This window comes from Pseudomonas sp. 67(2021) (assembly GCF_017491835.1).
In the GTDB taxonomy this organism is placed as follows: Bacteria; Pseudomonadota; Gammaproteobacteria; order Pseudomonadales; family Pseudomonadaceae; genus Aquipseudomonas; species Aquipseudomonas atacamensis.
Genome location: NZ_JAFGYL010000020.1, coordinates 1 through 57671, shown reverse-complemented (window position 1 = coordinate 57671; position 57671 = coordinate 1). Strand labels below are relative to the sequence as shown.

Annotated in this window: 36 protein-coding genes (1 of these 36 running past the window's edge); 21 read left to right on the top strand and 15 right to left on the bottom strand. The window is 59.5% G+C overall.

Annotated features, from left to right (window positions below):
- Positions 1-650 carry the 5' end (the start) of a preprotein translocase subunit SecA gene (gene secA / locus J5M66_RS21695; RefSeq protein WP_038861039.1) on the bottom strand. It extends 2092 nt beyond the left edge of the window, so only the first 650 of its 2742 coding nucleotides appear in the window; its start codon is at positions 648-650; the stop codon falls past the left edge of the window.
- Positions 651-958: 308 nt separating this feature from the next.
- Between secA and J5M66_RS21690 the strand changes: the two genes are divergently transcribed.
- Positions 959-1414: a DciA family protein gene (locus J5M66_RS21690; protein ID WP_123443689.1), complete on the top strand. Its 456-nt coding sequence runs from the start codon at positions 959-961 to the stop codon at positions 1412-1414.
- A 91-nt stretch (positions 1415-1505) separates the two neighbouring features.
- Here the strand turns inward: J5M66_RS21690 and J5M66_RS21685 are convergent, their stop codons facing one another.
- The gene (locus J5M66_RS21685; RefSeq protein WP_136492845.1) at positions 1506-2993 is read right to left on the bottom strand and encodes a helicase HerA-like domain-containing protein; all 1488 of its coding nucleotides are present in this window, start codon (positions 2991-2993) and stop codon (positions 1506-1508) included.
- Positions 2994-3179: 186 nt separating this feature from the next.
- Between J5M66_RS21685 and J5M66_RS21680 the strand changes: the two genes are divergently transcribed.
- From J5M66_RS21680 to J5M66_RS21665, 4 genes are all read left to right on the top strand, one after another.
- Complete coding sequence (locus J5M66_RS21680; protein WP_130887871.1) at positions 3180-5069, top strand: methyl-accepting chemotaxis protein; 1890 nt, start codon at positions 3180-3182, stop codon at positions 5067-5069.
- A 216-nt stretch (positions 5070-5285) separates the two neighbouring features.
- Entirely contained in the window at positions 5286-6377 is a 1092-nt protein-coding gene (locus J5M66_RS21675; protein WP_207808433.1) for a glycosyltransferase family 1 protein, read from the top strand.
- Complete coding sequence (locus J5M66_RS21670) at positions 6370-7140, top strand: DUF2334 domain-containing protein (RefSeq protein ID WP_207808337.1); 771 nt, start codon at positions 6370-6372, stop codon at positions 7138-7140. The genes J5M66_RS21675 and J5M66_RS21670 overlap by 8 nt, the downstream gene beginning before the upstream one ends.
- Positions 7137-8135, top strand: a complete 999-nt coding sequence (locus J5M66_RS21665; RefSeq protein WP_110602535.1) for a lysylphosphatidylglycerol synthase transmembrane domain-containing protein — start codon at positions 7137-7139, stop codon at positions 8133-8135. Before J5M66_RS21670 ends, J5M66_RS21665 begins: the two co-directional genes overlap by 4 nt.
- Here the strand turns inward: J5M66_RS21665 and J5M66_RS21660 are convergent.
- Together J5M66_RS21660 and purU are read right to left on the bottom strand one after the other, a co-directional pair.
- Positions 8119-8295 (bottom strand): hypothetical protein, encoded by a 177-nt coding sequence (locus J5M66_RS21660; RefSeq protein WP_207808339.1) that lies wholly within the window; start codon positions 8293-8295, stop codon positions 8119-8121. The two genes, J5M66_RS21665 and J5M66_RS21660, sit on opposite strands and share 17 nt — an antisense overlap.
- An 82-nt stretch (positions 8296-8377) precedes the next feature.
- A complete protein-coding gene (gene purU / locus J5M66_RS21655; RefSeq protein ID WP_041479808.1) occupies positions 8378-9226 on the bottom strand; it encodes a formyltetrahydrofolate deformylase in 849 nt (282 codons plus the stop codon).
- Between the two features lie 337 nt (positions 9227-9563).
- Here purU and mvaT point away from each other — a divergent pair, with 337 nt between their 5' ends.
- Positions 9564-9941, top strand: a complete 378-nt coding sequence (gene mvaT, locus J5M66_RS21650; RefSeq protein WP_016773476.1) for a histone-like nucleoid-structuring protein MvaT — start codon at positions 9564-9566, stop codon at positions 9939-9941.
- Positions 9942-10039: 98 nt separating this feature from the next.
- Here the strand turns inward: mvaT and sbcB are convergent, their stop codons facing one another.
- Positions 10040-11470, bottom strand: a complete 1431-nt coding sequence (gene sbcB, locus J5M66_RS21645) for an exodeoxyribonuclease I (protein WP_207808342.1) — start codon at positions 11468-11470, stop codon at positions 10040-10042.
- A 267-nt stretch (positions 11471-11737) separates the two neighbouring features.
- Here sbcB and J5M66_RS21640 point away from each other — a divergent pair, with 267 nt between their 5' ends.
- Genes J5M66_RS21640 through J5M66_RS21615 form a run of 6 tightly spaced genes read left to right on the top strand, consistent with a single transcriptional unit; the run spans position 11738 to position 18436 of the window.
- On the top strand, positions 11738-12454 hold the full coding sequence (locus J5M66_RS21640) for an RDD family protein (RefSeq protein ID WP_123443694.1): 717 nt from the start codon (positions 11738-11740) through the stop codon (positions 12452-12454).
- Complete coding sequence (locus tag J5M66_RS21635) at positions 12451-13428, top strand: stage II sporulation protein M (protein ID WP_207808344.1); 978 nt, start codon at positions 12451-12453, stop codon at positions 13426-13428. The genes J5M66_RS21640 and J5M66_RS21635 overlap by 4 nt, the downstream gene beginning before the upstream one ends.
- Positions 13415-14953: a DUF4129 domain-containing protein gene (locus tag J5M66_RS21630; protein WP_207808346.1), complete on the top strand. Its 1539-nt coding sequence runs from the start codon at positions 13415-13417 to the stop codon at positions 14951-14953. Before J5M66_RS21635 ends, J5M66_RS21630 begins: the two co-directional genes overlap by 14 nt.
- Positions 14950-16113: a DUF4350 domain-containing protein gene (locus tag J5M66_RS21625; RefSeq protein ID WP_207808348.1), complete on the top strand. Its 1164-nt coding sequence runs from the start codon at positions 14950-14952 to the stop codon at positions 16111-16113. Before J5M66_RS21630 ends, J5M66_RS21625 begins: the two co-directional genes overlap by 4 nt.
- Positions 16110-17111, top strand: a complete 1002-nt coding sequence (locus tag J5M66_RS21620; RefSeq protein ID WP_122507718.1) for a MoxR family ATPase — start codon at positions 16110-16112, stop codon at positions 17109-17111. The genes J5M66_RS21625 and J5M66_RS21620 overlap by 4 nt, the downstream gene beginning before the upstream one ends.
- Positions 17108-18436 (top strand): DUF58 domain-containing protein, encoded by a 1329-nt coding sequence (locus J5M66_RS21615; protein ID WP_207808350.1) that lies wholly within the window; start codon positions 17108-17110, stop codon positions 18434-18436. The genes J5M66_RS21620 and J5M66_RS21615 overlap by 4 nt, the downstream gene beginning before the upstream one ends.
- 13 nt (positions 18437-18449) lie before the next feature.
- Here the strand turns inward: J5M66_RS21615 and J5M66_RS21610 are convergent, their stop codons facing one another.
- From J5M66_RS21610 to J5M66_RS21595, 4 genes are all read right to left on the bottom strand, one after another.
- Positions 18450-22754: a hypothetical protein gene (locus tag J5M66_RS21610; protein WP_207808352.1), complete on the bottom strand. Its 4305-nt coding sequence runs from the start codon at positions 22752-22754 to the stop codon at positions 18450-18452.
- Positions 22747-26835 (bottom strand): neuraminidase-like domain-containing protein, encoded by a 4089-nt coding sequence (locus tag J5M66_RS21605; protein WP_207808354.1) that lies wholly within the window; start codon positions 26833-26835, stop codon positions 22747-22749. The genes J5M66_RS21610 and J5M66_RS21605 overlap by 8 nt, the downstream gene beginning before the upstream one ends.
- Before the next feature lie 41 nt (positions 26836-26876).
- Complete coding sequence (locus J5M66_RS21600; RefSeq protein ID WP_243433039.1) at positions 26877-30593, bottom strand: Tc toxin subunit A; 3717 nt, start codon at positions 30591-30593, stop codon at positions 26877-26879.
- 65 nt (positions 30594-30658) lie between these two features.
- On the bottom strand, positions 30659-33436 hold the full coding sequence (locus J5M66_RS21595; protein ID WP_123443700.1) for a hypothetical protein: 2778 nt from the start codon (positions 33434-33436) through the stop codon (positions 30659-30661).
- A gap of 478 nt (positions 33437-33914) precedes the next feature.
- Here J5M66_RS21595 and J5M66_RS21590 point away from each other — a divergent pair, with 478 nt between their 5' ends.
- On the top strand, positions 33915-34292 hold the full coding sequence (locus J5M66_RS21590) for a DUF6124 family protein (protein WP_207808356.1): 378 nt from the start codon (positions 33915-33917) through the stop codon (positions 34290-34292).
- A 132-nt stretch (positions 34293-34424) separates the two neighbouring features.
- On the opposite strand, the gene J5M66_RS21585 is transcribed toward J5M66_RS21590, so the two are convergent.
- A complete protein-coding gene (locus tag J5M66_RS21585; protein ID WP_122507725.1) occupies positions 34425-34784 on the bottom strand; it encodes a PilZ domain-containing protein in 360 nt (119 codons plus the stop codon).
- Positions 34785-35015: 231 nt separating this feature from the next.
- On the bottom strand, positions 35016-35402 hold the full coding sequence (locus J5M66_RS21580; protein WP_016773461.1) for a hypothetical protein: 387 nt from the start codon (positions 35400-35402) through the stop codon (positions 35016-35018).
- A gap of 172 nt (positions 35403-35574) precedes the next feature.
- Here J5M66_RS21580 and pyk point away from each other — a divergent pair, with 172 nt between their 5' ends.
- Both pyk and J5M66_RS21570 read left to right on the top strand, forming a co-directional pair.
- Positions 35575-37026, top strand: a complete 1452-nt coding sequence (gene pyk, locus J5M66_RS21575) for a pyruvate kinase (protein ID WP_024014116.1) — start codon at positions 35575-35577, stop codon at positions 37024-37026.
- Between the two features lie 201 nt (positions 37027-37227).
- Complete coding sequence (locus J5M66_RS21570; RefSeq protein ID WP_207808358.1) at positions 37228-38523, top strand: hypothetical protein; 1296 nt, start codon at positions 37228-37230, stop codon at positions 38521-38523.
- A gap of 137 nt (positions 38524-38660) precedes the next feature.
- Here J5M66_RS21570 and J5M66_RS21565 read toward each other — a convergent pair whose 3' ends face one another.
- The 4 genes from J5M66_RS21565 to J5M66_RS21550 all read right to left on the bottom strand — a co-directional run bounded on the left by J5M66_RS21565 (position 38661) and on the right by J5M66_RS21550 (position 42203).
- Positions 38661-39404, bottom strand: a complete 744-nt coding sequence (locus tag J5M66_RS21565; RefSeq protein ID WP_207808360.1) for an enoyl-CoA hydratase-related protein — start codon at positions 39402-39404, stop codon at positions 38661-38663.
- 28 nt (positions 39405-39432) lie between these two features.
- Complete coding sequence (locus J5M66_RS21560; protein WP_207808362.1) at positions 39433-40368, bottom strand: iron-sulfur-binding ferredoxin reductase; 936 nt, start codon at positions 40366-40368, stop codon at positions 39433-39435.
- Positions 40361-41467, bottom strand: a complete 1107-nt coding sequence (locus J5M66_RS21555) for a GGDEF domain-containing protein (RefSeq protein WP_207808364.1) — start codon at positions 41465-41467, stop codon at positions 40361-40363. The genes J5M66_RS21560 and J5M66_RS21555 overlap by 8 nt, the downstream gene beginning before the upstream one ends.
- 262 nt (positions 41468-41729) lie before the next feature.
- The gene (locus J5M66_RS21550; protein WP_148046988.1) at positions 41730-42203 is read right to left on the bottom strand and encodes a hypothetical protein; all 474 of its coding nucleotides are present in this window, start codon (positions 42201-42203) and stop codon (positions 41730-41732) included.
- Between the two features lie 297 nt (positions 42204-42500).
- Between J5M66_RS21550 and J5M66_RS21545 the strand changes: the two genes are divergently transcribed.
- The 6 genes from J5M66_RS21545 to J5M66_RS21520 all read left to right on the top strand — a co-directional run bounded on the left by J5M66_RS21545 (position 42501) and on the right by J5M66_RS21520 (position 57418).
- Entirely contained in the window at positions 42501-44024 is a 1524-nt protein-coding gene (locus tag J5M66_RS21545; RefSeq protein ID WP_024014122.1) for a fumarate hydratase, read from the top strand.
- Between the two features lie 199 nt (positions 44025-44223).
- Positions 44224-48705, top strand: coding sequence for a SpvB/TcaC N-terminal domain-containing protein (locus tag J5M66_RS21540; RefSeq protein WP_207808365.1), 4482 nt, complete (start codon positions 44224-44226; stop codon positions 48703-48705).
- Positions 48702-51467: an RHS repeat-associated core domain-containing protein gene (locus J5M66_RS21535; RefSeq protein WP_207808367.1), complete on the top strand. Its 2766-nt coding sequence runs from the start codon at positions 48702-48704 to the stop codon at positions 51465-51467. The genes J5M66_RS21540 and J5M66_RS21535 overlap by 4 nt, the downstream gene beginning before the upstream one ends.
- Entirely contained in the window at positions 51464-54250 is a 2787-nt protein-coding gene (locus tag J5M66_RS21530) for an RHS repeat-associated core domain-containing protein (RefSeq protein ID WP_207808369.1), read from the top strand. Before J5M66_RS21535 ends, J5M66_RS21530 begins: the two co-directional genes overlap by 4 nt.
- A gap of 79 nt (positions 54251-54329) precedes the next feature.
- Positions 54330-56090: an ATP-binding protein gene (locus J5M66_RS21525; RefSeq protein ID WP_123443708.1), complete on the top strand. Its 1761-nt coding sequence runs from the start codon at positions 54330-54332 to the stop codon at positions 56088-56090.
- Complete coding sequence (locus J5M66_RS21520; protein ID WP_207808371.1) at positions 56090-57418, top strand: sigma-54 dependent transcriptional regulator; 1329 nt, start codon at positions 56090-56092, stop codon at positions 57416-57418. Before J5M66_RS21525 ends, J5M66_RS21520 begins: the two co-directional genes overlap by 1 nt.
- The last annotated feature ends 253 nt before the right edge of the window (positions 57419-57671 follow it).

Here is a 57671-nt window from a genome sequence, read left to right as displayed (position 1 = left end):
TCAATGAGGATGGAGTCGACTTCGTCGATCACGGCAAAGTTGAGTTCGCGCTGGAATTTTTCATCCATGCTGAACGCCATGTTGTCGCGCAGGTAGTCGAAACCGAATTCGTTGTTGGTGCCGTAGGTGATGTCGGCGGCGTAGGCGGCGCGCTTCTCTTCCGGCGGCTGGAACGGCGTCACGACGCCGACAGTCAGGCCGAGGAATTCATAAAGCGGACGCATCCAGTTGGCGTCACGGCGGGCCAGGTAGTCGTTCACGGTCACAACGTGCACGCCCTTGCCGGACAGTGCGTTGAGGTAAACACCCAGGGTGGCCACGAGGGTCTTGCCCTCACCGGTGCGCATTTCGGCAATCTTGCCTTCGTGCAGGGTCATGCCGCCGACGAGTTGTACGTCGAAGTGGCGCATGCCCATCACGCGCTTGCCAGCCTCGCGGGCGACGGCGAAGGCTTCCGGCAACAGCTTGTCGAGGGTTTCCCCTTTGGCGATACGGGCCTTGAACTCGGCGGTCTTGGCGCGCAATTGATCGTCCGAAAGGGCCACCATTTGCTCTTCGAAGGCATTGACGAGCTGCACCGTCTTGAGCATGCGTTTGACTTCACGCTCGTTCTTGCTTCCAAAAAGTTTCTTTAACAAAGGCGCAAACATATCGGCAGGATCTTCCACACTAAAGGGATGGAGGGCGGCCCCGTGAGTCGCCCGTGCAGCCCTCATGGCCGCATGCGAACGAGCATTCTACCCGGAAACGGTGGTGAGGAAAGTGGCGATGTTCCACGATGCTGGCACTGCGCTTTGACGGGGCTCACTTAAAATAGGGGCGTTTTGCTCAACTTCAACCCGTCGGGGGAAAGAAGTCAGGCGTTGATTTAATGAGCAAATCAGGGACAAAAGCAATGGCCCAGAGGTTCCGCAGCTTTCTGCTACCATGGCGCCTCTGTTCCTTCAGGTGTTCGATCATGGCGTTTCGCCCTCTCACGGCCAGAGCACCCGCCGTTCTGTTACGTGAAGCCAAACCGCTGAAGGCCATCCTCGGCCATGCCCAGCGTCTGGAGCATTTGCAGCGCCTGCTCGAAAGCCAGCTGCAACCGGCCGCCCGCGAGCATTGCCGGGTAGCCAAGTGGCGCGAAGGCGAGCTGTCGCTGGTGGTCACTGACGGCCATTGGGCGACGCGCCTGCGCTATCAGCAGAAACGCCTGCAACGGCAACTGCAACTGTTCGAAGAGTTCGCCAACCTGACGCGGATCAAATTCAGTGTGCGCCCGCCGATCGTGCAGCATCGGGTAGTTGGGCACTCGATGGATCTGTCCAGCAGTGCGGCAGAGACGATTCAGTCGACGGCCGACGGGATCAGCGATCCGGGATTGCGCGCGGCGCTGGAGCGGTTGGCGGCGCATGCCAAAAGCAAAACCTGAAGCAAAAGCAAAAGATCGCAGCCTGCGGCAACTCCTACAGAATGAATGCATTTCAACTGTAGGAGCTGCCGAAGGCTGCGATCTTTGCTTTTTAGCGGCGCTTGCTGCCTCCGAGCAGAGACCCCATCAACCCGCGCACCAACTGCTTGCCAAGGTTATTGGCCGCCTGGCGCATCGCTGATTTCAGCGCCTGGCCTGCCGCCGTGCCGAGGAATTCTCCCGCGCGGTCAGCCAGGCTCGGCTCTTCGGCCGCCGCTTTGCCCGCTGGTGTTTCAGCCTCGGGCGCCAGCCCTTTGCGGCCCATCAAAATCTCGTAGGCCGACTCGCGATCGATCGGCTTGTCATAACGGCCCTTGAACGGCGAGCCGGCGATCAGCACGGTGCGCTCGGTTTCGGTCAGCGGGCCGATCCGCGACTGCGGCGGTGCCACCAGCACGCGCTGGACCATTTCCGGGGTGCCCTTCTCGGTCAGCGTGCCGACCAGCGCCTCACCAATACCTAACTCAGTCAGCACCGACAGACTGTCGAACGCCGGATTCGGCCGAAAGCCATCCGCAACCGCACGCAGGGACTTCTGCTCTTTGGCGGTGAACGCACGCAGGCCGTGTTGAATACGCAAGCCCAACTGCGCCAGCACGTCATCCGGCAGATCCGCCGGCGACTGGGTGACGAAATACACGCCAACACCTTTGGAACGAATCAAACGCACCACTTGCTCCAGGCGTTCCTGCAACGCCTTGGGCGTGTCGCCGAACAACAAGTGCGCCTCATCGAAGAACAGCGCCAGCAGCGGCTTGTCAGCATCGCCGCGCTCGGGCAGTTGCTCGAACAACTCGGCCAGCAGCCACAGCAGGAACGTTGCGTAAACCTTCGGCGCCTCGTGCACCAGACGGCTGGCGTCGAGCAGATGGATGCGTCCCCGGCCATCGGCGCCCGGTTGCAGGATGTCTTCAAGTTGCAGCGCCGGCTCGCCGAACAGGGCTTCGGCGCCCTGCTGTTCCAGCGTCGCCAAACGGCGCAGCAGCGCCTGGCTGGAACCGGTGGTCATCAGCGCCGCGTCTTCGCCGAGCAACTGCGGATTGTCCTTGAGGTGATTGAGCAGCGCTTTCAGATCCTTGAGATCCAGCAGCAACAGCCCTTCGCGATCCGCCACCTTGAAGGCCGCGTAAAGCGCCGACTGCTGACTGTCGGTCAGCTCGAGCAAGCTGCCGATCAGCAACGGGCCCATTTCGCTCAAGGTGGTGCGCAGCGGATGACCGGATTCACCGTGGATGTCCCACAGCGTGACGGGATAAGCCTGCGGCGTGTGACCGAGCCAGGGCATGCCGGCGATGCGCTCGGCCACTTTGCCCTGCGGGTTGCCGGCAGCACCGAGGCCGCACAGGTCGCCCTTGATGTCGGCGGCGAACACCGCCACACCGGCATCGCTGAACGCTTCGGCCAGATGCTGCAATGTCACGGTTTTACCGGTGCCGGTGGCGCCAGCGATCAGCCCGTGGCGGTTGGCCAGGCGCATGGCCTGAGCGATGGGTTGCGCGGCCGGATCAGCGCCGATAACGAGTTGCGAAGAGTCAGGCATTTTCTCACCCAATGGTTAATCTTTGATGACACATGGCCGATACATAAATTGGATAGACCCATCAGAAAATCGGGTCGGACATTTCCCTAAGGAGAGCCGGAAATATCAGTTTTTCAACCTTGCCCATAGTGCGCGTCTCTATCAAAGCACGCCCAGGACATTAAGACCTTAGCGGAACCCCAAGCCATGAACAAAAACCTGCGCTTCAGCCATAAGATTTTGCTTGCCGCCGCTCTCATCGTCATTGCCGCTTTCGCCTCGTTCACGCTGTACAACGACTGGCTGCAACGCAATGCGATCCGCGATGACCTGAACAACTACCTCAATGAAATGGGCGAGGTCACCGCCGGCAATATCCAGACCTGGCTCAGCGGGCGCATCCTGCTGATCGAGAACGCCGCACAGAACATCGCCATCAACCCGGAACCTGCCACGGTCGCCAGCCTGCTGGAACAGAAAAGCCTGACCTCGACGTTCATGGCCACCTACCTGGGCGATGCCACCGGGCATTTCACCATCCGCCCGGACGTGAAGATGCCGGACGGTTTCGATCCGCGTGTGCGCCCTTGGTATAAAGGTGCCGAAAGCAGCAGCACCTCGACCCTGACCGAACCCTACATCGATGCGGCCACCGGCCAGTTGATCATTTCCATCGCCACCGCGTCGAAAAAGGCCGGGCAGAGCGTCGGCGTGGTCGGCGGCGACCTCAGCCTGCAATCGCTGATCGACACCCTCGCCGCGCGGGATTTCGACGGCATGGGCTACGTATTCCTGGTCAGCGCTGACGGCAAGATCCTCGTCCACCCGGACAAGGCCTTGGTGATGAAGTCACTGAAAGAAGCCTACCCGCAGGACACGCCGCGCATCAGCAGCGATTTCAGCGAAGTGAGCGTCGACGGCAAAACCCGCATCGTCACCTTCGCCCCGATCAAAGGCCTGCCGTCGGTGAACTGGTACATCGGCCTGTCGATCGACAAGGATCAGGCCTACTCGATGCTCAGCGAATTCCGTACCTCAGCGGTAATCGCAACCATTATTGCCGTGGCAATCATCATCGCCCTGCTCGGCATGCTCATCCGCCTGCTGATCCAGCCGCTGCACGTGATGACCCGCGCTATGGAAGACATCGCCGACGGCGAGGGCGACCTGACCAAACGCCTGAACATCGTCAATAACGATGAATTCGGCATCCTCGGTACCGCGTTCAACCGCTTCGTCGAGCGTATTCACGGTTCGATCCGCGAAGTGTCCTCGGCCACCGGCCAGGTCAACGAAGTCGCGCTGCGCGTGGTCGCTGCGTCGAATTCGTCGATGTACAACTCCGACCAGCAGGCCTCGCGCACTAGCAGCGTTGCCGCCGCGATCAATCAGCTCGGCGCCGCCGCCCAGGAAATTGCCCGCAACGCCGCCCAAGCGTCGAATCAGGCCAGCGATGCCAGGGGTCTGGCCGAAGATGGCCAGCAGGTGGTCGAGCGCAGCATCAAAGCGATGAACCAACTGTCGAGCATGCTCAGCGCGTCCAGCACCAACATCGAGTCGCTGAACAGCAAGACCGTCAACATCGGCCAGATTCTCGAAGTGATCACCAGCATTTCCCAACAGACCAACCTGTTGGCGCTGAACGCGGCGATCGAAGCGGCGCGCGCCGGTGAGGCCGGTCGTGGTTTCGCCGTGGTGGCCGACGAAGTGCGCAACCTCGCGCACCGCACGCAGGAATCGGCACAGCAGGTGCAGACCATGATCGAGGAGCTGCAAGTCGGCGCCCGGGAATCGGTGAGCACCATGAGCGACAGCCAGCGCCACAGCCAGGACAGCGTCGAGATCGCCAACCTCGCCGGCGAACGCCTGAACAGCGTGACCCTGCGCATTGGCGAGATCGACGGGATGAACCAGTCGGTGGCGACGGCGACCGAGGAGCAGACTGCGGTGGTTGAGTCGATCAACGTCGATATCACCGAGATCAACACGCTGAACCAGGAGGGTGTAGAGAACCTGCAAGCGACCTTGCGCGCCTGCTCGGATCTGGAGCAGCAGGCTTCGCGTCTCAAGCAGTTGGTTGGCAGCTTCAGGATTTAAGCTGCGGCGACTGGCCACTTCGCGAGCAGGCTCGCTCCCACAGGGAAAATGCATTCCATTGTGGGAGCGAGCCTGCTCGCGAATATCTACCTTTCAACGAAACCCGACTGACACCCCACCGCGCAATCCCGACCGAACATCTATTCTGGATAAAGGTCAATCAAGGGAGAACGACACAGCGGAGGGTTGCTCACCGTGCATATCGCCGACATCACCATGTTCTACGCCCCGGCCAGCGGAGGCGTGCGGACTTACCTGGATGCCAAACACCGTCGCCTTGGCGAGCGCAACGCCATTCGCCACAGCCTGCTGATCCCCGGCGCGAGGCTGGGTGAACATGACGGCATTTACACGGTTCCAGCGCCTGCCCTGCCCTTCGGCAAAGGTTATCGCTTCCCCCTGCGCCTGGCGCCATGGCGAAACGTCTTGCAGGATTTGCAGCCGGATCTGATCGAAGTCGGCGATCCCTACCTCACCGCATGGGCAGCGCTGGATGCGCGGCGGCAGCTGGATGTGCCGGTGATCGGCTTTTATCACTCGGATCTGCCGCTGCTGGCGGGCAATCGCATGGGCCATTGGGTCACGCCGAATGTCGAGGCTTACGTGACTCGTCTGTACGGCAATTTCGATCGTGTGCTCGCGCCGAGCCAGGTCATGGCCGACAAGCTCATCGGGCTTGGCGTGCGCAATGTTCATGTGCAGCCGCTGGGCGTGGATCTGCACACTTTCCATCCCGACGCCCGCGACCCCGGCCTGCGTGCCGAGCTGGGAATCGCTGAAGACACCCGTCTGCTGATCTTTGCCGGGCGCGGTTCCAAGGAGAAAAACCTGCCGGTGCTGCTCAAGTGCATGCAGCGCCTCGGTCCGCGCTATCACTTGTTGTTGGTCGGCTCGTCGATGCCCGCAGCGGTGCCGGACAACGTCAGCGTCATCGACGAATTCTGCCCGGCGCCGAAAGTCGCGCGGCTGGTGGCCAGCGCCGATGCGCTGCTGCATGCCGGCGACCAGGAAACCTTCGGGCTGGTCATCCTTGAGGCCATGGCCTGCGGCATTCCCGTGGTGGCGGTGGCGGCCGGGGCGTTTGAAGAAATCGTCAACGATTCCTGCGGTCTGCTCTGCGCGCCGAACAATCCCCAGGCCATGGCCAACGCCGTGCGTGAGCTGTTCAGTCGCGGCTGCGCCCGCCTCGGTCAACAGGCGCGCCAGCACGTCGAACGGCATTACGCCTGGGACACCGTGGTCGACAGCCTGCTCAGCCACTACCACGCCGTGCTCGGCCATACGCTGCCATGGGTGGCCAATGGTTGAACGCATGAAAGCCGTATGTCTGGTGTTGCATGATGTGGCGCCCTCGACTTGGGCGGATTACCAGCCCTTCGTCGAGGCCGTCGATGCCTTGGGTGATGTGCCGATGACGTGGCTGGTGGTGCCGGACTTCCATCGCCACGATGCGCTTGATGCCAACCCTGCGTTTCGCCGAGTGCTCGATGCCCGTGTCGCCCGAGGCGATGAACTGGCGCTGCACGGCTACTACCACGACGATCAGGAACCCCTGCCGAACAACCCGCGCGACTGGTTCATGCGCCGGGTCTACACCCATGAAGGTGAGTTCTATCGCTTGTCCCGCGAAGCAGCCTTGGCCCGCCTGCATGCGGGTCTGGAGATGTTTCAGCGCTACGACTGGCCGGTGCAGGGTTTCGTCGCTCCGGCCTGGCTGATGAGCGACGGCACCCGCCAGGCCTTGCGTGAATTGCCGCTCAGCTACACCAGCGATCCGCAGCACCTTTATCGCTTGCCCGACTTCAGCGCTATCGCTGCACCGGGGCTGGTGTGGAGCGCGCGCAGTGCCTGGCGGCGCGGCTTGTCGAAAATCGTCAGCGAGCAGCGTGAACAGCGCTGGCGCGAGGCATCGGTGATTCGCCTGGGGCTGCATCCGGTGGACATGCGTCACCGCTTTTCTCGCGATTACTGGTTGCACACGTTGCAGCGGCTGCTGGCGGAAGGACGCATGCCGCTGACCAAAATCGACTGGCTGGCCCGACAGCGCGGACAACTGGAACGCGCAGCATGAAGCGCAGCCTGTTGTTGCTGATCGGCCTGCTCGCGGCGGTGCTGATTCCGGTACTGCTCGGCGGCGGCGAAACCTGGGCGCGCCTGCGCAGCTTCCCGCTGAACTGGCTGTTGATCATGTTCGGCATGATTCTGCTCTGCTGGGGCATCAATACGTTGCGCCTGCGTTTGTTGCTCGGCGACCAGCGTGAAAAGGTCGCGCCCTTGAAAAGCCTCGGCGTGGTGATGGCCGCCGAGTTCGCGTACTGCGCCACGCCCGGCGGCAGCGGCGGGCCGCTGACGATCATGGCTCTGCTCGCCCGTTGCGGCGTGCGTCCGGCGCGAGGCAGCGCGGTGTTTGCCATGGATCAGCTCAGCGATCTGCTGTTCTTTCTCTGCGCCCTGAGCGGGATTCTGATTTACGCGCTGTTTCAGCACCTGAGCGATCGCCTCGAGTGGCTGCTGACCGTCAGCGCCGTTTCGCTGTTTGGCGGTTTGTTCAGTTGCGTGTTGATCGCCCGTTATCACCGTGCCCTGATCCGCTTGAGCGGGCGGCTGTTGGCGGGGATGAACATTACGGCACGCACTCGCCGTCGCTGGGCGCGCAAGTTGCTGCACTTCCTCGCGGCATTTACCGATACCTTGAAACTGCCCTGGCAAACGCTGGTTCAGGTTTTTGCTCTGACCTGCGTGCACTGGCTGCTGCGCTACAGCGTGCTGTATCTGGCCTTGCGCGGGCTCGGCGCGGATTTGCAGTGGGCATGGAGTTTTCTGGTGCAGATGCTCTCGCTTGGCGCCGGCCAATTCAGTCTGTTACCCGGCGGTGCCGGTGCGGCAGAGCTGACCTCGGCTGCGCTGCTCGCGCCGATGGTGGGCAAATCCACCGCAGCGGCGGCAATCCTGATCTGGCGCGTGGTGACGTATTACTTCTATCTGCTGGTTGGCGGCCCGGTGTTCGTGTTGATGCTGGGCAAGCCGTTGCTGAAGAAGTTGATGAACGTCAGACAGGCTTCTTAGGTTCGTCCTGCTCTTGCTGGAGCTGCTCCCAAAGCTCGGCGGCACCGGGGAATTCAGTGCCGTCGTCCGGGCTCATGTCATCCGGGTCGTAACGACTCAGGCAACCTTCACCAAGGGTGGCGGGGGCTTTGGAAGTGGCTTTGTCCAGTGGATCGCTCATGGCTTTTCCTCGGGCTCAAATGACAAGGGCCTGAGCGATTCAACGCCCAGGCCCCTGGTTTTTTCAAGCGTGTCGTGCTCGATCAGAACACAACCGTCTTGTTGCCGTGCACCAGCACGCGGTCTTCCAGGTGATAACGCAGGCCGCGGGCCAGCACCATCTTCTCGACGTCACGGCCGAAACGCACCATGTCTTCGATGCTGTCGCTGTGGCTGACACGCACCACGTCCTGCTCGATGATCGGGCCGGCGTCCAGCTCTTCAGTGACATAGTGGCAGGTCGCGCCGATCAGTTTCACACCACGCAGGGATGCCTGGTGATACGGCTTGGCGCCGACGAACGATGGCAGGAAGCTGTGGTGGATGTTGATGACTTTGTGCGCGTATTCGCGGCACATGTCCGGCGGCAGGATCTGCATGTAGCGCGCCAGCACTACCACTTCGGCGTCGTGCTGTTTGACCAGCCGCGACACTTCGTCGAATGCCGGCTGCTTGTCCTGCGGATTGACCGGCACGTGGTAGTACGGGATGCCGTGCCACTCGACCATGCTGCGCAGGTCGTCATGGTTGGAGATCACGCAGGCGATTTCGCAATCCAGTTCATCGCTGTGCCAGCGGTGCAGCAGGTCGGCCAGGCAGTGGGATTCGCGGCTGGCCATCAGCACCACGCGTTTTTTCTGCTCGGTGTCGGTGATGCGCCAGTCCATCGAGAACTCTTCGGCGATCGGCGCGAACTTCTCGCGCAACTCTTCAATACCGAACGGCAGGGAATCGGCACGGATTTCGTGACGCATGAAGAACCAGCCCACTTGATTGTCAGAGTGGTGGCTCGCTTCGGTGATCCAGCCGTTATGAGAGGCCAGAAAATTACTGACTTTGGCAACGATGCCAACGCGGTCCGGGCAAGAGATCACCAGCCGAAAAGTGCGCATGAGGGGGAAACTCCAGAACTTCACAAAGGCCGCCATTCTAGCGACTGCGCAGGAAAACTGCAGTACGCATACGCGCCGGGTGGGACAAAGCATGGCGAAACGGCTTTCTGACGCAGGTCTTACGTCAAGACCGTGACGCTTTAGTGGGGCTTTTGTCAGACAACTGTAAATATCTGTGCTGACTGCATCACATTATTTAACTGAACATTCAAAGCGCGGCTAATTCCTGTAACTCATTTAAATAAAAAGCCGATCTAAATGTTTACTTGATGAAACAGCCTGACTATTATTGCGGCACTGTCCCCTGTCATTCAGCATTCTACAAAAGGTAGTACTCATGTCCTTGATCAACGAATATCGCGCCACCGAAGAAGCCATCAAAGAGCTGCAAGCCCGTCTGAAGAACCTGTCCGAAGACGACAAACTGCAAGCCGAACTGGAATTCGAAGGCAAACTGCGCACGCTGATGGGTGAATACTCCAAGTCGCTGCGTGACATCATCGCGCTGCTGGATCCAGAAGCCAAATCCAAGGCTCCACGTGGCGGCGCAGTAAAAACTACCGGCACCAAGCGTGCACGCAAAGTTAAGCAATACAAAAACCCGCACAACGGTGAAGTCATCGAAACCAAAGGTGGCAACCACAAGACTCTGAAAGAGTGGAAAGCCAAGTGGGGCGGCGACGTGGTTGAAGGCTGGGCGACCCTGCTGGGCTAAGCCGCAACGCCTTCGCAGAGCGATCCGCGAACAAAAGAACGCCAGCCAGCGCTGGCGTTTTTTTATGCCCGTAATTTATTGTCCGGGCATGTTCGATTTCACAGATTCAAACGTTTGCGTAATGCCTGGACATAATTCTGCCAGTCATTGAGCACCTCTCGCTGCATCGGTGACGCACTAAGCGACCATTGCTCGGCGGCCTCGATAAATGACTGCACGGTATTCGGCGCACCTGCCTCGGGTTGCGTCAGGCGCTGCTGACAGAATAATTTCCAGCGCTCTTGCTCGGCCACATCCAGGGTGTCCGGAAAGTTGCGTGCTCGATATCGAAAAAGTAATTCAGGCAAACGTTCATCATCGAAAGGCCAGTGCTCTTGCGCCAATTGCGCAGGGTCGGCCGTTCGAACTTGTTCGCATAAACGACGATCACGATCACCGATAAATCCATCGTACAACTGCTGCTCGGGATCTTCGCTGGGAGTGAAATCTTCGCTGGCATAAATCGCCGCGACTTTATCTTTCCACACTTGTTGTGCGTCAGTTAGTCGCACTGTCCGCTCCTGATAAAGCGCCATGTCCAGCCCAAGGCGCTGCTGGTCTTGTGCGCGCAATACCGCCAGCGGCGCTACAACCGGGCAACGATTGATATGAATCAGCTTGAGCGGTACCGGTAACTCACCTTCGGCCAACTCATCGCGACGGGTATAAAGACGCTGACGCAGGGCTTGCGCATCGAGGTCCAGCAACCCCTGCGGATCAAGATGCAGATCACAGACGATCAGGGCGTTGCGATTCTTCGGGTGCCAGGCCAGCGGCAGCACCACGCCGACATAACTGCGCGCCGCCGAGAAACGCCCGGACACATGCACCAGTGGCTGCAACAGGCGGATCTGATCCATCACCTTCTGTTTGCTGCGCAACTGGAACAGCCACTCGTAGAGCTTGGGTTGTTTCTCGCGAATCAGCCGCGCCAACGCGATGGTAGCGCGCACATCCGACAGGGCTTCGTGGGCGTGGCCGTGATCGATATTGTTGGCCGCCGTGAGACGTTCGAGCTTGAGGGTCACGCGGCCTTCCTCATCGGTCGGCCAGACCAGACCGTCCGGGCGCAATGCGTAAGCGGCGCGCACCACATCAATCAGATCCCAGCGACTGTTGCCACCCTGCCATTCACGGGCGTAGGGGTCGAAGAAATTGCGATACAGGCTGTAGCGAGTCATCTCATCGTCGAAACGCAAGGTGTTGTAACCGGCGCCACAGGTCCCCGGTGTGGCCAGTTGCGCATGCACGCGAGTCATGAAATCGGCTTCGCTCAGGCCTTTTTCAGCGAGCTGACCGGGGGTGATGCCAGTGATCGCGCATGCCGCCGGGTGCGGCAGGATGTCTTCGCTGGGTTGGCAATAGAGGTTGACCGGCTCGTCGATTTCGTTGAGCGCATGGTCGGTGCGAATCCCGGCCACCTGCAGCGGTCGGTCGTTGCGCGGATTGATGCCAGTGGTTTCGTAGTCGTACCAGAAGATTGAAGTCACGGGCGAATCCTGAACAGAAGATCGGCGAAGTCTAGGCGTTTCAGGGCTGCCACGGCCAGCCTGGTCGCCCTCGAACAGCAATTTCTCCAGATTCCTACAACTGGAATGGATTGCCCTTGTGGGAGCAAGCCTGCCCGCGAAGGCTTTCTGTCAGTTGCCCACAGGCTGACTGCCCCACCACATTCGCGAGCAGGCTCGCTCCCACACCCGAGAGGCTGCTAGCATCAGGCGCACTTGCACCCCGAACAGGCGAAGATCAGGTAGCCCATGCTCGAGCCCACAGCACCGCGAAGGAAAGCACCGCTGGATACGCGCCATCAGGTCGAAACGCCGGAAGGCATCGACCTGCCGTTGCGTCCCGCTGGGCTGATGGTACGCGCCGTGGCGTTTGCCATCGATCTGGGCATTCGCGGCTTGATCCTCGGCGGGCTGTTCATCGCGCTGGCATTTCTCGGCAAGCTCGGCATGGGCCTCGGTTCCTTGCTGCTGTTTGCCATCAGCTGGTGGTACATGGTGTTGTTCGAGGTGCTGCGTCAGGGCCGTTCGCCGGGCAAACAATGGCTGGGCTTGCGCGTGGTGCACGACGACGGCACGCCGATTGGTTGGTCGGCCTCGCTATTGCGCAACCTGCTGCGCTTTGTCGATCTACTGCCCTTCGGCTATTTCCTCGGTGCGCTCAGTTGCCTGCAACACCCGACCTTCAAACGCCTCGGCGACATTGCCGCCGGCACCTTGGTGGTTTACAGCGAACGGCCGCTGAGCCGACCGCAATTGCCTGATGCCGAACCTCGTCGCTGTCCCGTTCCGCTGACCTTGAGCGAACAACGCGCGGTACTCGGTTTTGCCGAGCGTCAGGCCGAGCTCTCTCCCGCACGGGTCAACGAGCTGGCGGCATTGCTGGCGCAGCCGTTGCACATCTCTGCGCCCAAGGCCGTGTCTGAACTCAACGGCATCGCGCGCGGTTTGTTGGGGCCGACCCCATGAAGCAGAGCCTGTTCGAAAGTCGCCACAGGGCCGAATGGGAGCGTTTCGCCGTGGCGCTTGAACGCCTCGAACACGGCAAGGATACGGCGCAAGTCAGCGATTTTCCCAAGGCCTATCGACGTCTCTGCCAACATCTGGCTCTGGCCCAGGCGCGTGGCTACAGCAGTTTTCTGATCGATTCATTACAGCAGCAAGTGCTGCGCGGCCATCAACAGCTCTATCGGCATCGCAGTCGCCTCGGGGCGCTCATCATCAGCTTTATCCTCGCCGACTTTCCGCGACTGGTGCGCGAACAGTGGCGCTTCGTTGCGGCCGCCAGCCTGTTGTTCTTCGGCAGCCTGATCGGTTTCGGCGTGCTGGTTTATCTGAACCCGGAACTGATCTACAACCTGATTCCGGCCGAACAGGTGCGCGAGATGCAAGGCATGTACGACCCCGTTGCCGGCCACCTCGGACGCTCGGCGGAACGGGCGGCCAGCGAAGACTGGGTGATGTTCGGCTATTACGTCATGCACAACACGGGCATCGCCTTTCAGACATTCGCCAGCGGTTTGTTGATGGGCGTGGGCAGCGGTTTTTTCCTGCTTTACAACGGCATGATCATCGGCGCGGTGGCCGGGCATCTCAGCGAAATCGGTTTCGGCCAGACCTTCTGGTCGTTCGTGATCGGCCACGGTGCGTTCGAACTGAGCGCTATCGCCCTCGCCGGAGCAGCGGGCCTGAAGCTGGGCTGGGCGCTGATCGCCCCCGGACGCCTGACATGGGGCGAGGCGCTGCGCCTGGCCGCGCGCAAAAGTGTGTTGCTGGTGTGCGGGGCCATGCTGTTCCTGTTGATCGCAGCCTTTATCGAGGCTTACTGGTCGTCGAAAACCAGTGTCACGCCGCTGACCAAATACGCCGTCGGCACCGCGCTGTGGCTGGCCGTTGCGGTGTATCTGCTGTTTGCCGGAAGGACCCGCCATGCGCCTGAGTGACGCCAGCGTAGTGATCCGCCCGCGCACGACCTGGGAAGCCATGGACCTGGGCGTATTGATGAGCCAGCAGCATCGGCGGTTGTTGATGACCAGTTGGGCGATCGTCACCCTGCCGCTGTTCGCCCTGCTCAGCCTGTTGCTGTGGGATTCGCCATCGCTGGCGGTGTTCATTTTCTGGTGGCTGAAACCGGCCTACGAACGCCTGCCGTTGTACATCCTCTCCAAAGCGCTGTTCGGCGAAACCCCGACGCTCAAGCAAGCCTTGCGTGAATGGCCGCGCCTGCTCAGGCCGCAACTGTTGGCCAGTCTGACCTGGCGACGGCTGAGTCTGAGTCGCAGCTTTGTGCTGCCGGTGACGCAACTCGAAGGTCTCGACGGCGAGGCCAGACAACAACGTCTGCAGGTGCTGCTGCAACGCAACGGCGGCGCCGCGCAATGGCTGACGATTATCGGCGTGCATCTGGAAACCGCGCTGTGGATCGGCTTGATGCTGCTGTTCTACATGCTCTTGCCGCAGCAGATCGAAACCGACTGGGACTGGCAGTCACTGCTGCTCGCCGCCGATCAGGACTGGCGCTGGCTGGAGCACCTGACCAACGTTTTTTATGCGCTGATCCTGGTGGCCTGGGGACCGGTGTATGTCGCCTGCGGTTTCAGCCTGTACCTGAACCGCCGCACACAACTGGAAGCCTGGGACATCGAGCTGGTCTTCCGCCGTTTGCGCCAGCGCTTGAACAACGGCGTGCTCGGCGTGTTGCTGGCGGCGTGTCTGCTGCTGCCGAACCTGCAACCGGTGTGGGCCAGCGATGCGCCGGATGCTCCACGGTTGCTCAATCAGCCGCTGACCAGTCAGGCATCGCGCGACAGCATTGAGTCGCTGCTCGAACAACCGCCGTTCAAGAACAAGGGAAGCGTCACCCGTTATCGCTTTGGCGACGACCCGGCAAGTCCGGCCAAAGACGCGCAAGCGGGTGAGGCACCGCAGTGGCTGAAAACCCTGCTCGGCTGGCTCGACGGTCGGCACCTTGATGCCTTGGCGAACGTGATTGAGGTGCTGTTGTGGGGCGCGCTGATTGCCGCGCTGGGCTGGCTGGCCTGGCGTTATCGCGAATTCCTCGGGGCTTTCGTCAGCCGCCGCCCGAACCTGCCAGCGCGCAGCAAACCGCCGGCGCCGCCACAGGTCTTCGGGCTGGATCTGAACCGTGAAACCCTTCCCGATGACATCGCCGCCAGTGCCGAACAATTGTGGTTGAGCGAACCTCGCGCCGCGCTGGGCCTGCTCTATCGCGGCCTGCTCAGCCATCTGTTGCAGGATTTCGACCTGACGCTGAAAGCCGCCGACACGGAAAACCAGATCCTCAACCGCATTGAGCAATTGCAACGCCCGGACCTGCTCGCCTACAGCCGCAACCTAACGGTTCACTGGCAGAACATGGCCTACGGACACCGACTTCCAGCTGCGCACCTGCAAGCAGAGCTGTGCAACGGCTGGCGTGAATTGTTCGGCAAAGGATCCAGGCATTGAACCGGCGCATCGGCTGGTCGTTGGCTGCGCTGGCGCTTGTGCTGCTGGGCGGCTTGAGTCTGTTTCTTTACCTCAAGGCCCGGCCCTATCAGGAAACCGTCGATCACGGCCCCTCGCCTGCCGCGCAAGCCAATCCTTATCTGGCGGCAGAAATGTTCCTGCGCGAGCGCGGCCTCGCGGTCAGTCACGCCGAGACCTTGGCGGTGCTGCCGCAGATTGATCCGCACAGCCACACCTTGTTGTTGTTCGGCGAGCGCGCGCGGATGACGCCGCGTGAAGTCGATCAGGTGTTGAACTGGACTCGCGCCGGCGGACGCTTGGTATTTGTCGCTGAATCGCTGTGGGATGCGCAAACCGGGCAAAGCAATGATCTGCTGCTCGATAAGGTGCAACTGCACCAATCGCTGAGCAAGGAATTGAAAGATCCACCAGTGGACGTGGAAAAGGACCGCTTCCCGAAACTGACCAAACTGTACCTGGAAGACGAGGACGCGCCGGCCTACGCCGGTTTCGACACCGACTTCCACCTCGACGACCCGAATAATGTCGCGCAAGCCTGGGCCAACAGCGCCAAAGCCACGCACATGATGCAACGGGTGTACGGCCTCGGCACGATCACCGTGGTCACCGATGCCGAGCTGTGGAAAACCGGCGCTATCGGCAAATACGACAACGCCTGGCTGCTCTGGTATCTGAGCGCCGACACCGACGTCACGCTGATTTACAACACGGCGCACGATGGCTTGTGGACCTTGCTCTGGCGCTACTTCCCGCAGGCCATCGTCGCCCTGCTCGCCTTGATCGGCCTGTGGTTGTGGCAGGCCGGCGTGCGTCACGGCCCGGTGCAAATGCCAGCCCCAGCGGGTCGCCGCCAACTGCTGGAGCATCTGCGTGCGAGCGCCGACTTCCTCCTGCGCCACAACGGCCAGCAGGCGCTGCTGCAAGCCTTGCAGCAAGACATCCTGCGCCGCGCCCGCCGCCGCCATCCCGGTTTCGATCAATTGAATGTGGCCGAGCAATGGCTGGCGTTATCGCGCCTGACCCGGCAACCCACCCGGGCGATCAGCCAGGCCCTGAGCCCACGTCCGAACCAGCGTTTGTCCAGCGCCGAATTCAGCCGTCAGGTCGCTCATCTGCAAACCTTGAGGAACGCGTTATGACTGAACAGATCGAGCCCGGCAGCGTGACGCACGCCGCCCAGCAACGCCAGCGCGCCAGCCAGCTGGCGCAGGCAGTGCGCAATGAATTGAACAAGGCGCTGATCGGCCAGGATGCGGTGGTCGACGATGTCCTGACCGCGCTGATCGCCGGCGGCCACGTGCTGCTCGAAGGCGTGCCCGGGCTGGGCAAGACCTTGCTGGTGCGGGCATTGGCGCGATGCTTCGGCGGCGAGTTTGCACGCATCCAGTTCACCCCGGATCTGATGCCCAGCGATGTCACCGGCCATGCCGTCTACGACTTGCAGACCGAGCAGTTCAAGCTGCGCAAAGGACCGCTGTTCACCAACCTGCTGCTGGCCGACGAGATCAACCGCGCCCCGGCAAAAACCCAGGCGGCATTGCTCGAAGCCATGCAGGAGCGCCAGGTGACGCTCGAGGGTCGCGCCTTGCCCATCGCGCAACCGTTCATGGTTTTGGCGACGCAGAACCCGATCGAACAGGAAGGCACCTATCCGCTGCCGGAAGCCGAGCTCGACCGTTTCATGCTCAAGGTGCGCATGGATTATCCCGACGCCGATCAGGAGCTGAACATGGTCCGTCAGGTCTGTCGTTCGACCCGCGCCGACATGCTCGATGTGCAACCGCTGCGCACAGTGTTGCAAGCCAAAGACGTGCAGGCGTTGCAGCGTATTGCCAGCGATCTGCCGCTGGACGATCAGGTCCTTGATTACGCCGTGCGCCTGGCGCGCAGCACGCGGACCTGGCCGGGCCTGACCCTCGGCGCCGGACCGCGCGCCTCGATTGCACTGGTTCGCTGTGCCCGGGCCAGGGCGCTGTTGCGCGGCGGCGAGTTCGTGATTCCGGATGACATCAAAGGCTGCGCGCTGGCGGTGCTGCGCCATCGCGTGCGCATCGCACCGGAGCTGGACATCGAAGGCCTGCAGGTCGATCAGGTGCTCGCGCAATTGCTCGATCAAGTGCCGGCGCCGCGCCTGTGAAACCCTCACGGCTGCTGCTGATCTGGCTGGCGTTGCTGCTGGTCGTCAGCATCGTGCTCGGCGCCTTTCAGGCACTTGGCAGAGAGCTCCCTTCGAGCCTGATTTCGATCAACTGGGGGTTGCTCCTGGCGCTGTTGGCCTTGGCGGTTATCGACGCCGTACGCCTCAGACGCCTGCCCTCGCCGCGCATCAAACGAAAGATGCCCGGCAGCCTGGCGCTCGGGCGCTGGGGAGAGGTGAAGCTGGAGGTCGCCCATGAGTTTGCCGAGCCACTGAACATCAATCTCTTCGACCACGTACCCGACGGCCTCGCGTTTGAATATCTGCCAACAGTCGTCGAGCTTCAACCCGGCCATGTCAGTCAGCTCACCTACCGTCTGCGACCTCTCGAACGCGGGCATTTCTGCTTCGAACAGTGCGAAGTCAACCTGCCCAGCCCCTTGGGATTATGGTCCGGCAAACGCCTGCTCAGCGTCCGCGACGAGACCCGTGTCTACCCGGACTTCGCCCGGCTTTACGGCGGTGAGTTGCGCGCCGTCGACAACTGGCTCAGCCAGCTCGGCATACGTCAGCGACAACGTCGCGGTCAGGGTCAGGAATTCCATCAGTTGCGCGAATTTCGCGAGGGCGACAGCCTGCGCCAGATCGACTGGAAAGCCACCGCCCGCCAGCGCACACCGATTGCCCGCGAGTACGAAGACGAACGCGATCAACAGATCATCTTCCTGCTCGATTGCGGCCGGCAGATGCGCAGTCACGATGGTGAGCTGTCGCACTTCGATCACGCGCTCAATGCCTGCCTGCTGCTCAGTTATGTGGCGTTGCGCCAAGGGGATGCGGTGGGCATGAGTACCTTTGCCGGTGATGAGCCGCGCCATGTCGCGCCTGTCAAAGGCAGCGGCCAACTGAACGTCCTGCTCAACGCTGTTTATGACCTCGGGAGCACCCAGATCCCTGCTGATTGCCAGGCTGCGGCCAACCAGTTGTTGGCCCGCCAAAAGCGCCGGGCGCTGGTAGTGCTGGTGACCAATCTGCGCGATGAAGATGATCAAGTGCTGGGCGCGGTCAGACGGTTGAGCGCGCAACATCGGGTGCTGGTGGCGAGCCTGCGCGAGGAAGCGCTGGATACGTTACGCCAGACGCCAGTGCAAACACTGCCCGAAGCATTAGCCTACTGCGGAACGGTGAACTATTTGAATGAACGGGTAGAACTCCATGAGCAGTTGAATGCTCAGGGAGTTGTCGTGATGGATGTTCGGCCCGCGGAGTTGGGAGCCGCGTTGGTGAGCCGCTATCTTGACTGGAAAAAATCCGCCACGATCTAGCGCGACCGCACGCTCAGATTACGACCAGAGTCAATGACATCTGGGTTGTTCCCACAGGGTTTTTCACGCTTGCACTGACAACAACCGAGCCAGTTTCAACAGGTTCGAAGACGATCTTCGACCATCCTTTATCATCGCTGACAGTCCCTCTCAGCGGAACATCATCAACGGTCCAGAGCACGCTCATATCGACCACTGGCTCGGTCAGGTTTTTAACGACCTGCACTGCGATCGTCACAGGCTTGCCTACTTGGCCGATGAGGGGCACTGCATAAATAGAACGCAGGATAACGCTGGGTCGGGCAACCACGTTGATCTTTCCTAGCGAAACCGTGTCCGGATTCAGCGAAGCCACGAGATCAAATTCCCCGACCTCAGTCGCGATGAATTTTACCGGAGCGACTCCTTGCTCGTCGGAAACCGACGAAGGCAGTGATTTGCCGGCGAATTGCCAATTGACTGGCACGTCTCCTACGGGAATTCCTTGCGGTTGTTTTTTCACAACTGCCCAAGCGGTTACTTCTTCTGCACGATAAATTATTGTCCTGTCGCAACTGAGCGATTCAATCACCGGCACTTGCCCGGTATAGGTCAATACAGCCATATCCCAACCGGCCAGCCCGCCTTCAACGGTCGCTGACAGAACGCCGTCACTCAAACCCATGAAAGTCCAGTCGGCAATTCCCTCGTCATCGGTTACCGAGCTCACTACGTGCCCGCCAAACTCCCACGTCACGAGCACTCCGGCCAAGGGCTGTGCGGTCAACGTAGACACCACTCTGGCTTTCGCATGCACCCGGGGTTCGTCGGCAGACTGCCGGGTGTCGGACGGTTCATAAAGTTCTGCGATCTGCCTCGGTTGGGCGAGGACAAGATCCGTTGCAATCGAAGCCGAATTACCAGCATCGCCAACTGTTGCGATGACCTGACTTGAACCTGGCGTTGTGGGAACAAAGCGTACTGTTGCCCTCCCGTAAAAGTCGGTCTCGGCGTTCAAAACGCCAAGGTCAGTGTGCGTAAATGTCACCAGCACCCCTGCCATGGGTTTTGCGCTGATGGACGAGACGACCTGGATCGTCTGTTCAAAGACATCTCCCCAAAGCAGCTGCGAACCGGCATTGCTGGCCGTCAAGCCGATTTTCATCACCCGCGAACCTGCACCCTGCGACATCGCGTTGGTCGGCGACAGCCGTGCCAGCCGTTCGGCGCAAAGTCGCAAGGCGAAACTGCCGTCCGTGGAATCTCCCGCGCGCAACCCGAACCTTGCCATTCCATTCCTGACAACCTGCGCCACGCCCAGCTCTGGCTCATAGCTATTGCCCAGTACCGCAGGCGCAGTGCCGATATGCCCCATACGTACGGTCTGCCCGTTAAATTCTTCCGGGAAAAACGCCACGATACTGTGCCTGCCTTTGCGACGGGGGAAACCGGTGGTGTCACCCCAGACCTGACTGGTCTGACCATCGAAACTGACGTTGACTCGAGGCCAGAGATCTTCTGCCAACGGTTTGAAGGTGGCGCTTCTCTGCTCTGAGGTATTGTCGTAAAGACTGAGCAAAGTGGCCTGCACCGTATGCATGTCGATGGTCGCGGGAAGCACGGCGAAGCCGCAACTGCCATCGCTGTCCGTGTTGACCACTACGGGGCCTGCGCCCGAGTGCCAGGTGACCGGCACGTCGGCAACTGCCTCTGCGGTAAAACGCGACACCACATTAGCCCATGTCCAGGCCTGATCGAGATCGACTACCGGATCCACCGGTGACTCGAGTATGAAATTGAAACTCAAGGCGTTATGTCCCAATTCCATTGGTGCGACGGGTGCGAGGAATGCCAATTGGGGCAGGTTTGCAGCGAGCGCAAAGTCGCCCGCTTTTGTGCTGCTGCGCAAGTCGAGTTGCCAGAAAGCGCCCTCTGCACCAAGCGCTTGAGATTGCGCCAAGGGCGGACTCACGATCGCATTCAGTTCGTCGGCAGGCGTTCCCGACCACTCCAGCGCTGCTGACAGGCCCACCAGCGGGCTTAGCTCATTGAGACAGACGGTAAACTGATGATCCGCACCGAGGCAGGGATATAGCTTCTGCCCGTCGAGTGCTGCCTTTACCCGATCCAGCCTGACGCCAAGCTCACGGGTCAGATCCGGATTGATGAATCGCCCGCACAACTCGCGATCATCTGCAACGTCATCGGCCCGCAAACGCAACTCAAAGGGGCTGCTGCGACTGTCGGCACCGCTGGAAGACAGGCTCCATGTCAGTCCATCAGCCCCCAGCGGAAAAGAAATGCCCGGATCAGCCGGTTTCAGGCCGATCTGTGGGTCGTTCTCTCGCCAATCAAGGCTGATGCGTTTGATGCCGATCCATGGGCTGCCGGGAACAGGGGTGACCCTGAGAGTGTGCGTATGGCCATGCCGGCACACCAGACCAATGGTCTGCAGATCGACGGCTTCGCCGTCCAGGGTTATTGCGACATGCTCTTTCCAGAGGCTGGTCGCAATTGCCTTCACGATGAATTCCTTCTCGCTCGGCTCGGCTTCTTCGTGAGCCTTGATGGTGGCAATGACGCGATGGTCTCCGGCACTTGCAGGCTGATACTGATGACTGGCCCAACCGCCAGTGCCTGTCAGAGTCATCGGCATGCTCCCATCCGGCTCCTTCCAGAAAACCAACGCGCCCTCTACCGGTTCACCTGTTCCTGATGTCGTCCTGTGCAGCACCTGCACCCACATCCGTGCGCTTTCGTTTTCATCCACCACGCAAATCCTGTCAGGCCCCCGCACCTGACCGGGCATGACCACGTTGCGTGCCAGCGACATCGGTTTGGCAGGCGAGCCTTCCAACAGGTGGCCAGAGGTCAACCGCAAGGAAAATTGGCCATCCTGTTTGTCATCGTTATCCAGACGATAGGCAAGTAATCCATCCGCCCCTATACGAACAGGTATTTCGAGCGGCGGCGAAACAGTAACGCCCAGTTTCTCCGCAGGCTCGCCATTCCATCGCAGCGCCACCTCGGTGCCTCGAAGCACGTCGGGGAACCGGATCTGCAAATGCCAGGTCGTCCCGCGATTGGGGTAGCCCTTCAGTTCCCACGGCTGCTCGTCTCCGGCTTCAGTGATCGTGCGAACCTCCTTCAACGGGTCGGTCGCGAGGACCTTGACCTCAAAGACCTCCGTCACTGCGCCGCTAGCGTAATAGAGACTCTCGACCGAGGCTTCAATACGCACATCACCGGCAGCGCTCGGTTTTTGTTCAAACCAGGCCCAGCCCTCGTGATCGGTCGACGTCGTGGTTTTGACGTCAGTGTCTTTTACCGTCCAGGTGACTGTCCTTCCTTCCTGTGCCTTGTCGGTGTAATGCGAGCCAACGCAGACGCCGACCCTCATGGATTGGTCATACTCCATCACCACGTAATGCGCCGCCTCTTTCAGTTGAATGAACTTCAGGCGGTGGTCACCCAATGAGACCGGAATATCCAGCACGGGTGCATGGAACTCGTTTGATAACTGCAGGTTGAAAAGGTACGGGGGATCGCCGTCAATCTCTGGGCAAACCAGGCTCCAGGAGTCATCCAGCGGTTTATCCTTGCCCCAGTCTGGATCGGCGACAATTGCGCCCTGCGGATTGGCTTTGTTATGCAGGGACGCCCGCGTGCCCCGCCACGCATCATCCTGAGCATGGATGCATTTGAACCGATGCGCTGCCAAACCCAGCGCGCCCAGACAAAGAGGCACGGCACGGCCCAGTGGCAATTGTTGCCCGTCCAGTTCCAGGGTCAACACCTGCGCCGCCGGCAAGTGCAACTGAAGATTGATCCGGGTGATACGCAACGAGGAGAAGTAGTCGCCCTCTTTGTTGACCGGACTGATGGCGTGGACTTTGAGAATGTGGGTGTCCACAAGCGGCAATGTCACATCCACTTGGTACGAGCGCGGTTTGAACAGGCGAGGCAGGCCAGCGCGCTGGCGCAGAAGATCGTCATGCCGATCACGGCGCCCGCCTGGGTGCAAGGGAATTTGCTGGGTAACAGGCAGTCCGGCCACACTCAGCTCCAGCAGGCCCTCCTTCTCGTGGTCCATTTCACAAAGAAAGCTGATGACATACCTGACGTCATCGCTGGCGCTCTTGAACAAGGTGACTTCCTGATAAGCGGAAGAACCGTCGAGAGCAGACAGGATATTCACGCGCTCGCCACCCTCCAGTTGCTCTCCCTTGGTTACGACGTAGCTTGGGTTGACGGGCCCCCTTTTCCACTGCGCGAGGCTCTGAGAGAAGTCACCATTGATGATCAAATTCCGCTCGGCCTGAATGCTGGGATCAAGCATGATGATGGCTCCGTTCGGCATTACGTTGCAGAGCATTCGCTTTGGCTTCTGTCACCAGATTTTCCACCGCCAGGGTAAAGGTCGGTTCACCGGCCCTGGCCGTATAACGGAGGGTGACAATGAGGTCTGTAATGGACGCAAGTACCGCAGACTGCGCCGGTTCGCGACACCACGGAAAATGGATTTCCCAAGAGGAAACGGCCCCGGAACACTCAAAGGCACGAAGCAGACCCGCATCCTGGTCTTCCATGACGCGGCCATCATCGGTAACACCACTGGAAATACCGATTTGCTGTCCCGAGCGCGTATTGAACAGCACATCGGCAGGTGGCGTGGTGCTGTCGGGCTCATGCAGATATTCCACCGCCCGCGGCACTGGCCGAACCACGGTACGACTGCCGATCTGGGTCAACGTGGCCCTGACGTTTTCGTAGGGTCCGAGCAATGCTGGGCAGTCCACTTCAACCGATCGGATCAGCCGGCAGTACTCGCCGGGATGGTCGCGATTGAAGTTCAGCTCACTTACAGAGAAGGCCAGCCTGCCGCCATTCTGCAGTTGTTCAAGCGCCTGCGCCCAGTTGGGGGCAGCAGCCTGAGGCTCGACCGCATCATCGAAGAGCTGCCTCAAGGAAATCGTTTTGATCCGCTCGATGGATCGCTCGAAGCCTTGCAAGTGATTGCGTTGCTCACGCATCAGAAAGCCGATCAACTGCTGGCCAGCGACCAAACCGTGATGCTTCTCGGACCAGGCCTGAGGCAAAGGTGACTGTGAATCGTAATCACCGGTTTGCGCGATGCGCGATGCCTGGGCACTGATGCACAGACTGTAAGTTGCATCATAAGCCTGGTAGTACAACGCCTTGAGTTGTGCCAGCAGCCAGTCGTAAAGCTGACTGTGGGCAGTGCGTTTTTGCAGGAAGTCGTACACGGCCATGGATTGGAGATTGGTTTGCAGGACCAATTGCAGACTGGCCCGGGCGGCATCCACAGCTATCACCTGCGCATTGATCTGCTCATCCAGCGCCTGCAGTTCGGCGAGTGCCAGATTGCGTTGCAAACCCCACTCGCGGCGACGCAGACGATAGCCTTCGGTCACCGCTCTTTTTTCCGCATCTGCCTGTTTGCCCAGGGAGGCAATCTGCAAGCCCTGTGCGATGGCATGCAAAACACCTTCTGGAAAAGCATTGCCGTTGGCCACGCCAAAAACTTTGGGAATGACCGAAATCCCCCCCGCAGCAGCCTGAACGGCGACCGAGCTCTGATTGAGTTCTTTGGCAGCGTGAAGGTCATCCATGACCTTGTATTCTTCTGCCGTGACGTTCTCGTCAAACCAGGCGGCGTATTCATCGGCACGTTGCTTTACGGCTGCGTGACTTTGGCGCAAGGCCGCCAGCGTCGCATTCATCTGAGCCAGGGATTTTTCCTGGATGGCTTTCGTCCACTCGGCTTGTTCCACCAGATGCCGTTGCTGCAGCTCTACCTGTTGTGCCGTGTCGCGCTGTTCCATGAAGCGCAGCATCTCACTGCCGAGACTCTGCAGCTCTTGCGCAGAACGCAATGCAAATTCGCTGGTGACTCGCCAGCTATAGCCGTTGATCACTGGCCGCCCCCCCATGCGCTGTGGCCCGGCGCTGCTTCCGGCAGCGAGATTGAGCAACAGTTGCGCAGGATCACCCGGCGGCTCATACACCGGCAGTTCGAGCGGTTTGCCGTCAATGGTCAACCAATGACGCAAGTTGTACAGGCGTTGCCCAAGCAACTGGAACAGCGTCAGCAAGCGCTCGTTGGTCGGCAGTTTGAATGGTGAGGTCGCCAGCAGACCCATCACGGGTGCGAAATCAGCCGAAGGCGGCACGTCTGCAAGGGAATACACATGCGTTCTCTCGAACGCTTCCAGCGTCGGGCGCGCGCCGCTCTTGTCAATCAGCGCGCCGAGCGTTTGTGTCTGCCAGTCGGTCACTGAGCGCGACGATGGCGGGTCGCCCATCAAGTTCTGGGCCTGCACGTAACACTCCTTGGCCAGCACCAAACTGTCCCGAGTCTGTTGGCGGTAATACCAGTCCCCTTCCTCGACCAGATTCTTGACGTACTCCATGAAGGTCAGGATCTGAAAATGCTTTGGCGCCGCGTAACTGATGGCGTACGGATCATCTTCCACCAGGCACTCAGCGCCGGCATGACCGGGACTCACCAGCGGCCGGCAGCGCCAATAGTACGGTTTGTCGCTTGGCTGCCCGGGATCTGAAAGCTGCTCAATGGCTTGCGGATCAAAAATCCTGCGCCACCAGACCTCCGCCTCACGATACCGATTTTCGTCGCGAAAGCGGATCGCCACCAAGTGAATGAGATGGAAGAACAGTTCCCAGAAATACAGACCATTGGCACCATTGAAGGCACCGTTAGGCTCACTGACCGGCCCGGCTTCAGAGGTCGGTTCAGGCAGAAACTGTGTCGTCCAGTCGAGCACAGCATCCACGGAAACGTTGGCGAGGCCCACAAGATGCGGACCAAACAGCGAATTGAGGCGTATCCGTGCCAATGTTCCCGGCTTGTTGAAGGCAAGAAACTGTGCCGCGTCATATCGATTCTTTTCCAGCACCGCAGGGTCGAAACCCACGATGGCGGTCATTGTCAGCACGAAATTTTTACGGCCGTAGGTTGCAGAGGCAGTAGTGGCGCCGAACGAGAAGGTCATGGGACTGACGAAGCCCCCCGAGCCACGCTTGTAGATCAGCCAGTCGCTAGCCCATCCGCCAGCTATTGGATGCTCGCCTGTAGTTTGCTTCGGATCCTCTGCTGCGGGAGTGCTGAGCAGCGTCAGATCGAAAACGGCGCAGCCATCCAGCCCTGCGCCATTGGCTTTGCAAATCCCCCTGACAGCCAGGATGTCTCCTGTGGAGTGCGTCAGTACAAACGCATCCAGTTCATAGAAATCAGTCAATGTCCCGGGCGTCGGGATCGTCGTGACAATTTTGGGCCGGGTTTGCTCAGTCAACGAATGCTGGACCGTCAGAACGCTGTCGAAACGCTGCTCCAGCATTATCAGCCAACCGTCTTCATAGGTCGGAACATAGCGAAACAGCGCATCGCGCACCACCGGCGTCTGCGCTACAACCCCGTTGAAAAACAGCACGCCGAGAACGCCATTGGGCTGACTTGGGGTAACCCGGACCGTGGCAATCAAACGGCTGCCGGCGGCCGGAGGGTCGTCTGGATCTACAATGCTTTGCAGATTTGTTGCAGGCGACCAGTCTCCATTCTGCGACTTGAAGGCTATGTTGATGTTTACCTTGTACGGAACATAGCCATCCTTGCCTTTGTCCCCGAGTTTGTCCGAAAGCTCAGCCCAGATCAGACACGGCCGACCGTTCCAGAACACCGGCCGCATATCCAACACGGTTCCGGTCGCCCCCACATCGACCATCTCCCACTCGTTCCATGCCGCAGGGTTGACGTCGGTGCAGGTCGGCGTCAATTCGATCCGCGCTTCGCGCCAAAAGTATCGATAAGGCGCAACGCGCTCGCGGCCGACAAAGAAATAGCGTCCGTCCACCGCGGTAGTTCCATGCAGGAAAGCACTGATGACTTCCAGGTTGCAGACTTCTTCAAAGGACTTCAGGTAATTGCGCAAAGCGATCAATACCGAATCGCTGCTCAGCCGCGTCTGATTCAGATCCGTTATCAGCGTCTGGAACAAACGAGTCGTGCGTGGCCGTGCGAACGGCGTCATGAAGTTTTCCGGCTGGACGAGGAGCGACATCGAGGCCGACCAGCCCGAATAATTGCTTAGCAGTTTCCAGCGTTTCAGATCTTCTTCGGGAAATTCTGTTTTCGAATAACCCGGCTCAAGCTTGCGGTAGGCGGCGTTGATGAATTTCTGCGCGCAACTGATCGCCTCGGCACCCAGGGCACCAGGTACTTTCTGCGTGTCGAGTGAGTCCAGACGCAACAATTCATTCAGGTGCTCAGCGTTTCTTATGATCTTGAACCGACCAACGCTCTCGCCGAAATGGCCCAGGCAATAATCCGTCAACGCAGCGCGACGTTGTTCCAGCAAATCATTGATGATGCTTTGGCTCATGATCTTTACCTTCTGGCGGGGAGATACCCAAACGTCATGCTTCATTCGGAAGCAGGAAGAGGTGCGAACCGAATCACTTCAAAATCCACACTTTTTTCGCTGGTTTCCGAAAGCACCCTGCAAATGAATGTGCCTCCGGTGGGACTTGAGACGACTGCTCGGGCAACGCCTTGCTGAGTGGTCTGCCCCTGCTGGGGCTGAATCACCGCCTCAACGGCCAGTAAAGGCTCGTCACCGATGGCTGTTGCGGACCAACTCACCCAGCGGTTTTTGCCCAGATTGCCGAAGCGATCCATGAGAACCGCGGTCAACTCGACCGCTTGCCGTTCTGGAACCACGCTCGTGGGCACTCTGGACATGAAGGCTGAGGGGAAATCCAAGAGCAGACCGTCGTCGGTCAACTGGATGAGCGGCCCCTCCTGCGGCGTGATCAATGGCACCCAGAACAGGGGACGCTCAGCCCCCATGACCTTCCCGGGCTTGTATGTTGCCGTGGCAATACCCGTTGGCTGGGTTTTGCCGATGACCAGCGTGCCGAGACTGGCCTGTCCGCGAATGACCACACCGCTGAGCGGTTTGCCATCCTGGTCAGTCAGCTTGATAGTGAAAATGATCTGGCCTGGACTACCGGCAATCACCTCGGTGTTATCCACCTCGATCTGCATGTTGATGAGCGGCGCGCGAAGCTCTGTGGATGGGCGAACTGCAGGCGCCGTTTCCGACAGGCTCAATGAGGCATGCTCGGCAGCGCTTTTGTAAAAAGCCTTGTCGACGGCCTCGGGCAGCGTCCCGAGCAGAAAAATGGTCAGCGCATCCATATTGGTATGGGCAGCGAGTTCGAGCACCCGAACCAATAAGTCGAGCTGCTTGAGGTTCTTCAAGAGTCCATACTGCGGGTCGATCCGACCGATGCACTCGTGCACCTCCTGCTCGCTCCAGTCGAAGAACCGTGCCAGCCAGACTTCCGATGCCTGCTGTGCCAGGCGCAGCGCATCGGTGGATAAATCCTTCGGATCACCCCATTCCCTGATCTGCCTCAGGTACTCAAGCATCTCGGTATGAGGCTGCTCGCTGATCTTCAAGGCATGAGTCAGAACCGTCAGGTAATACAGGGTAGCGATGCTAAAGGCATGGGGCTGATCCTGCTCCCACCAATCGTTGAGCCCGTAATCGAGAAGCGCATCCAGTGTTTCGAGGCTGATGTCGAGTTCGGCCACGACAGCGCTGCGCCGACGCATGTCAGCCAGCAATGAAAACAAAGGATCAAGAGATTCCTCCGTCAGGCCGCGTGACAGTGCCCAGTCGTCTCCCGCATGCTCGACAATTCTGACCAACAGCTCATAAACGCTCGAATCTGCCCAGTTCAAAACCCTCAGCGCCCGCTCTGCATCGAGCCCGGTATAAACAGCCAGACATTCACGAGCGACCGAAAGCTGAGCGGCACGCGCCTGCAGCAGAACCGTGAGCATGAGCTCGACAATGGGAGTACGCACGCTGATGTCATCTTCATCCAGCCCCTCCCTGACCGCTTTGTCGAGTTCCACCCTGGCGAAGCCAACGTATTGGTCATCGGTTCCGTCTCGAGATTTCACCAGGCCCAGAGGGTCGGTTAACGAAGACAGCAGATCCGTCCAGTTGCGGCCTACCAGCGCGGGCACGCCGGCGGTCAGGAAACCGGTATGAGTCAACAATGCCTCGCCGAGCAAATTGCGGACCTGCTCGAACAAACGCAGTTCAGGCTCGTCCGCCACATTGGACACCTGAGGATCCGCCACCTGCTGCAGCATCCACAGCACCGGAAAATCGCGCGTTCCACACCAGTACCGGCATGCAGCCAATGCCGAAATGAGGTTCAGTACATCGGGCACAGTGTCACCGGCCGCGGTTTCTCCTTTGATCACCGGAACGCCCGCCAGACCGTCAGCCCAGGCCTCCCGGCCAAGCAACATGAGCATCAACAGCCCCTCGACAGGCGTCATGCTCAACAGGCGTGGTAATTTCACCAGTCGGTAAAACGCCGACAGAATCTCCGGGCTGCGCACGAGCGTGTCGGTTCGGCCATGGGCACGGGCAATCGCCAGCGCCAGGTACTGGTATGTCTGCAGGTCGATTTCCAGCGCGCTGCAGATTCGGCTGACGGTAAGTTCCGGCACACCTTGGCGCGGCAGCAATGGAAACTCGCCGTTATCAAGCAGCAACGGATCGCGGTAGTCGCCCTCGACGTTATTGAAGATCTGATCAAATTGTGAAGGTGCCTGCCCGCGCCCATAGATCGAGAGCTTGTCGATGAACACCGCGAAATCCGCAGCCTTGCAGTCGAAGCCTTCACGCAGGGTCTGGAACAGCCCCAACGCATGCACGGTATGGTCGGTCAGCCGGATGGCGGGTTTCTCGGGTTTGTCAGGGGCATCCGGGATGCCGGCCCACTCGGCATTGAAAGCGGCCACCAGCAGCGAGTCCACCTCCTCGGGTGGCAGCTTCAGCCATAGATCCAGGCGCCGCTTGCGGTTCATCCGGTCGTATCGCCCCGGGACCATGGGGGATTCGCTCAAACGGTGCAGAAGATTTTCGTAATTGACACTGACGGCGGGTGATTCGCCGCCGTTGATGTACACCGAACCGGAACGCTCGCTTTCCTGATCGTCGGTCGGCACATAGATTTTCACGTTAGCCGACCGTGTTGGTGCATAACGACGAATCGACAGAAAAGCCTCCACTCCTTCGGCATCCAGTCTGGTGCGCTGAGCGAAAAAGGCGACTTGATTGAGGTTCTGCCAGTCCAACCCGGTTGTACCGTAATTCCTTAAGTAGAATGCCTCTCTGATGTCTGTGTCGACGTCGTCGGGAATGAGGTCCTCGATCAACAATTCTCGCTGGAACGGCCCCAGCCGCGAGGCATGAGCCAGCGCACGGCCGGCATCGTCATCCCAAGCGAGCGGAAGCAGAAAGTTGGGGTATTCGATATCTGTCCAGCGGGCAAAATGGCCCACTGAAAGACCGCGATCAGCAACCAGCGCATTGATGGTCGCCCAGTGTTTGAAATACGGCAGACCATTGGGGTAGCGCCGCTGGATCAAGGCGTCTTCCAGCTCCAACTCTGTTTTGTCGATAAACCTTTCCAGCACCTTGATGATAATGTTGACAGCAGAAACCGTCTGGTGCATCGCGTTGTGGTCGATGGCTAATTCCTTGATATCGGCACGACGCGTATGGATTGGAATCTTGCCAATGGCCTCATCCGGATTACCATATGCTTCGACGTTGTCCTCGACCCACCTCCACAGTTCTACCAGATAAGCGACTACGCCCGTGGCATCTTCAAGCGCGCCAACGGGTGCGTACTGGTCATATGCCGGGCTGAACAAAAGCTCGTAATTGGGCCCGGTATTGAACCCCCCCGCCGCGTAAAGTGCCGGTCGAGCCTGGGCGGTCAATGACTGCTCGATAAACTGCCGGCGCAGATAAATGGCCAGAGCATTGGCCCGACGCAGAAACCTCCTCGCCTCCTCGATGCTGATTCCAAAGTCTCTGACCAGTCCCACGGGCCCCTTTTCCACCAAGGGAAAAATCGAGCCGCCGCTTTCCAGCCAGTTTCTCAGACCGGCGAGATTTTCCTGGCTCTGCTGCTCGCCGAAGACCTGCTCGAACAACTCCAGGCTGGGGCGTTTCGCGGTATTTTTCATGGCCATGCTGTCAGTCCTTGAACAGGTGATGTGGCGCTGGCGAGCAACCTCACCGGCACCGGCTGATACGCCCATTCAATGCTCCAGCACAGCAACGGTCTACTGTCATAAATGACAGGTTTTATGACCGTTTATCGGAACTACCTGTGAGAATGGTCAGGCGACTCGGCCGGCACATCAAAACGCCCGCTTTCTGCATCGTCTGATATCGGCGTCCCTGTGCTGGACGTTTGCCGGAAACGGCACCATTGGGCGCCGTTGGGCAGCGGCTCCGCCGGCGTAGCTGTCCAGCCGGCGTCAGTGACCGCAACGGGGCCGGCAAGCACGACATCCGGGTTGTACCAGCTCATCAGCATTCCCGTGCCCGGTCTGCCCGAGCCCGTGAAGGCCGCCACCGGAGAAACCCAAGAACCTGGCCTTGGGTATGTGAATTGCGGGACGAAAAGCCTCACCTGACTCTCCCACTCGCTGGGAGCCGAATGAAACTCCCCCCTGGAGGCCACAACGCTCAATGTCACCGTCCCATCGGGTAGCTCCAGCGTTGCCGGGATTGACCAGCTCGCGTCGTCAAGCACCGGGGCCGTGCCCAATACGTATTCCCCGCGTTTGAGCGTGATCACGTCACCAGCAACACCGAACCCGGACACTGTCACCGTCGCGCCAAGGAATTCTTCGGGAGTCGGTGATTCGGGCGTCACCGCGACGGGTACGACTCGACATGGCACATCAAGGCTGGGTTTTGACGTTTTGCCCTCGAAGGTCTGAGTTGCCCAAAGGATTTCGTCTCCGACCTCCAATGCAACCCTGGCCTCCCAGGCACCGTCCGCACCGACCTGGATATCGCGCAACAACGGCTCAGCGAGCCCGCGGCGCCAAACGGTAACCAACCCCTCTGGCCGCCCCGTACCCGAGAGGATTGCCCTGCGCGTCAGATCGCCTCCGGGAAGCGGCAGCACGAACTCTGGCGGCATGACCACGACGTCGAACTCGCGCACCTCACTGTCCTCCGATGCCCGGTCGCTGAGGGTCTGCTGCGCGGTGATGAACCATGTCTTGATGGCAAGTCCGGTGAGCGACACCGACCACGGGCCGTCCTGCCCGAGAATCACGGGCTCACCCAAGCGCTTGCCTTCCTGCGCGTCCCAAAGCTGCATCGAAGCGCCTGCCATGCCGAAGTCACCGGTCACCGTCAGATCGCTGTCGGTTTCCTGTCCGGGCAGCGGCGTTCTGATCGCGGGTTTGAGCCGTTCCCTGTAGACCGTGAAGCTTGTGGAGGCAGGCTCTGAAGTCTGACCGTTCAGCGTCTGAGTCGCCTGAACGGCGTAAGCCACACCTTCAGTAAAAAAGAGGTCGCGCTGAAAGCGCCAGGTTTCTCCAGATACATCTGCCTCAAAAAAGCGCTCGTCATCACTGAACTTGAGGAGGACGCTCGCTGTGCTGTGGCAACTTCCCGTGAATTCGGGTGAAAGCGAGTCTTGGTCGAACGGATGTATTTCAGGCTTTCGCGGCCGGATGGTGACTTTAAACGTCACCCAGGTGGGGGATGCATGTACATCCTTGAACTGCCTGATACAAACCTCACGATCGCGCACCGGGCCCCATTCGTCGATTGTTCGGGTAGACCACTGACCCGAAGCGGGCACAAGTGCAGGTTCAGCCGCGACCGTGTCATCAGGGTTAAGCAGCCTCACCGTTGCGCCGGGATAGCCCATCCCGGAAATGGTCGGCTGATAATCCTGGTCATGTTCTATTGCCGTCGGATTCGGCAATTGCAGCGCAATCGTTATTCGCGCAGGCTCAGACTCGATCCACCCGGTAGGGACATCACGGATTTTTTGCACAACGTCCAGAATGACAGTCTCAAGCGGCCAGTCATTCACCTGTGTTTGAAATCTCCCCCCTATGACCTCTGCAGGCGCTGGAGCTTTGGCTTCAGGCGGACTGACAACCTTGAACTCGACCGTAGCGTCATCAATACCCTCGCCCGACAACGTTACAACGGTACCCTCTACTACTACATCGACTTCCCCCAGCCTCGGCGGGCGGATTCTGAAATAACGAGCCACACTGGATGAAGATGGGGGGCTGCCGTCGAATTCCTGCCTGGCGACCAACGAGTGACGACCGGGGGAGAGCTCTAACTCGACCTTCCAGCTACCTGCCATATCGGTGATGATCGACGATCCGAGGACCGGACCGGTTTCCAGATCGGGATATATGGAAATCTTCGCCCCGACCGCGCCCTGATCGCCTTCCAGAGTAAATTTCTGATTCTGGAGCGTGGCCTCCAACGGTTTTGTAATGCGAGGAGTACCCATCGAGACAAACGTGCGCTCCACAGGAGCATGGGAGCCACCAAACCCGTCATGAGAAGCCTCGATGGTCAGCGAGGCAGCTGGCGGGGGGATGATGCTCACTTCCCAGTACCCATATATACCGGCTACAGAAGTACCCAACGTTTGGCCTGTTGCAACATTCTTTACCGTAACCGTCGAGCCCGTTATGGCTTGACCTCTCAATGGAAAAGGCTGAGCCGGCGGTACGAACGCGCCTGCAGCAGGAGATGTAAATGAGGTCCCGCAATTCTTCTGCCAAATAATGGCTACCGATACACTCTGCAAAGGGTCGCGGATTCTTGCCGCTATGGTCAGATTCGGATAGGGCAGACTCTCAAGATCATCTTCTACATACCAATACCCGTTACCGTCTCGAGGTGGATAAAGTGTCCGGTTAACCTGCACCACCACCTCTTCAGAAGGATTCTGCGGAACAGCTCTGCCTCGCACGATTACCTTGCTGCCCAGCAAAGCGTTTGGAGGAGGGAAATCGATCTGAAGTATCTGCGCCTTTTCTTCATTCAGTTGCGGGGAGGACGCGCTTTCGGTCTGCGGATCGACATTCTTGTCAAAGTCTTCCATCTAGCTTTCCTCGACGGGTCAAGAGCTGCTGCAAGCGGTAGGCGGAGCCTGAGTGTTTAATACCCGCTCGTGCCTCGGCCGCCACCTGTCAACTCTGACAGTCCCGACCAGCGGTAACTATTCCCACGCCGCAACATGCTGACGTCCTTCAGCCGTTAACACGCGGCTACATCAGGTTGCGCCGTTGCCTACACATCACTCAGAATCCGCCGGCTTGTGCGCTTTGAAGCTGCCCCGTAACGTGATCCGTGCCGCTGCCAATCAGTGGTCGGGTTTAGTCGCCCGGTAGGCATATGAAGGTGCATAAGCGTCATCCGGTCGGGTAATCCCTATCCCCGCACTTGATGGTGGCTGTGCGCAGGGCGCCTTCGGGCGCGCCGGTAATTCGTATGCCTCCCGGTCGACTAACCTGCGTTCAGCCGCCACCCTTTTCGTCTAGTCGCGAACAGGTATTGGCCCTCATCGAGGCAATACGACAATGATCAAACCAACACCCAATCCCCCTGAAACCGAAGACTCGACCTCCCCGTACGCTTCCCCCGATTCCACCAGACTCCACGAGGCCGCTGAAAAACCCCTCGATCACTACCTGAAAAAACCCGGCGCTGCGCCGTCGTGCAATTCCGTCGATCGCGGCATGCAGATGTTCATGGTTGCGCCCGACGTCAACCCCGAAGCGATGGCCATTCAAACCTACGAGACCTTTTCTTCGGTCAGCATTCTTCTGCTCGACCTGGCGGACAGCCTCGAGGACAAGCCGCGACATCTGGCGATGGCGATCTATCAGTTGAGCGAGATGGGGTTATTGCTGGCGGAGAAGGCGCTGGATCAGGAGCGGGCGATCGCGGTGGGCTGATTCTGCAGAGAGAGGGTGCATGAACCGGGCCCTTCGCGAGCAGGCTCGCTCCCACACTTTGACCTCGTTCCTTCAGTTGGAACGCCATTCAAAGTGGGAGCGAGCCTGCTCGCGAAGCTTGCAGATATCGAATCAGGCAGAAGCGGGCAACGGCTGAAAACTGAAGTACTGCTTCAGCGCCAGCACCAGCTCGCCGAACTCCGCCGGCGCACGCCGCAGGATGAAACCAGCGTCGTAATGCAGCGGTGTGGCGTCTTCATGGCACCACACGCAGCAGGCGCTGAAATCGATGACTTGCTGGCTGCCATCGCGGGCGGGGACTTTGAGGCGTAACTGAAAATCCACCCCGATCATCATCGGCAACTGGCTGATCAGCATCAGCCCGTCCGCAGACACGTTGCCGAGAAAGCCGACGGGTTTGTCGGTGATGCTATTGAACACTCTGAGGTAATACGGCAACTGGTGCCGTTCGATCCGGCGGTCGGTAAACATGATGTGCTGTACGCCATGCAGGGCTCCGCCAGGGAGCCGCACCTGTGCTTCGGAACGAGCCTGTAGGCAGGCCCGCTCTCCCCGCTTCCGGTGTGACGGTCGCGACAATCGCCGTCACTTTTACCACTGCCAGTCGCAGGTGTTGCGCCACCATCGAGACAAGCCTCGCAAGCGGTTTCCTTGACTATAGCGGAGCTTGTACAGACGGCCAGATTTTGTACGACAGTACCGTCAGAAGCGTGTCGGCCGCACCACCGCAGCGGCGCTGCGTGTCGGGTAATGGCCTAGGCTCTGCAAGGTTTCCAGACGTGCGCGGGCGCGGTAGGCGTATTCGCTGTTGGGGTACGAAGCGATGATGAACTGGTAGGTCTGCACCGCGTCGATGTACAGCTTCTGCCGTTCCAGGCACTGGCCGCGCATCATTGACACTTCCGGCCACACGTACGGGCGGGCGCGGCTGGCGCGTTCGACCTTGGACAGTTCAAGCATGACCTGCTCGCAATTGCCACGTTCATAGGCGCTGTAGGCGTTGTTCAAATGATGGTTCATCGACCAACGGGTGCAGCCCGTCGCGGCGAGGACGCTGAGGGCAAGGGCGGCAATGGGCAACAATCGCATGGGGGTTCTCCTGTCTTGTGCTCTGTATCGACCCCTGGTCGAAAATCTTCAGGCGCGTTTGTCCCGAAGTTGCCACGTTCAATAAAGAAAACGATAAGTAGTGCATTCGAACAATGACTACACCCTTCGAGCATAGTAGCCTCTGCCTGCGCTTGAACTCAGGAGTCTTTGCATGTCCGTCCGTCGTACCAAAATCGTCGCTACCCTTGGCCCGGCCAGTAACTCGCCGGAAGTTCTCGAACAGCTGATTCTGGCTGGTCTGGACGTTGCCCGTCTGAACTTCTCCCACGGCACCCCCGACGAGCACAAGGCTCGCGCGAAGCTGGTGCGTGACCTCGCTGCCAAGCACGGCCGCTTCGTCGCCCTGCTCGGCGACCTGCAAGGCCCGAAAATCCGTATCGCCAAATTCGCCAACAAGAAGATCGAGCTGAAGATCGGTGACAAGTTCACCTTCTCCACCAGCCATCCGTTGACCGAAGGCAACCAGCAAGTGGTCGGCATCGACTACCCGGATCTGGTCAAGGACTGCGGCGTGGGCGACGAGCTGCTGCTCGACGACGGCCGCGTGGTGATGCGCGTTGAAACCGCCACTGCCACCGAGTTGCATTGCGTGGTGACCATCGGCGGCCCGCTGTCCGACCACAAAGGCATCAACCGTCGCGGTGGTGGTCTGACTGCCCCGGCCCTGACTGAAAAAGACAAGGCCGACATCAAGCTCGCCGCCGAAATGGAAGTCGACTACCTCGCAGTGTCCTTCCCGCGTGACGCCGCCGACATGGAATACGCCCGTCAACTGCGTGACGAGGCCGGCGGCACAGCCTGGCTGGTGGCGAAGATCGAACGCGCCGAAGCCGTGGCCGACGACGAAACCCTCGATGGCCTGATCAAGGCTTCCGACGCAGTGATGGTTGCCCGTGGCGACCTCGGTGTGGAAATCGGCGATGCCGAGCTGGTGGGCATTCAGAAGAAAATCATCCTGCACGCACGCCGCCACAACAAAGCGGTGATCGTGGCGACGCAGATGATGGAGTCGATGATCCAGAACCCGATGCCGACCCGCGCCGAAGTGTCCGACGTGGCCAACGCCGTGCTCGACTACACCGACGCCGTGATGCTCTCGGCAGAATCCGCCGCTGGTCTCTACCCGCTGGAAGCCGTGCAGGCGATGGCGCGCATCTGCGTCGGCGCCGAGAAACACCCGACCGGCAAGACCTCCAGCCACCGCATCGGCAAGGAATTCAGCCGCTGCGACGAAAGCATCGCGCTGGCGACCATGTACACCGCCAACCACTTCCCGGGCGTCAAAGCGATCATTGCGTTGACTGAAAGCGGCTTCACTCCGCTGATCATGTCGCGTATCCGCTCCTCGGTGCCGATCTACGCGTTCACCCCGCACCGCGAAGCCCAGGCCCGCGCGGCGATGTTCCGTGGCGTCTACACCATCCCGTTCGACCCGGCCTCGCTGGAACCGCACGAAGTCAGCCAGAAAGCCATCGACGAACTGACCAAGCGCGGCGTTGTGGAAAAAGGCGACTGGGTCATCCTGACCAAGGGCGACAGCTACCACACCACTGGCGGCACCAACGGCATGAAGATTCTGCATGTCGGTGATCCGCAGGTCTGAGTGACCGGCCGCTGAAACGCAAAAGCCCCGCCATGTGAATGGCGGGGCTTTTTGTTGTCTGCATGTCGCTGAAAACCAGTTTTCACAGAACGTCAACTGTCAGTTCTGTCAGTTGTTGCAAGAGCCATTCTTGACTAGCGTGCTACTTCACCACCCGACCACTCATGACTGGACACGAGTCGTGATCAAGGAGGATTGAAGATGGACGTTGCGGCAAACATCTCGCCAGGTAAATTCGACCCAACGTTTGGCAATCAGGGCGTTGCCACTCCGAAAAAACCTCCCGATTTTTCCGGAAACCTTGTCCTGCGGGGGGTGATGGTCGACAAATCAGGGCGCACCTATATCGCGGGAAGCGTAGGCCAATCGAACGGTGATGCCTACTACTTGATCAGACTGGATAGCAATGGCGTACACGACACTCAATTTGGCCAGAGTGGCTACGTAACCGGTCAATTTGAGGACGGAGAAGGATCGCATTCCTTCGCTAACGAAATAGTGGAACAGGCCGACGGCAAACTGCTGCTCATCGGCAGTTTCTTTCAGGCTAACCTCAAGCGTGCCATAGGAGTCGTGCGTCTCGACATCGCTGGCAACCTTGATCCGGCATTCAACGAAACCGGCAAAGTCGCTGTGTACCTCACGGATGACGACACGGCAGATCAGAAGCACCAGCAACTACCCAACGCAGCGAACTCAAAAACCGGTAGCCAGCGGTCGACCGTTCTGCCTGACGGCAAGATCGTATTGCATACCACCGTAGATCGGGATGGAAACAAAGTGGCGACAGCCGTCATTCGACTCTTGCCTGACGGCACACGGGATATTGAATTCAACGAGGGAGAAATCGCCTATGTTCTCCACCCGAATTTCACTCACACGGAGCTATACGATCTATTGGCAAAACAGGATGGGACCTACGTGCTCGCGGGCTGTGTACGTGGCAATGATCCTTACCGGGCAGTACTCAACCGCTTGACTGCTACCGGGAAAATTGATGACTCGTTCGCCGTTGATGGCTTTGAAGTGATGGATCCGATAGAGAACTCGCTGAGCGTCAATGTCCTGAAAGTTATCGGGCAGACGAATAAGCGGCTGTTATCCGTTGGGTATACCGAGCCTGCACACCATGGCGTATTGATCAGCCGGGAATCCGACGGCAAACCCAACATCCAGTTCAACGCAGGCAAACCACTTCTGAGCAGACTGCAAGGCATTGACACCATATGGCTTGACGCGTCCATCCAGAGCAGCGGACACATACTTGTTGCCGGGCTGAGTCAAGTGTCCTCTGGTTTTAACCATGTTATTGCCAGATTCACCGATGACGGCAAATTGGACACGGATTTTGCGGATGGCAAAGGCTGGCGAGTGTTCGACCTGGAGAGGGGGATCTGGACTGGGGTTGCAATCGGCGAAGGTAAAATGACGTTCCTCGGCCAAAGGCAAGTCGACGGGCAACGGGTTCAATGCGTCGGCCGTGGATTGATCGAGTGACCTGGCGACGAGTTTACCGGCTGCCCCTGATTGAGAGTTTTATGGTCTGGTCAACCCCTTTCGCGAGCAGGCTCGCTCCCAACTTTGAAATGCGTTCCCCCGTGGGAGCGAGCCTGCTCGCGAAGGCGTCTTGACCGTCACCGAAAAAACCTGCTCAACGCCGCCACCGCCTCCGGCGAACGCAGGCGCTGGGTGAACAACGCACCCTCCTCCTCGATCACCTTGCGCAGCAGATCCCGATCCGGCGCTCGCATCAATTGCTTGCTGATGCGCACCGCTTCGGCCGGCAATTCATCAAACCGCAGCGCCATTTCTCGCGCCTTGCTCAACGCCGCTTCACCGCTGTCCAGCGCTTCGGTGGCGATCCCCCACTGCGCAGCCTGTTCGCCGTTAAAGCCTTCCCCAAGCAGCAATAACTCAGCCGCTTTCGCCTGCCCGAGCAAACGCGGCAGGATCAGGCTGGAACCGAATTCGGGACACAATCCGAGGTTGACGAACGGCATGCGCAGCCTGGCGTCGCGGCTGACATAGACCAGATCGCAGTGCAGCAACATCGTCGTGCCGATGCCTACCGCTGCACCAGCGACGGCGGCGATCACTGGTTTGCGGCATTCGAGCAGGTTAAGCATGAAGTGGAACACCGGGCTGTCGAGGTCGCTCGGCGGTTGCTCGATAAAGTCGGCGATGTCGTTGCCGGCGGTGAAGCACTCGGCACTGCCAGTGATCAGCACGGCGTTGATTGCCGGGTCACCGTCGGCCTGTTTCAGTGCTTCGGCGAGGCGGCTGTACATGGCGCGGGTCAGGGCGTTTTTCTTGCCCGGGCGGTTGAGGCGCAGGGTCAGCAAACCGCGTTCGCGTTCCAGCAGGATGGCTTCGGTCATGGCGTGTCTCGCGTCTGAAAATCAGCGCTCAACCACGGCTCACAAACACGTCGGCCAGCAGTTGATTGCGCGGCAATCCGGCCAGGTACAGACGCTTGGCGAAGGCGTCAACATTGGCCGTCGAGCCGCAGACTAAGGCCAGGGTCTGCCGGGAAACAAGGTGCAGTTGCGCCAAAGCGGCGGCCGACTCGGCCGCGGTCCACAGCTCGACACTGAGGTTTTCCCGCTGCGCAGCCAGTGCGGCAAGGGGTTTGGCCAGATAGTGCTCGCGTTCGTCATGGGCCAGGTGAATGACGCGGATGGCGCCTTGGTGATCCTGACGCAAGGCTTCGCGCAGCACACCGAACAACGGACCTAAACCGGTACCGGCGGCCAGCAGCCACAGCGGGCGCGTATGCCAGTCCGGGTCATAGTGCAGAGCACCACCGCGCAGCTCGCCGAGGCGGATCGAGTCGCCGATCTGCAGCTTGCGGGCGGCATCGATGAATTCGCCGGGCTGGCGGCAATCGAGGTGAAACTCGAGGAAGCGGTCTTCTTGCGGCAGGCTCGCCAGCGAGTAAGGGCGGGCGATGTGGCCGATCCACAACACCAGATGCTGGCCGGCGCTGTAGCGCAATGGCCGCTGCGGTGTCAGGCGCAGGCGCAGAACGCTGTCGCTGAGCCAGTCCAGCGCTTCGACCAAGGCCGGCAGACCGTCAGTAATCGGGTCGAAGGTATGCACCTGCAAGTCTTCGACCACTTGGCATTGGCAGGCCAGGCGCCAACCGTCCTGACGTTGCTCGGCACTCAAGGCATCCGGGCGGTTGTCGCTGGGCACACCCTGGATGCATTGCACCAGACAGGCATGGCAACTGCCGGCGCGGCAGCTGTAGGGCACGGCGACGCCGTTGTGGTTGAGGGCATCGAGCAGATTGCTGCCCGCCTCAACCCTCCACTGCCGATCACCGACACGCAATTCAGGCATCGACGTTCTCCCACGCGGCGGCACAGCGATTGCGCCCGTCACGCTTGGCCCGGTACAGCGCCTGATCGGCACGCTGCAACGCCTCATCCAGATCATCGCCAACCGACAGCAGGGTCATGCCCGCCGACAGGCTCAAGTTGCGCACTTGCAGGCCCATCAATTCCACCTCGCTGAAGGCGATGCGCAAACGCTCGCAACACGCGGTCAGGCGTTCGGCATCGCAGTCGGGCACTAGCACCACGAATTCTTCGCCACCATAACGCGCCAGCACGTCACCTTCGCGCAGGCAGGCTTGCGCCACACCGGCAAACGCCTGCAATACCTGATCGCCGGCGGCGTGGCCGTGCAGATCGTTGATGCGTTTGAAGTGGTCCAGATCGATCAGCGCCAGCCCGTGCATTACGTCGCCGTCCAACGCGTTGAGCTCGCGCGAGGCGATGCGCAGAAAATGCCGGCGATTGAACAGCCCGGTCAGTTCGTCGGTGGCCACCAGGTCTTCAAGCTGGCGCATCATCCCGCGCAGGGTGTCCTGATGCGCCTGCAAGGCAAACCGGCGCTGACGCTGACGTTGCCGCGAGACCTGGACAAAACGTGCGTAAAGCACCAGCCACGCCAAAACCATCGCCAGAATGCACACTTGCAACGCCGCGAGCGCAGGCTCGGCCAAGCGGAAGTGGTAAGCGTCCCACAGGGTAATCGCGGAGAAACTGAAGAACACCAGCAGCGCGCAGCGGATGAACACCCGCCGGGTGAGATGGAACAGGCCGAACAGCAGGATCAGCACATAGAACACCAGAAACGCGCCGCGTGCCTCGTCGACATGGGCGATCAGCCACGTCTGCCAGCCGAGGCCCATCAACACTTGCGCTTCGGTCAGGCTGGGGTCGGCGAAGCGCTGGTTGCGCCCGCTCCAGAACATGGCGAAAAGGCTCGCCTGACTGATGACCACCAGCGCGCTTCCGATGGCCACTCCACTGAGCGATTGCTGATAATGCCCGGTGAAAAATGCCAGCCACAGCAGCAGCAAAGCCAATCCGTAGGTGGCCGCAGCGAGGGCGAAGCGTTTGAGCAAAAGGCGTTGAATGGCGTTATGGGTCAATCGTTGACTCACCGTGCGATAGGAGGCTGACCGAGTGTCCTACTCTACAGACCGGATGCCACTTTAGAGGGCCGGTCGCTAAATGACCACCGATTTTCGGGCCGGGAAAATGGCGTCAAAAGTATGTTGCCGAGACTCGCTCAGCGAGCCTCAGCACTTAACATCTATCGCAATACGCGGTGATTTTCGGTTTTTCGAAAGAAGATTGCTTTCTGGAGAATACTGCTTACATTGCAGTTTCCTACTGGATGCCTGTCGATTTTTACAACGTCACTTCAAAAGTTCCTTTTGACAAAAGGAGCTTCTCGCATTTGAACGTACCTTTGTAATATTTTTCGGACGCGAAGCTTTCCAATTTGAATTCTGGCCCTAGACCAATAAGTAATGGGTTGACGTTAAAAAGCAGCGAAGCCAGCCGGTTAGTCAAATCAAAGTCAATGGGTTCAGAGACTGCAAGCGAGTTCGGGAAAGCTATAATGATTGCGCCTGCCTTGGGGTACTCAGGACTATCAAAAGGCACTACGGAAGCAATCAGTAACGTCCGCGCCAATACGACGAGTGTGACATTCGTCCACTTGTGTTCCTTGTCACCAATAAAAAATGACACGAATCCGCCGGCAGCTTTTGCTTCGCCCCTGGCAAGCATGCCCGGCAAAAGTTCTATATCCAATTCCATAAATGTAGCCCCGGTGAGTCGGGTGGAGGTTTCCACCTGCCCCCTTACATTACTGCGCAAGAATTTTTCCCTGTACTGTCAACTCTAACAGTCGAACAGACTGTTTTCGTCTAGACGGACACTCGGTTATAACCTTGATCACCTACCGCCGTAGCGCAATTTCCCCCCGACGCTGATAGATGTGCCCGTCCACAAGCCGCGGTATACTTCCGCGCCTTTTTAGCGTCGCGCCACAGAGGGACAGCTACGAGCCGCAAGCCTCAAGCGGCAAGCTCAAGCTGTCCGCGTAATGCTTTAACTTGCCGCTCGAAGCTAGAAGCCTGTAGCTTCCCCACCGTTTTCAGAGGAGCGCGACTCATGACCGTGATCAAGCAAGATGACCTGATTCAGAGCGTTGCCGACGCCCTGCAGTTCATTTCCTATTACCACCCCGTGGATTTCATCCAGGCGATGCACGAAGCCTACCTGCGCGAAGAATCGCCAGCGGCCCGTGATTCGATGGCGCAGATCCTGATCAACTCGCGCATGTGTGCCACCGGCCATCGCCCGATCTGCCAGGACACCGGTATCGTCACCGTGTTCGTCCGTGTCGGCATGGACGTGCGCTGGGATGGCGCTACCATGGGCCTGGACGACATGATCAACGAAGGCGTGCGTCGCGCCTACAACCTGCCGGAAAACGTCCTGCGGGCCTCGATCCTTGCCGACCCGGCAGGCGCTCGCAAGAACACCAAGGACAACACCCCGGCCGTAATTCACTACTCCATCGTCCCGGGTAACACCGTGGAAGTGGACGTGGCGGCCAAGGGCGGCGGTTCCGAGAACAAGTCGAAAATGGCCATGCTCAACCCGTCCGACTCGATCGTCGACTGGGTATTGAAGACCGTGCCGACCATGGGCGCCGGCTGGTGCCCACCGGGCATGCTGGGTATCGGTATCGGCGGCACCGCCGAGAAGGCCGCAGTGATGGCCAAGGAAGTGTTGATGGAATCCATCGACATCCACGAGCTGAAGGCCCGTGGTCCGCAGAACCGCATCGAAGAAATGCGTCTGGAACTGTTCGAGAAGGTCAACCAGTTGGGCATCGGTGCCCAGGGCCTCGGTGGCCTGACCACCGTGCTCGACGTGAAGATCATGGACTACCCGACCCACGCCGCATCCTTGCCGGTGTGCATGATCCCGAACTGTGCCGCCACCCGTCACGCGCACTTCGTGCTCGACGGTTCCGGTCCAGCCTCGCTGGAAGCGCCACCGCTGGACGCCTACCCGGAAATCGTCTGGGAAGCCGGCCCGTCGGCCCGTCGCGTCAACCTCGACACCCTGACCCCGGAAGAGGTGCAGAGCTGGAAGCCGGGCGAAACCGTGCTGCTCAACGGCAAGATGCTCACCGGTCGCGACGCCGCGCACAAGCGCATGGTCGAGATGCTCAACAAGGGTGAAACCCTGCCGGTGGATCTGAAAGGTCGTTTCATCTATTACGTCGGCCCGGTTGATCCGGTCGGTGACGAAGTGGTTGGCCCGGCCGGCCCGACCACCGCAACGCGGATGGACAAGTTCACCCGCCAGATCCTCGAGCAGACCGGCCTGCTGGGCATGATCGGCAAATCCGAGCGCGGCCCGACCGCGATCGAAGCGATCAAGGACAACAAGGCCGTGTACCTGATGGCTGTCGGCGGCGCCGCTTACCTGGTTGCGCAAGCGATCAAGAAGTCCAAGGTGCTGGCATTTGCCGAGCTGGGCATGGAAGCGATCTACGAGTTCGAGGTCAAGGACATGCCGGTCACCGTAGCGGTGGACAGCAAAGGTGAGTCGGTACACATCACTGGCCCGGCGATCTGGCAACAGAAGATCAGCGAGAGCCTGGCGGTAGAAGTGCAGTAAGCTTCTGGCGTCATGAAAACGGCCGGTGCATCCGCAAAGATGCCCCGGCCGTTTTTGTGTGTTCAAACCAATTGCGATAAAAGAATCGCCCAAGCACAGAAAACGATCTTGCGCACCTGTCAGATCTGACAGGTCCATTAGCGGCCCACTCCTGTTAGCGTCTATCTATACGCCCTATGTAGCGCGAATGGATTCGACCATGGCCGATCAAGACCTCAGCATCACAGCTCCTTCCATCGCCAGAAGCTCATCGATCGCCACCATCGGCAAAAGCTGGAGCGCCGTAGGGCCGACCGCCTCGGCTGGATGCGAATTGCTGATCCCGCTATCGAGCGGTCGTGGTTACGACCCGCAAATACCCCTGTCAATCAACAGCCAGAGCGGTAACGGTTCGTTTGGCCTTGGTTGCCACCTGGGCCTGAGCCAGATCAGCCGCCGCACCAATAAAGGTGTTCCACGTTATACCGAGCACGATGAAATCATCGGGCATGACGGCGAGGTGTGGATGCCAGAGCTCGATGATGCCGGAAACCTGAAGTCGCGCACGGAACACAGCTACAGAGACCGCCCCATCCCCGAACACAACGTCGTGACTTACCGGGCGCGGATCGAAAGTGATTTTTCCCTGCGCGAATGCTGGCATCCGGCTGACGGTGGGACCCCCTTCTGGCTGATCCACGGTGCCGACGGCACGTTGCATGTCTACGGCAAAACCAGCGCCTCCCGCCGTGCCGACCCCGACGCCCCATCACGCATCAGCAGCTGGCTTTTGTGTGAAAGCATGAACGCCCATGGCGAACACATCTGCTACGAGTACAAGGCCGACGATCAGCCTGACGAGCAAGACCCCATTCACGACTACCGCGCCCAGCGCTATCTGCGACGGGTGTGTTACGGCAATGCCACGGCGAGCGATCACCTTTACAGCTGGGACACTGACAGACCGACGGATCTGCCATGGCATTTTCAACTGGTGTTCGATTACGGCGAACGCAGCAATTCGCTGACGGAGATTCCGAGCTACGAGGAAGTGAACCGCTGGCGGCTGCGGCCTGATCCGTTTTCCACCTATGGCCAGGGTTTTGAGCTGAGCACCCGCAGGCTCTGCCAGCAAGTGTTGATGTTTCATCACTTCCCCGGGGGCCTGGCGACAGAGGCAAAACTTGCACGTCGCCTGCTGCTGGAATATCGACCGATCCAGAACACTGCGCAGTGGGCCTACAGCCAGATCAGCGCGGCGCACTATCAGGCCTTCGATGCGCAAGGCAATGTCGAGCACTCACCGCCGCTAGAGTTCGAATACTCGCCCTTCGAGATCAACAAGGCACCTGCACGCCTGTTGGAAAACGAGACTCAACCGGGCATCGAAGACGGCGGGTTCTATCAATGCGTCGATCTGTATGGCGAGGGCGTGCCGGGCTTTCTCTGCCGCTACGACAACGCCTGGTATTACCGAGAACCGCTACGCGCGGCGCCTGGTACCGAACTGATCGGTTACGGCCCATGGGTTTTGCTGGACAGGATCCCGGTGGCAGATCGCAACCGCGCCGTGGCGCAACTGCTTGATCTGACCGGCGACGGCCGCCTGGACCTGATCATCGCCCGGTTGGGTTACTGCGGGTTTCATGCGCTGAATGCGCAGCGGCAATTCGAACTGTTCAGCGCGTTCGACACGTTTCCCCGGGAACACCAGGATCTGACTTTGACCATGGGGGATTTCAGCGGGGACGGGCTGATGTCAGCGGCCAGCATCAGCCCCGACCGCGTGCGCCTCTATGCCAGCCTGCGCGAAAAAGGCTTCGCCGCCGCACAGGAAATACCCCATGAATACGCAGACGACCGTCTGCCGGTGTTCAGCAACTCGCGGACCGAACTGGTGCTTCTGGGCAACCTGCTCGGCAGCGACATGCCCGAGCTGTGCCGCATCCGCCATGACGAAGTCCGCTGCTGGCCGAATCTTGGTCATGGCAAATTCGGTAAAGGACGCAAGATCAGTGCCCTGCCCTTCACCTACGACGAATTCGACGCCTCGCGAGTACGTCTGGCCGATCTCGATGGCTCCGGCGCGCCCGCGCTGATCTATCTCAGATCCGAAGGGTTCGACATTTACCTGAACCGGGGCGGCAACGGCCTGGAGCAGATTCCCGTCAGCGTGCCGTGGCCTGAAGACGTGCGCTATGACCGTTTGTGCCAGGTCAGTTTCGCCGACCTGCAAGGCCTCGGTTGCGCCAGCCTGATTCTGACGGTGCCGCATATCCAGCCGCGGCATTGGCGCTACGATTTTGTTGCAGCCAAGCCCTACCTGCTGGTCAACAGTAACAACAACATGGGCTGTTCCAGCAGCGTGACTTATCGCAGCTCGGCTCAGGAATGGCTGGATGAAAAGGAGCGGCTGCTTGCACTTGAGCGTGCACCGGTATGTCATCTGCCATTTCCGCTGGCCGTGGTGAAGAAGCAGGAGCAACACGACGAGATCACCGGCAACCGGTTGACCCAGTCGTTCACTTGGCGCGAAGGGTTCTACGACGGCAGGGAGAGGGAATTTCGCGGGTTCGGCTACTTGCAGCAACTTGACTGCGAGGTTGGAACCGATCCTTCAGAGCCTGGCTTCAGCGAGCCGGTGCAAACATGCACCTGGTTTCACAACGGTCAGGAAATCAATCGCTCCCGCGACGATTATTTCAGCGCGGATGTGGACGCCTGCCCGTTGGGCGAAACCCTGTTCAGTCGTTACCATCCCAAAGGTGAAATCGATGAGCCCGTCACTTCGGAGGAGTCCGACAGTCGCTATCGGATTGCGCAGGCACTGGTTGGCTCGGTCGCTCGAACAGAAATTTTCCCCTACCGCGCCGATGCGCAGGCGCCCGATGCAGCCGCGCTGTACTCGGTAGAAGAGAAGCGCTATCTGGTTCGCGAGGTGCGGCCGCAGGGGCCATATGCCGCAGCCGTTCTGCTGCCCCTTCAGGTCGAAGCCATCAGTTATCAGTACGACGGCTTTATCAACGACCCGCTGTGCCGCCACGATGTTACCCTGCGCTGGAACGCTTATGGCGCCGCGGCCCACGCACTTACAGTGAGCTATGCGCGCAGGTTGACCGCCCAGAGCCCGCCCCCCTTCACCGAAGACCATCTGAATCAATGGTGGTCCGACGCTCACGACGAGGCGCAGCAATACTTTTACATCAGTGAAACCCGTGCACGTCTGATCAATCTGCCAGAGCCACAGCAATGGCGATTGGGCTTGCCGTATCTGGAACGGGGCGATGCGCTGAAATTGGCCAAAGGTACGCTCCCCGGCGAGTTGAACCCGGCACGGGTGTCTTTCGAATCACTGAGAGAGCTGCAGGATACGCAAGAATGGGCCATGGAAAGGGTACTGACTTCGCAATCCATACAGCGTTATGTGGACGTAGAGGGTATTGAACTGGATGACGGCGTCGCCGGATTCGAAGCGCTGTCGCACTCTCTGGAGCTTGCCCTGCTGGATAAAACCGCGCTGGACGCTTACAGCATTGTGCCGGACCTGAATATCCGCGAGGCCCTCGTGGCAATTGGTTACTCACCCATGGCGCTGCTGTTCGAAGCACCGCCCAGCGAGGAACCAAACCTTTGGTCGTCGCGGTTCAATCTGGCCCGGTACGGCGGCTTGCAAGCGTTCTACAACGTGCTCGATTTCAATGAAACGCCAAGCCATGGCGTGACCAAAGCCGAATACGATCAACACTATCTGACAGTCATGCGCATGGAGTTGCCCGACGGTTGCGCCGTCCAGGTCGCGGAGTTCGACTATCACACCCTGAAACCCAAGCGAATCACCGACGCCAATGACAACACTGAAGAAGTCATCTACGAGCCTTCCGGTCAGCCACTGATCATCAGCTTTCACGGTACCGAGAATGGCAAACCTGCCGGATTCGACAAGCTGACCGATGACTGGACCTTGCCGGATCCCAGTCCGGAATACGCCATTCAGTTTCCGGAAGATACCGTAGGACACGCAGCGAGCACTCTGCACAAAAACCTTTTCAGCTGGATGGGCCTGATACCCGCCTCCACACTTCGAAGCCGCGCGATCAAGCAAGGCGACCTGTTGCCCGGCGGGCAGATCCGCGCCAGCGCACGTCGCCGGCTTGCGCGAAATCCCGGTCTGACGACTGAAGACCAGCGATTGCTCATGGCCATCGAACTGGCTTACCGAGAACCGGTTCACACCGTAGTGCTCAGTGCCGACCGCTATCCCTACGACGCCATAAAGGCGCAGATCCAGATCGTCAAAACCTGCGTCGACGGCTTTGGTCGGGTCCTGCAAACCCAACAGAAGGTCGATCCGGGGCTGGCTTATGTGGTGGGTGAGGATGGTCAATTGCTGATCGAAGAAGGTGAGCAACCGACGCAGACACGCTGGCGTATCAGCGAACGCGTCGAATACAACAACAAAGGTCTCGCGCAGCGCCAATACCGGCCGTTTTTCGCTAACACGCACCGCTACGTCAATGATCAATCGCTGCGCCAACTCGGGCTCTTCGATCAGCTGTTCTATGACGCAACGGGACGTCCGATCAAGCTGATCAACGCCAAGGGCGACTTTTCCCGCGAGACGTATCATCCCTGGTATCACACCAGCGAAGACTTCAACGACACCGCCGAAGAGGTGGTGTCTACGCGTGGGTCAGGCTCATGACCGCCTCCACACATTGGCGCACGCCTTCGCTGACAGCCAGCGACGGACGTGGCCTGCCTGTCCGTCAGGTCGCTTATTTGCGTACCGTGGCGGGCGACACGCCTAGCGCACTCGTGACCCGCCAGCACCACGATGTCGCCGGGCGCCTGGTCGCGCAACAGGATCCGCGCCTGCCGACAGCAAACACAACCAGCGTGTTTGCGCTGAACGATATCGCCGTGTTTACCAACAGCCAGGATAGCGGCTGGCGCCTGCTGCTGCCGGGCAGGGCCGGGGAGCCCGGACGCCGTTGGGATGAGCGCGGCCACGTCTGGCAGTCGACCTTCGACGAGCAATTGCGCGTGGTGCAGCTTGAAGTCTCGGGAAACGGCGAAAATCAGCTCGATACCTTCACGTACGCCTCAGGCTCTGACCAAGCAGACTCCAACCTGCGCGGCCGGTTGATCCGGCAGACGGATCCGTCAGGTTCGCTGGACATCACCGGCTATGCCCTCACCGGACAGGCACTGGTGGAAAAGCGCACTTTTCACGATAACGAAGCGTTCACCAGCCATCAGGTGTTCAGTCCGCTTGGCGCCGTACTTGAACAGACCGATGCCGGCGGCCATCGCAGAGCATCGCGCTACGGTCTCGCCGGGCAACTCAGGCAAATGGAACTGCAAGTCGAGACGAAAGTCACGCAGGTCTTGCTGGATGCGCAGTACAACGCGAACAATCAGATCATCTCGCAGCTGGCCGGTAACGGTGTCCTGAGTCAGTGGACGTATGACCCGGCCGACGGACGCCTGCATACGCGCACCAGTCAGAAAACTGCTCACCCCAGATTGCAGGATCTGCATTATTTCTACGATCGCATCGGCAATATCATTCGCATCGAAGACTACGCCTTCGAGCCCCTCTGGTTCGCCAATCAACGGGTCGACGGCCACCGTGAATTCAGCTACGACTCCCTGTACCGCCTGATCCGAGCGACCGGTCATGACGACGCCCTGCCCCCGGACATTCCCGGCCTGCCGCGACCGCCCGACGAGAAAAACCGCCTCAACTACACCCAGACATATAGCTACGACGACGGCGGCAATCTGACCGAATTGCGTCATCAGCGCGACGGCAACAGTCGTACCCGCACGATGTACATCGACCAGAAAAGCAATCGCGGGGTGCGTTGGGAAACGGGCGACGAGCCGCCGGACTTCGGTACCTGGTTCGACCCGCACGGCAATCAACGCAAGCTGCGCCACGGTCCGTCATTGCAATGGAGCAGGCGTGATGAGCTGGAGCGCGTGGATCTGGTTATCCGTCAGGACGGCGATAACGATGCCGAGTATTACCAGTACAGCGCCGGCCAGCGGGTCCTCAAATGTCATGAATGGTTCACCGACAAGGTCCGCCACTTCCACCAGGTGCGCTACCTGCCGGGGCTGGAAATTCGCCGCAAGGACAACGGCGAGGAGCTGCACATCATCAGCCTCGGTAACGCGCGCTGCCTGCATTGGGCGCAACGTGCAGTGCCGATAGACGACCAGATACGTTACACCCTCGAAGACCACCTCGGCTCTTGCGTGATGGAGCTCAATGAAGACGCTGTGGTCACCAGCGCAGAAGGCTATTACCCGTTCGGCGAAACCGCGTGGATGGCGCCGGAATCGGAAATCGAATACCGCTTCATCCGATATTCCGGCAAGGAAATGGATGTCAGCGGTTTGTACTACTACGGCGCCCGCTATTACGCGCCGTGGTTGCAGCGCTGGATCAGTGCCGATCCGGCGGGGGATGTGGATGGGTTGAATGTGTATGCGTTTGTAGGAAACAACCCGGTCTCTTTTGTGGATGTGCAGGGGAACAGCCGAGAAGGACATGAGATTGTCAACTTCGCAAACTTTCTGAGCGTTCTTAGTGATTACTCTGTTACTGCTCAAGAACAGATTCAGAACATCTCACACGGACAATACGGTGTCGAATTGCTGGCGAATTTCGCGGGAGAAGGCATCAATGCCGCAGCCAGTTTCCTCGGCGGCCTTCACCTCGGTCCGAAAATAGGCTCAATGCTTCCCGACAATCCGCACATGGTCAATTTTACTGAACAGGGTAAACCACCATTTCTCGAAGGGTTTGTTGGCGGGAACATCGCCGGCACCATCACGGGGGAACTTGCTGATCGCCTCATGTCCCCTGCAAATCTGATCAAGCCCTTGATTCCACAAACGTCAGCAATGAGCGTCGCAGCCATTGATGAAAAGATCGGTCTCACACAGGGTCGACTGGATACCAGCCCGGCCAACGCAAGCCTGATATTCATGAACTACGTCGTCGGATCAGTTATTGGAGGCGTCGGCGCAACGCTCAATATGGGGCAACGTGTACAAGAAGCCGAGGACATCAAAAACGGATTGGATCCGGTAAAGATTCAGAAAATCGAAACCATGCTTGCAGACTGGAAAGAAGCCCTCACTTCCCGAATGGCCATCGCCGAAAAAGCGTACAGGCGTCTGGGGCGAAACACGTTCGATGCAGGTCTTGTGATACCTAATGCAGGCCACTCAACAGCTGCGGGGCCTATCCGACTCGAAGCCCTTCGAGAGGAAACCAGTAAGGTTTTGGGATTTATCGAAACCAGCCAGACCATGATGAGTTGGTACAAGGAAGACGCACTCACAGACAACCGTTTTTTGCGCAAACAAGCTCAACCGAAACCCAGGTTCAAAGCGGCATTTCAGGATTTTGTCAGGCCATTCACCCGACATACAAATCCACACCAATGAAATTCGATACCGTTCATTCGCGCACTCCTGCGTTGACGGTCACCGACGCACGTGGCCTGCCAGTCCGACAGGTCGCTTACTTACGTTCGGTAGCCGGTGCTACGCCAAGCGTCCTGGTGTCCTGCCAGCACTACGACGTGCTCGGTCGTCTGGTCGCGCAAAGAGATCCGCGTCTGCGAGAGACTCATGCGAATACTACCACCGTGTATTCGCTGAACGACGCTGCGGTGTACACCGACAGCGTGGACTCCGGCTGGCGTCTGGTGCTGCCGGGGCTGGCCGGCGAGCCGCGGCAGCGTTGGGACGAGCGCGGTCACCACTGGGCGTCGACCTTCGATACGCAGCTGCGCGTGACAACGCTCAAGGAAGACGGTGACGCTCGGATCGACAGTTACAGTTATGGTGAAAGCTCTGCCGATGCCGGCCACAACCTGCGCGGCCAAATGATCCAACAGACTGACTCTTCAGGCTCACTGGATATCACCAGTTACGCTCTCACCGGTCAGGCGCTCGCGCAAACCCGAACCTTTGACGATGGCGAGGCGTTCACCAGCCATCAGGTCTTCAGCCCATTGGGCGCTGTGCTGCAGCAGACCGATGCCGGTGGTTATCGCAGAGCGTCAAGCTACGGTCTTGCCGGCCAGCTCAAACAGGTGGAGCTGCAAGTCGGGGAGCAGATCACACAGGTTCTGCGGGATGCGCAGTACAACGCCGATGATCAGATCATCTCGCAACTGGCCGGTAACGGGGTACTCAGCCAATGGACGTACACCGCGACCGATGGCCGCCTGCAAACACGGATCAGCCATAAAACCGGCCAGGCCAGGTTGCAGGATCTCGCCTATTTCTACGACCGCGTCGGCAACATCATCCGCATCGAAGACCACGCCTTCGAGCCGACCTGGTTCGCCAACCAACGGGTCGATGGCCAACGCGAATTCAGCTACGACTCCTTGTACCGGTTGATCCGCGCGACCGGTTACGACGACGCCCTGCCTCCTGATATCCCCGGCCTGCCGCAACCGCCCGATGAGAAAAACCGCCTTAATTACACCCAGACTTACACCTACGATGACGGGGGTAACCTGACCGAGCTGTGCCATCAGCGCGACGGCGGCAGTCGCACCAGGCGCATGTACATCGACGAGCAAAGCAACCGCGCAGTGCGCTGGGAAACCGGCGATCACGAACCGGACTTTGGCAACTGGTTCGACCTGCATGGCAATCAACGCAGGCTGCGGCACGGTCCGCAACTGCACTGCAACAGTCGCGACGAGCTGGAACATATAGATCTGGTGATCCGCAAGGACAGCGTCAACGACACCGAGAGTTACCAATACAGCCAGGGCGTACGGGTACTCAAGCGCCGTGAAACGTTCGCCAAAGGTGCCAATCACTTCCAGCAGGTGCGCTACCTGCCCGGCCTGGAAATCCGCAGCAAAGACAATGGCGAAGAACTGCACATCATCAGCGTAGGTAACGCGCGCTGCCTGCATTGGGTGAGCAATCCACCTGCCGCCAACACTCAACTGCGTTACACCCTCGAAGACCACCTCGGCTCATGCGTAGTGGAGCTCGATGACAACGCTACGGTCACCAGCGAAGAAGGCTACTACCCGTTCGGCGAAACCGCTTGGATGGCACCGAAATCGGAAACCGCATACCGCTTCATCCGTTACTCCGGCAAGGAAATGGACGTCAGCGGTTTGTACTACTACGGCGCCCGTTATTACGCGCCGTGGTTGCAGCGCTGGGTCAGTGCCGATCCGGCGGGGGATGTGGATGGGTTGAATCTGTATGCGTTCGTAAGCAACAACCCCGTCGGCTATATAGACGCCGACGGCCAAGGCAAAGTACTACCGACAAAAGCGGACTATGACTCCGCCTGGAGCAGGCACTTTTCGCGGGAAAACGCCAGTTATGCAAAAAGAGGTCAAGGGATGGCTTCTGATCGCCTGCGCAATGCTCTGGCGAATCAGATACTCAAGCATGTGAATATTTTGGCAATCACCCGACTGCGTTCCAACAATGTGCAGCAGCAGATTCGCAACCAGAATTCAACGTCCCAATTTGCGAAAGCGACCGCCCGCAGGACAGCCGTTCATGTGACGAATCAGACCCTTAGTTATGGCGCGGGAATACTGGTGGGGCTGGGCGCCCAAGCTCTGGGGGCAGCCGCTCCTGGCGCAGGAAATGTGGTTGGTATCGGCATGGGGGTAGCCACAAAAACCGCCGTCAGCTTCGCTATTGACTACATTGCCGAACAAAGTGGGCTGAGCACCTCGGTCAAGCTCAAGACAAGTCCGCTTGATCCCGACAAACTCATCCGGCAGGCAGAGTACAAGTCCATGAACCTGCTGAATTATCTGGGCCACAAAGTCGTCAAGAATTTCGACATTCGAAAAACCAAAGGCCAGGTAGGCACCGGAAAATTCGTCACCTCTGTGGGGCTAAAATTTATTACGCCAACCGTTGCCTCTGAAGCAAGTGCAGCGATCTCCTTAGCGGTTGGAGCAGTAGAAATCGCCAAAGAAGTCAGCGATGCCAGTTCGGAAATATCCGCCGAGAAATACGACAGGCTGTTCACGTATATTCCAGAATTGGTCCAGCAGATCAACGATAACCTGCAAACCACAAGAGAGCACTTCGCTGCACTTTCCATCGATTCGCTGGCGGGTATCAATCTTGCCGACCTTGAAGCGGAAACGGAGAAAATTACCGAACAATTGCAAGAAACAATGAACATGGCAATCTCCTATTCGAAGAAACCCAGGGCGGCATGACCCCCATGGATCTCAAGTAGCAGGCAAGGGGTGATGGCATGCTATCGTGCCCGCCCGTCCTGCCGACCTTTGATCCAGCATGCTGCCGACTTCCCGTACCCTGCGTCTGTCGTTGTATTCCCTGCTGATCATCGCCGGCACGGTCATTGCCGCGACGCTCGCGATGCGCCACGCCGAGCGTCAGGCGCTGGAAGAAGACGCGGCCCGCGCCAATCAGCAACTGGGGTTGTACGCCAACTCCTTGCACACCCTGATCGACCGCTATCGCGCCCTGCCCGCCGTGCTGGCGCTGGACCCGCAATTGCGTTCGGCCCTGGCCGGCCCGGTCGATGCTGCGCAGCAAGCGGCATTGAATGTGAAACTGGAAAAGATCAACGGTGCGGCGCAGTCCTCGACCCTTGAACTGCTGGATCGTACCGGCCTGGCCGTGGCCGCCAGCAACTGGCGCTTGCCCAGCAGTTACGTTGGCCACAATTACGGCTTCCGCCCCTACTTCAGCCAGACCCGCACCCAAGGCACCGGGCGTTTTTACGCAGTGGGCGTGACCAGCGGCATTCCCGGCTATTTCCTTTCCAGCGCCGTACTTGGCGACAACGACGAGTTTCTCGGCGCGATGGTGGTCAAGCTGGAATTTCCCGAACTGGAACGCGAATGGAGTCAGGGCAGCGACACGCTGCTGGTCAGCGATGCACGCGGGATCATCTTTATCGCCAATCAGCCGGGCTGGCGTTATCGCGCCTTGCGGCCGTTGAGCGCCGATGATCTGGCCGAGATCAAAACCACGCGTCAGTACGACAAGCAATCGCTGCTGCCGCTGACCCATTTGCCGCTACGGCGCTTCGATGACAACAGCGATCTGCGCCGGGTCGAAGGTCCGCAGGGCACGGCGGACTATCTGTGGGAATCGCTGCCGCTGGCGACCGAAGGCTGGACCCTGCATCTGCTGCGTCGTCCGCAAGTGGCCTTCGAGGATTTGCGCAACGCCGCACTGGCCGCCGCTGGCGTGTGGCTGGCGCTGGTCTTCCTGTTGCTGTTCCTCAATCAGCGCTGGCGGCTGGCCAAGGTCCGTCAGCGCAATCGCGAAGAACTCGAGCGTCTGGTCGAGGAGCGCACCCGCGACTTGCGCACCGCGCAGGAAGGTCTGGTGCAGTCGGCCAAACTCGCCGCGCTGGGGCAGATGTCCGCCGCACTGGCCCACGAAATCAATCAACCGCTGACCGCCCAGCGCATGCAACTGGCCACCCTGCGCCTGCTGCTCGAACATGGCCGCGTCGATGACGCCTACAAGGCGCTGAAACCGGTGGACGATATGCTCACGCGCATGGCTGCCCTCACCGGCCACCTCAAGACCTTCGCCCGCAAAAGCCCGAGCGGTCTGCGCGAACGTCTGGATCTGGCGACGGTGGTCGATCAATCGCTGCAACTGCTCGATGCGCGCCTGCGTGACGAACAAGTCAGCCTGGTGCTGCATCTGACCCGCCCGGCGTGGGTGCGCGGTGATGCGATTCGTCTGGAACAGGTGTTGATCAATTTGCTGCGCAACGCGCTGGATGCGATGCAGGGTAAAGCCTGCAAGCGCCTGGAAATCCGTCTGGAGGCCGATGAGCAATTGTGGCGGCTCAGCGTCAGCGACAACGGCGGCGGGATTGCCGAGGAACATCTGGGCCAGGTGTTCGATCCGTTCTTTACCACCAAACCGGTGGGCGATGGTCTTGGCCTGGGGCTGGCAGTATCCTTCGCCATCGTGCATGAATCCGGCGGGCGCCTGAGCGTCGAGAATGGCGACCACGGCGCAGTGTTCAGCCTGACCCTGCCAATCGATCTGGAGGCACACATCTGATGCTCAATTCGGTGATGGTGGTCGACGACGAAAGCAGCATTCGCGACGCCGTTGAACAGTGGCTGAGCCTGTCGGGGTTTCAGGTGCAATTGTTCAGCCGTGCCGAAGAATGCCTCGCCGCGCTCCCGGAACATTTTGCCGGGGTGATCCTCAGCGACGTGCGCATGCCCGGCATGGACGGCTTGCAATTGCTCGCGCAAGTGCAAAAGCGCGACAGCGATCTGCCGGTGATTCTGCTTACCGGCCATGGCGATGTGCCGATGGCGGTCGAAGCCATGCGCGATGGCGCCTACGACTTTCTGGAAAAACCGTTCAGCCCGGAAACCCTGCTCGGCAGCCTGCGCCGGGCGCTGGACAAACGCCGCCTGGTCCTGGAAAACCGCGCCCTGCACGAACTGGCCGACAACCGCGCAAAGCTCGATGCGACGCTGCTCGGCGTGTCCCGCGGTTTGCAGACATTGCGTCGGCAAGTGCTGGATCTGGCGACGTTGCCGGTCAACGTGCTGATCCGTGGTGAAACCGGCAGCGGCAAGGAGCTGGTCGCACGTTGCCTGCATGATTTCGGCCCGCGCGCCGGCAAACCTTTCGTGGCGCTGAACTGTGCGGCGATCCCGGAGCAATTGTTCGAGGCCGAACTGTTCGGCCATGAGAGCGGCGCGTTTACCGGCGCCTCGGGCAAACGCATCGGCAAGCTGGAATATGCCGATGGCGGCACGCTGTTTCTCGACGAGATCGAAAGCATGCCGCTGGCCCAGCAGGTGAAATTGCTGCGGGTCTTGCAGGAACAGAAACTCGAGCGGTTGGGTTCGAACCAAAGCATTCGCGTTGATTTGCGTATCGTCGCGGCGACCAAACCGGACCTGCTCGACGAAGCTCGCGCCGGGCGTTTTCGTGAGGACCTGGCGTATCGCCTGAACGTCGCCGAACTGCGCTTGCCGCCGCTGCGCGATCGCCGCGAAGACATTCCGTTGCTGTTCGAGACCTTCGCGCAGAATGCCGCTCAGCGTCTGGGCCGGACCTTTCCGCCGTTGACCGGTGCGCAGCTCAGTCACTTGCTCAGCCATGACTGGCCGGGCAACGTCCGCGAACTGGCTAACGTTGCCGAGCGTCAGGTACTGGGGCTTGATGAACCGGTCGCCGGAATCGATCCGGGGCAGTCGCTGGCGGCGCAGCAGGAAGCCTTCGAAGCGCAATGCCTGCGCGCGGCGTTGACCCGGTATAAAGGTGATGTCAAAGCCGTGCTCGAAGAACTGCAACTGCCGCGCCGCACGTTCAATGAAAAGATGCAGCGGCATGGGTTGAGTCGGGAGATGTTTCTGGCGGAGTGAGGCAGAGATTTGTGGTGTAGCTGAAATCCATCCCCCTCACCCCAGCCCTCTCCCCCAGGGGGCGAGGGGGAAGGGAGCCGATCTCCATGCTTTCCCGAATCTGTATTCGACTCGATATTGCAGGTCGATGTAACCCACAAGAACACCTCGGTCAGTCCCCTCTCCCTCTGGGAGAGAGCTAGGGTGAGGGGCTTTTGATCTTCACGCGTTAAGCGGAAATCCGCCCACTCAGCTCAATCAGTCGGCACAAATC

What these genes read in the sequence shown, in the direction of transcription:
- J5M66_RS21640 (WP_123443694.1), top strand. Translation starts at nt 11,738, where the DNA reads ATGCTCGAGCCCACAGCACCGCGAAGGAAAGCACCGCTGGATACGCGC.
- J5M66_RS21605 (WP_207808354.1), bottom strand. Translation starts at nt 26,835, where the DNA reads ATGAGCCAAAGCATCATCAATGATTTGCTGGAACAACGTCGCGCTGCG.
- J5M66_RS21535 (WP_207808367.1), top strand. Translation starts at nt 48,702, where the DNA reads ATGACCGCCTCCACACATTGGCGCACGCCTTCGCTGACAGCCAGCGAC.
- J5M66_RS21685 (WP_136492845.1), bottom strand. Translation starts at nt 2,993, where the DNA reads ATGCCTGACTCTTCGCAACTCGTTATCGGCGCTGATCCGGCCGCGCAA.
- purU (WP_041479808.1), bottom strand. Translation starts at nt 9,226, where the DNA reads ATGCGCACTTTTCGGCTGGTGATCTCTTGCCCGGACCGCGTTGGCATC.
- J5M66_RS21560 (WP_207808362.1), bottom strand. Translation starts at nt 40,368, where the DNA reads ATGCCTGAATTGCGTGTCGGTGATCGGCAGTGGAGGGTTGAGGCGGGC.
- J5M66_RS21595 (WP_123443700.1), bottom strand. Translation starts at nt 33,436, where the DNA reads ATGGAAGACTTTGACAAGAATGTCGATCCGCAGACCGAAAGCGCGTCC.
- J5M66_RS21585 (WP_122507725.1), bottom strand. Translation starts at nt 34,784, where the DNA reads ATGTTTACCGACCGCCGGATCGAACGGCACCAGTTGCCGTATTACCTC.
- J5M66_RS21565 (WP_207808360.1), bottom strand. Translation starts at nt 39,404, where the DNA reads ATGACCGAAGCCATCCTGCTGGAACGCGAACGCGGTTTGCTGACCCTG.
- J5M66_RS21620 (WP_122507718.1), top strand. Translation starts at nt 16,110, where the DNA reads ATGACTGAACAGATCGAGCCCGGCAGCGTGACGCACGCCGCCCAGCAA.
- J5M66_RS21600 (WP_243433039.1), bottom strand. Translation starts at nt 30,593, where the DNA reads ATGGGCGTATCAGCCGGTGCCGGTGAGGTTGCTCGCCAGCGCCACATC.
- J5M66_RS21610 (WP_207808352.1), bottom strand. Translation starts at nt 22,754, where the DNA reads ATGCTTGATCCCAGCATTCAGGCCGAGCGGAATTTGATCATCAATGGT.
- J5M66_RS21635 (WP_207808344.1), top strand. Translation starts at nt 12,451, where the DNA reads ATGAAGCAGAGCCTGTTCGAAAGTCGCCACAGGGCCGAATGGGAGCGT.
- mvaT (WP_016773476.1), top strand. Translation starts at nt 9,564, where the DNA reads ATGTCCTTGATCAACGAATATCGCGCCACCGAAGAAGCCATCAAAGAG.
- J5M66_RS21540 (WP_207808365.1), top strand. Translation starts at nt 44,224, where the DNA reads ATGGCCGATCAAGACCTCAGCATCACAGCTCCTTCCATCGCCAGAAGC.
- J5M66_RS21570 (WP_207808358.1), top strand. Translation starts at nt 37,228, where the DNA reads ATGGACGTTGCGGCAAACATCTCGCCAGGTAAATTCGACCCAACGTTT.
- J5M66_RS21580 (WP_016773461.1), bottom strand. Translation starts at nt 35,402, where the DNA reads ATGCGATTGTTGCCCATTGCCGCCCTTGCCCTCAGCGTCCTCGCCGCG.
- pyk (WP_024014116.1), top strand. Translation starts at nt 35,575, where the DNA reads ATGTCCGTCCGTCGTACCAAAATCGTCGCTACCCTTGGCCCGGCCAGT.
- J5M66_RS21590 (WP_207808356.1), top strand. Translation starts at nt 33,915, where the DNA reads ATGATCAAACCAACACCCAATCCCCCTGAAACCGAAGACTCGACCTCC.
- J5M66_RS21670 (WP_207808337.1), top strand. Translation starts at nt 6,370, where the DNA reads ATGGTTGAACGCATGAAAGCCGTATGTCTGGTGTTGCATGATGTGGCG.
- J5M66_RS21660 (WP_207808339.1), bottom strand. Translation starts at nt 8,295, where the DNA reads ATGAGCGATCCACTGGACAAAGCCACTTCCAAAGCCCCCGCCACCCTT.
- J5M66_RS21680 (WP_130887871.1), top strand. Translation starts at nt 3,180, where the DNA reads ATGAACAAAAACCTGCGCTTCAGCCATAAGATTTTGCTTGCCGCCGCT.
- J5M66_RS21530 (WP_207808369.1), top strand. Translation starts at nt 51,464, where the DNA reads ATGAAATTCGATACCGTTCATTCGCGCACTCCTGCGTTGACGGTCACC.
- J5M66_RS21690 (WP_123443689.1), top strand. Translation starts at nt 959, where the DNA reads ATGGCGTTTCGCCCTCTCACGGCCAGAGCACCCGCCGTTCTGTTACGT.
- J5M66_RS21630 (WP_207808346.1), top strand. Translation starts at nt 13,415, where the DNA reads ATGCGCCTGAGTGACGCCAGCGTAGTGATCCGCCCGCGCACGACCTGG.
- J5M66_RS21675 (WP_207808433.1), top strand. Translation starts at nt 5,286, where the DNA reads ATGTTCTACGCCCCGGCCAGCGGAGGCGTGCGGACTTACCTGGATGCC.
- J5M66_RS21520 (WP_207808371.1), top strand. Translation starts at nt 56,090, where the DNA reads ATGCTCAATTCGGTGATGGTGGTCGACGACGAAAGCAGCATTCGCGAC.
- J5M66_RS21545 (WP_024014122.1), top strand. Translation starts at nt 42,501, where the DNA reads ATGACCGTGATCAAGCAAGATGACCTGATTCAGAGCGTTGCCGACGCC.
- J5M66_RS21525 (WP_123443708.1), top strand. Translation starts at nt 54,330, where the DNA reads ATGCTGCCGACTTCCCGTACCCTGCGTCTGTCGTTGTATTCCCTGCTG.
- J5M66_RS21665 (WP_110602535.1), top strand. Translation starts at nt 7,137, where the DNA reads ATGAAGCGCAGCCTGTTGTTGCTGATCGGCCTGCTCGCGGCGGTGCTG.